This window comes from uncultured Vagococcus sp. (genome assembly GCF_963518325.1).
Classification (GTDB): domain Bacteria; phylum Bacillota; class Bacilli; order Lactobacillales; family Vagococcaceae; genus Vagococcus_D.
Genome location: NZ_CAUQJB010000007.1, coordinates 1 through 57671 on the forward strand (window position 1 = coordinate 1; position 57671 = coordinate 57671).

General features: G+C 40.1%; 57 protein-coding genes and 1 pseudogene (1 of these 58 running past the window's edge). 52 read left to right on the forward strand and 6 right to left on the reverse strand.

Translation table 11 applies throughout. The features are described from left to right. The 4 genes from RWN13_RS08040 to RWN13_RS08055 form a co-directional block, all read left to right on the forward strand. On the forward strand, positions 1-389 hold a 389-nt coding region (locus RWN13_RS08040; RefSeq protein WP_314062009.1), incomplete at its 5' end, for a hypothetical protein. Positions 390-415: 26 nt separating this feature from the next. Beyond that, complete coding sequence (locus RWN13_RS08045) at positions 416-1147, forward strand: TipC family immunity protein (protein ID WP_314062011.1); 732 nt, start codon at positions 416-418, stop codon at positions 1145-1147. Between the two features lie 158 nt (positions 1148-1305). Further along, positions 1306-1887, forward strand: coding sequence for a signal peptidase I (lepB, locus tag RWN13_RS08050; RefSeq protein WP_314062013.1), 582 nt, complete (start codon positions 1306-1308; stop codon positions 1885-1887). 416 nt (positions 1888-2303) lie between these two features. Then, positions 2304-3035, forward strand: coding sequence for a TipC family immunity protein (locus RWN13_RS08055; RefSeq protein ID WP_314062014.1), 732 nt, complete (start codon positions 2304-2306; stop codon positions 3033-3035). A gap of 118 nt (positions 3036-3153) precedes the next feature. Here the strand turns inward: RWN13_RS08055 and RWN13_RS08060 are convergent, their stop codons facing one another. After that, a complete protein-coding gene (locus tag RWN13_RS08060) occupies positions 3154-3966 on the reverse strand; it encodes an AAA family ATPase (protein ID WP_314062016.1) in 813 nt (270 codons plus the stop codon). Positions 3967-4336: 370 nt separating this feature from the next. On the opposite strand from RWN13_RS08060, the pseudogene RWN13_RS08065 reads away from it, so the two are divergent. The 12 genes and pseudogenes from RWN13_RS08065 to RWN13_RS08120 form a co-directional block, all read left to right on the forward strand. Next, positions 4337-4777, forward strand: a pseudogene (locus tag RWN13_RS08065) (recombinase family protein); the annotation flags it as partial. A gap of 139 nt (positions 4778-4916) precedes the next feature. Further along, positions 4917-8774: a hypothetical protein gene (locus tag RWN13_RS08070; protein ID WP_314062018.1), complete on the forward strand. Its 3858-nt coding sequence runs from the start codon at positions 4917-4919 to the stop codon at positions 8772-8774. A gap of 50 nt (positions 8775-8824) precedes the next feature. Continuing rightward, positions 8825-9262, forward strand: coding sequence for a hypothetical protein (locus RWN13_RS08075; RefSeq protein WP_314062020.1), 438 nt, complete (start codon positions 8825-8827; stop codon positions 9260-9262). 351 nt (positions 9263-9613) lie between these two features. Beyond that, on the forward strand, positions 9614-9805 hold the full coding sequence (locus RWN13_RS08080) for a GyrI-like domain-containing protein (protein WP_314062022.1): 192 nt from the start codon (positions 9614-9616) through the stop codon (positions 9803-9805). Positions 9806-9824: 19 nt separating this feature from the next. Further along, complete coding sequence (locus RWN13_RS08085; protein WP_314062024.1) at positions 9825-10208, forward strand: DUF1801 domain-containing protein; 384 nt, start codon at positions 9825-9827, stop codon at positions 10206-10208. A 1400-nt stretch (positions 10209-11608) separates the two neighbouring features. Further along, positions 11609-12793 (forward strand): MFS transporter, encoded by a 1185-nt coding sequence (locus tag RWN13_RS08090; protein ID WP_314062026.1) that lies wholly within the window; start codon positions 11609-11611, stop codon positions 12791-12793. Positions 12794-12811: 18 nt separating this feature from the next. After that, a complete protein-coding gene (locus tag RWN13_RS08095) occupies positions 12812-14002 on the forward strand; it encodes a PatB family C-S lyase (RefSeq protein ID WP_314062028.1) in 1191 nt (396 codons plus the stop codon). A gap of 251 nt (positions 14003-14253) precedes the next feature. Continuing rightward, positions 14254-14862 carry a hypothetical protein gene (locus RWN13_RS08100; RefSeq protein ID WP_314062030.1) on the forward strand — a complete coding sequence of 203 codons (609 nt, stop codon included), beginning with the start codon at positions 14254-14256 and terminating at the stop codon, positions 14860-14862. A 283-nt stretch (positions 14863-15145) separates the two neighbouring features. Next, positions 15146-15571: a universal stress protein gene (locus RWN13_RS08105; protein ID WP_314062032.1), complete on the forward strand. Its 426-nt coding sequence runs from the start codon at positions 15146-15148 to the stop codon at positions 15569-15571. Positions 15572-15617: 46 nt separating this feature from the next. After that, positions 15618-15959 (forward strand): hypothetical protein, encoded by a 342-nt coding sequence (locus tag RWN13_RS08110; RefSeq protein WP_314062034.1) that lies wholly within the window; start codon positions 15618-15620, stop codon positions 15957-15959. Between the two features lie 195 nt (positions 15960-16154). Further along, entirely contained in the window at positions 16155-16856 is a 702-nt protein-coding gene (locus RWN13_RS08115; RefSeq protein ID WP_314062035.1) for a DsbA family protein, read from the forward strand. Between the two features lie 706 nt (positions 16857-17562). Beyond that, the gene (locus tag RWN13_RS08120; protein ID WP_314062037.1) at positions 17563-20010 is read left to right on the forward strand and encodes an immunoglobulin-like domain-containing protein; all 2448 of its coding nucleotides are present in this window, start codon (positions 17563-17565) and stop codon (positions 20008-20010) included. A 56-nt stretch (positions 20011-20066) separates the two neighbouring features. On the opposite strand, the gene RWN13_RS08125 is transcribed toward RWN13_RS08120, so the two are convergent. Next, the gene (locus tag RWN13_RS08125) at positions 20067-21011 is read right to left on the reverse strand and encodes a phosphotransferase (RefSeq protein WP_314062039.1); all 945 of its coding nucleotides are present in this window, start codon (positions 21009-21011) and stop codon (positions 20067-20069) included. Positions 21012-21343: 332 nt separating this feature from the next. On the opposite strand from RWN13_RS08125, the gene RWN13_RS08130 reads away from it, so the two are divergent. The 19 genes from RWN13_RS08130 (at position 21344) to RWN13_RS08220 (ending at position 36624) form a co-directional block, all read left to right on the forward strand. After that, a complete protein-coding gene (locus tag RWN13_RS08130; protein ID WP_314062041.1) occupies positions 21344-21643 on the forward strand; it encodes a BMC domain-containing protein in 300 nt (99 codons plus the stop codon). Positions 21644-21715: 72 nt separating this feature from the next. Further along, entirely contained in the window at positions 21716-22003 is a 288-nt protein-coding gene (locus RWN13_RS08135; protein WP_314062043.1) for a BMC domain-containing protein, read from the forward strand. A gap of 20 nt (positions 22004-22023) precedes the next feature. Further along, entirely contained in the window at positions 22024-23478 is a 1455-nt protein-coding gene (locus RWN13_RS08140; protein ID WP_314062044.1) for an aldehyde dehydrogenase family protein, read from the forward strand. Next, positions 23475-24608 (forward strand): 1-propanol dehydrogenase PduQ, encoded by a 1134-nt coding sequence (locus RWN13_RS08145; RefSeq protein ID WP_314062046.1) that lies wholly within the window; start codon positions 23475-23477, stop codon positions 24606-24608. Before RWN13_RS08140 ends, RWN13_RS08145 begins: the two co-directional genes overlap by 4 nt. Positions 24609-24687: 79 nt before the next feature. Then, on the forward strand, positions 24688-27258 hold the full coding sequence (cutC, locus tag RWN13_RS08150) for a choline trimethylamine-lyase (protein WP_314062047.1): 2571 nt from the start codon (positions 24688-24690) through the stop codon (positions 27256-27258). A 31-nt stretch (positions 27259-27289) separates the two neighbouring features. After that, a complete protein-coding gene (cutD, locus tag RWN13_RS08155) occupies positions 27290-28237 on the forward strand; it encodes a choline TMA-lyase-activating enzyme (RefSeq protein WP_314062049.1) in 948 nt (315 codons plus the stop codon). 31 nt (positions 28238-28268) lie between these two features. Further along, positions 28269-28598 (forward strand): BMC domain-containing protein, encoded by a 330-nt coding sequence (locus RWN13_RS08160; protein WP_399553643.1) that lies wholly within the window; start codon positions 28269-28271, stop codon positions 28596-28598. Next, entirely contained in the window at positions 28595-29056 is a 462-nt protein-coding gene (locus tag RWN13_RS08165) for a EutP/PduV family microcompartment system protein (protein WP_314062051.1), read from the forward strand. The genes RWN13_RS08160 and RWN13_RS08165 overlap by 4 nt, the downstream gene beginning before the upstream one ends. Next, a complete protein-coding gene (locus RWN13_RS08170; protein WP_314062053.1) occupies positions 29034-29618 on the forward strand; it encodes a hypothetical protein in 585 nt (194 codons plus the stop codon). Before RWN13_RS08165 ends, RWN13_RS08170 begins: the two co-directional genes overlap by 23 nt. After that, positions 29615-30460, forward strand: coding sequence for an ethanolamine utilization protein EutJ (eutJ, locus tag RWN13_RS08175; protein WP_314062054.1), 846 nt, complete (start codon positions 29615-29617; stop codon positions 30458-30460). Before RWN13_RS08170 ends, eutJ begins: the two co-directional genes overlap by 4 nt. Before the next feature lie 22 nt (positions 30461-30482). After that, positions 30483-30782: a BMC domain-containing protein gene (locus RWN13_RS08180; protein ID WP_314062055.1), complete on the forward strand. Its 300-nt coding sequence runs from the start codon at positions 30483-30485 to the stop codon at positions 30780-30782. Between the two features lie 14 nt (positions 30783-30796). Next, positions 30797-31057: a EutN/CcmL family microcompartment protein gene (locus RWN13_RS08185; RefSeq protein WP_314062057.1), complete on the forward strand. Its 261-nt coding sequence runs from the start codon at positions 30797-30799 to the stop codon at positions 31055-31057. A 27-nt stretch (positions 31058-31084) separates the two neighbouring features. Then, positions 31085-31648 (forward strand): hypothetical protein, encoded by a 564-nt coding sequence (locus RWN13_RS08190; RefSeq protein WP_314062059.1) that lies wholly within the window; start codon positions 31085-31087, stop codon positions 31646-31648. A gap of 21 nt (positions 31649-31669) precedes the next feature. Next, a complete protein-coding gene (locus tag RWN13_RS08195; protein ID WP_314062061.1) occupies positions 31670-32149 on the forward strand; it encodes a BMC domain-containing protein in 480 nt (159 codons plus the stop codon). A gap of 38 nt (positions 32150-32187) precedes the next feature. Beyond that, the gene (locus tag RWN13_RS08200; protein WP_314062063.1) at positions 32188-33630 is read left to right on the forward strand and encodes an acetaldehyde dehydrogenase (acetylating); all 1443 of its coding nucleotides are present in this window, start codon (positions 32188-32190) and stop codon (positions 33628-33630) included. Beyond that, entirely contained in the window at positions 33630-34253 is a 624-nt protein-coding gene (locus tag RWN13_RS08205) for a phosphate propanoyltransferase (protein WP_314062064.1), read from the forward strand. The genes RWN13_RS08200 and RWN13_RS08205 overlap by 1 nt, the downstream gene beginning before the upstream one ends. A gap of 21 nt (positions 34254-34274) precedes the next feature. After that, on the forward strand, positions 34275-34553 hold the full coding sequence (gene eutM, locus RWN13_RS08210; protein WP_314062066.1) for an ethanolamine utilization microcompartment protein EutM: 279 nt from the start codon (positions 34275-34277) through the stop codon (positions 34551-34553). 163 nt (positions 34554-34716) lie between these two features. After that, complete coding sequence (locus RWN13_RS08215; protein ID WP_314062067.1) at positions 34717-35901, forward strand: histidine kinase; 1185 nt, start codon at positions 34717-34719, stop codon at positions 35899-35901. 6 nt (positions 35902-35907) lie between these two features. Continuing rightward, entirely contained in the window at positions 35908-36624 is a 717-nt protein-coding gene (locus tag RWN13_RS08220; protein WP_314062069.1) for a response regulator, read from the forward strand. Positions 36625-36684: 60 nt separating this feature from the next. Here the strand turns inward: RWN13_RS08220 and RWN13_RS08225 are convergent, their stop codons facing one another. Both RWN13_RS08225 and RWN13_RS08230 read right to left on the reverse strand, forming a co-directional pair. After that, positions 36685-36969 (reverse strand): hypothetical protein, encoded by a 285-nt coding sequence (locus RWN13_RS08225; protein ID WP_314062070.1) that lies wholly within the window; start codon positions 36967-36969, stop codon positions 36685-36687. A 4-nt stretch (positions 36970-36973) separates the two neighbouring features. Next, complete coding sequence (locus tag RWN13_RS08230; RefSeq protein ID WP_314062071.1) at positions 36974-37981, reverse strand: EamA family transporter; 1008 nt, start codon at positions 37979-37981, stop codon at positions 36974-36976. Between the two features lie 368 nt (positions 37982-38349). On the opposite strand from RWN13_RS08230, the gene RWN13_RS08235 reads away from it, so the two are divergent. Then, a complete protein-coding gene (locus RWN13_RS08235) occupies positions 38350-39870 on the forward strand; it encodes a zinc ABC transporter substrate-binding protein AdcA (RefSeq protein ID WP_314062073.1) in 1521 nt (506 codons plus the stop codon). 150 nt (positions 39871-40020) lie between these two features. Here the strand turns inward: RWN13_RS08235 and RWN13_RS08240 are convergent, their stop codons facing one another. Then, a complete protein-coding gene (locus RWN13_RS08240) occupies positions 40021-40851 on the reverse strand; it encodes an LssY C-terminal domain-containing protein (RefSeq protein ID WP_314062075.1) in 831 nt (276 codons plus the stop codon). A gap of 383 nt (positions 40852-41234) precedes the next feature. On the opposite strand from RWN13_RS08240, the gene RWN13_RS08245 reads away from it, so the two are divergent. From RWN13_RS08245 to RWN13_RS08255, 3 genes are all read left to right on the forward strand, one after another. Beyond that, positions 41235-41957 (forward strand): EAL domain-containing protein, encoded by a 723-nt coding sequence (locus RWN13_RS08245; RefSeq protein WP_314062076.1) that lies wholly within the window; start codon positions 41235-41237, stop codon positions 41955-41957. Between the two features lie 94 nt (positions 41958-42051). Beyond that, the gene (locus RWN13_RS08250) at positions 42052-42876 is read left to right on the forward strand and encodes a helix-turn-helix domain-containing protein (RefSeq protein WP_314062078.1); all 825 of its coding nucleotides are present in this window, start codon (positions 42052-42054) and stop codon (positions 42874-42876) included. Positions 42877-42933: 57 nt separating this feature from the next. Beyond that, the gene (locus RWN13_RS08255; RefSeq protein WP_314062080.1) at positions 42934-43860 is read left to right on the forward strand and encodes an FAD:protein FMN transferase; all 927 of its coding nucleotides are present in this window, start codon (positions 42934-42936) and stop codon (positions 43858-43860) included. Positions 43861-43882: 22 nt separating this feature from the next. Here the strand turns inward: RWN13_RS08255 and RWN13_RS08260 are convergent, their stop codons facing one another. Continuing rightward, the gene (locus RWN13_RS08260; RefSeq protein ID WP_314062083.1) at positions 43883-44824 is read right to left on the reverse strand and encodes a LysR family transcriptional regulator; all 942 of its coding nucleotides are present in this window, start codon (positions 44822-44824) and stop codon (positions 43883-43885) included. Positions 44825-45037: 213 nt separating this feature from the next. On the opposite strand from RWN13_RS08260, the gene RWN13_RS08265 reads away from it, so the two are divergent. The 13 genes from RWN13_RS08265 to RWN13_RS08320 all read left to right on the forward strand — a co-directional run. After that, on the forward strand, positions 45038-45661 hold the full coding sequence (locus RWN13_RS08265; protein ID WP_314062085.1) for an NADPH-dependent FMN reductase: 624 nt from the start codon (positions 45038-45040) through the stop codon (positions 45659-45661). Next, the gene (locus RWN13_RS08270; protein ID WP_314062087.1) at positions 45661-48087 is read left to right on the forward strand and encodes an FAD-dependent oxidoreductase; all 2427 of its coding nucleotides are present in this window, start codon (positions 45661-45663) and stop codon (positions 48085-48087) included. Before RWN13_RS08265 ends, RWN13_RS08270 begins: the two co-directional genes overlap by 1 nt. Before the next feature lie 26 nt (positions 48088-48113). Further along, positions 48114-49343, forward strand: a complete 1230-nt coding sequence (locus RWN13_RS08275; RefSeq protein ID WP_314062088.1) for an OFA family MFS transporter — start codon at positions 48114-48116, stop codon at positions 49341-49343. Positions 49344-50614: 1271 nt separating this feature from the next. Then, complete coding sequence (locus RWN13_RS08280; RefSeq protein ID WP_314062090.1) at positions 50615-51286, forward strand: DUF4947 domain-containing protein; 672 nt, start codon at positions 50615-50617, stop codon at positions 51284-51286. Positions 51287-51472: 186 nt separating this feature from the next. Next, on the forward strand, positions 51473-52354 hold the full coding sequence (locus RWN13_RS08285) for a LysR family transcriptional regulator (RefSeq protein WP_314062091.1): 882 nt from the start codon (positions 51473-51475) through the stop codon (positions 52352-52354). 112 nt (positions 52355-52466) lie between these two features. Continuing rightward, positions 52467-52880, forward strand: coding sequence for a cupin domain-containing protein (locus RWN13_RS08290; RefSeq protein WP_314062092.1), 414 nt, complete (start codon positions 52467-52469; stop codon positions 52878-52880). 132 nt (positions 52881-53012) lie between these two features. Then, positions 53013-53333: a carboxymuconolactone decarboxylase family protein gene (locus RWN13_RS08295; protein ID WP_314062094.1), complete on the forward strand. Its 321-nt coding sequence runs from the start codon at positions 53013-53015 to the stop codon at positions 53331-53333. Between the two features lie 11 nt (positions 53334-53344). Beyond that, positions 53345-54493: an MFS transporter gene (locus RWN13_RS08300; RefSeq protein WP_314062096.1), complete on the forward strand. Its 1149-nt coding sequence runs from the start codon at positions 53345-53347 to the stop codon at positions 54491-54493. Between the two features lie 220 nt (positions 54494-54713). Beyond that, positions 54714-55688 (forward strand): NADPH:quinone reductase, encoded by a 975-nt coding sequence (locus RWN13_RS08305; RefSeq protein ID WP_314062098.1) that lies wholly within the window; start codon positions 54714-54716, stop codon positions 55686-55688. Between the two features lie 49 nt (positions 55689-55737). Continuing rightward, the gene (locus tag RWN13_RS08310) at positions 55738-56037 is read left to right on the forward strand and encodes a hypothetical protein (protein WP_314062100.1); all 300 of its coding nucleotides are present in this window, start codon (positions 55738-55740) and stop codon (positions 56035-56037) included. A gap of 400 nt (positions 56038-56437) precedes the next feature. Then, on the forward strand, positions 56438-56839 hold the full coding sequence (locus RWN13_RS08315) for a GNAT family N-acetyltransferase (protein ID WP_314062102.1): 402 nt from the start codon (positions 56438-56440) through the stop codon (positions 56837-56839). 368 nt (positions 56840-57207) lie between these two features. Beyond that, on the forward strand, positions 57208-57438 hold the full coding sequence (locus tag RWN13_RS23625) for a hypothetical protein (protein WP_399553644.1): 231 nt from the start codon (positions 57208-57210) through the stop codon (positions 57436-57438). Positions 57439-57527: 89 nt separating this feature from the next. Beyond that, positions 57528-57671: the start of a bifunctional precorrin-2 dehydrogenase/sirohydrochlorin ferrochelatase gene (locus RWN13_RS08320; RefSeq protein WP_314062103.1), read on the forward strand. The gene runs 288 nt beyond the window's last position; 144 of the gene's 432 nt are visible here — the first part of the coding sequence; it begins with the start codon at positions 57528-57530; its stop codon lies off the right edge, out of view.

Genomic DNA, 57671 nt, shown 5'->3' on the forward strand with positions numbered 1-57671 from the left:
TTATTACGCGTGAATTAGAAAAGCATATGATTAATGTCCCAGATATGAATAAGTTGTCCTCTTGGGAAGCCATAAGTGACTTTGATGAATTGGTGGAGCAACTAAGACTTCGTGGCGTCGCGGATATTTATTCTGATGGAGTACCTGGTGGGGAAACCTTCGATGCTGGAGAAACCTTAAGGATTACGCTGAGATCAGGCTTGCAATTTGGCATACAACTAACAGAGGAAGACACTCAGGAAGAAAGAGAGGACTTAGTAGCCAAATTAGCTACGGTACTATACGGCTCTAATTCTCAGAAAAGAATTGAGAAAATAGGTAAAAGTCAACAAGCTAAAGTAAAAAGAGACTTAAGGCAGAGAGCAAAGAAATTAAACTACAGGAGATAACACTAAAAATGAAATGGTGAATGATTATGGCTACTAAATCGGCAACTAAATTTAAAAAGTACATTAAAGTGATACTAATAATTGCTATCTTGATACTTATAACACGTCTTTATCCACTAGCCAATCGATTTCGAGAGAGAAAGCCACTATCAGAAGCCAAGTTTTCAGATATTGTCAACGTCTTTGATGAAATTTATTGGTCAGAGTACAATCGACGAAATTTAACAATTAGCCACAGCTTATTAAAAATTCCAGTTCGTCCTAGTTTGGCCTTAGTAGAAAAAGTTGAATTATCACCGATTGACCACAAAACGTATGAAAACTATGCTTATGCGAAAGCAACGTATAAGAAATCGATATCGAATGAAAGGTTCCGTCCATCATTATCATTTGATGGCCAATTTCATGATTTTAGCATTACTTCAGGGGTAAGAATATCAGATGAAATAGAAATTCTTACAATGGACATTTATTATGTTGAAAAGAAAAAGATGGAAAGAAGATATATATTGGTGATGTATGAACAAGATAATGATAGTGGTGCTTATGTACATAAAGACTCCATGTCGGATCCCCTAACAATTAAACAATTTATTGACGATCATCAGATTGTTTTATCAGATATAAACAAAGCAGGTGACGCATTTACGTATGACATGTTCATTAAGGATTGGCTGGAAGTCAACGGCAAGTATAGTCGATTTAGTCAAGACGACATTGGGGAATTTTTTGAAGCGCCATCCGTTTTTAATAACTAATTTTTTTGGTTAAAAGAATAAACCGTTAAGGAATCAGCCTTTGTTAAAAGATGTTATTTCTAAATGGCTATCTAGGAAAGTAAAAGGGCTACGCAATCAACAATTTAGGCTGAAGTTACCCAAATAGTTGATGTTTTGCTTGAGAAGGGGAGATGAGAATGATAAAAGATTACATAAAAAGAAGGTATGGCTTCCTCTTGTTTTTGCTGATGCTGGTTTTATCAAGAATTTTTTTATGGGGAATCGTATCAGTCTCAGGTGATTCTATGGCGCCAACTTTTGAAGAAGGGCAGAGACTAGTGGCAGTAAATTTTTCAACAATATCTAGATTTGATGTGGTCACGATTAACTCACCGTTAGTTCCCAATGAGATATATTTGAAACGAGTGATTGGTTTACCCGGAGAAAAAGTTGAAATGGTTGATGATGTCTTAAGTATCAATGGTGAGACGGTGACTGAACGGTTTCTTTTAACGTATCAGTTGGCGTTTTATCATAACAAATTGCGTAATATTTATGAGGATGATGTCAATTATCAGCAAATAGCCTCAGAAGCAACTAGTTTTACAGAGGATTTTAGCATTGAGGTACCACAAGGCGAATTTTTTTTGATGGGTGACAATAGGTTGATTTCCATGGACAGTCGAAGCAACCAAATTGGCACGGTAAAAAAATCAGCCATAAGAAATGAAGCAAAGTTAGTTTTTTGGCCATTTAATAAAGTGCGTTTTCACTTGTAGATTAGTGTGATGACCATCGACTATCCTAAAATTAAGGGGACATCAGTTTATTAGGCATCCCATATATGAGAATAGAAGAGAACCATAAAAAAAGCTAACATTTTTGCAGGACATTGTTTTAGACCATTGGCCAAATGCCAATTCGGATTTCACGCAAGTTTCTAAAGATCATTTAGCTGATGTCATCATTGAAACAGCAATCTTTTTTCAATGATTAAAAAAAAATTCAGATACTGACGATTTTGTTAAAGCTTTAAAAATAAACGGGATGAATGAATCACGATTTTGAAAGAACAGAGTGTTAAGGAGAATAGATGGGAAATGAGCGTTTCTAGGTTATGGCATCTTACCACCATTGAAATCAGCAGTAATTCGTAACGATTTATAAAAAACTAAAAATGAAATGGTGATCGATTATGGCTACTAAATCAGCAACTAAATTTAAAAAGTACGCTAAAGTGCTACTAATAATGGTTATCTTGATACTTATAACACGTCTTTACCCACTAACCAATCGATTTCGAGAGAGAAAGCCACTATCAGAAGCCAAGCCTTCAGATATTGTCAACGTCTTTGATGAAATTTATTGGTCAGAGTACAATCGACGAAATTTAACAATTAGCCACAGCTTATTAAAAATTCCAGTTCGTCCTAGTTTGGCCTTAGTAGAAGAAGTCGAATTATCACCGATTGACCACAAAATGTATGAAAACTATTATTATGCGAAAGCAACGTATAAGAAATCGATATCGAATGAAAGGAATCATCCAATATTATCATTTGGGGGCACAAACCATATTTTTAGTATGTTTTCATCGGTACGGGTATCAGATGAAATAGAAATTATTATATTGGACAGGTATTATGTTGACACAAAAATGATGGAAAGAGATTATATATTAGTCTTGTACGAGCAAGATAGTAAGAGTAGGGCTTATATCGAGAAAGATTCAATTTCTGATTTGCCGAAAATTAAACAATTTATTGACGATCATCAGATTGTTTTATCAGATATAAACAAAGCAGGTGACGCATTTACGTATGACATGTTCATTAAGGATTGGCTGGAAGTCAACGGCAAGTATAGTCGATTTAGTCAAGACGACATTGGGGAATTTTTTGAAGCGCCATCGGTTTTTAATAACTGATTTTTTTGGTTGAAAGAATAAATCGTTAAGGCATCATTTTTACTGCTAAATTTCACCTAGATGTAGCTATATATTACACACCAAAAGTCACTCCAGAAATGAAGTGACTTTTAAGTGTTTATTCTATGTTTCCAATTACCAAGCTATCTCGCGCAGCATTTACAACATCAGTAGTGACTTTTGATAAATTGTTAATGCCCATTATTCTCTCAATTTGAGTAAATAGTCGATGAAGCAACCTGAAATTTCCATTACTCAATTTAATAATACTTGTGAGGGCATCGTAATCTTCATATGAAGTAGTTAGTCCCATTTCAGACCACTTATGTTCAAGCATATGGTTTAGCTCAGTATTATTTAGTTTTTTATATTCATGTGAAAATCCGACACGAGAATATAATTGTGGGTATCGAGATAATCTTTTTTCTATACCTGGCATTTCTATGAAAATCATCCCAAGATCATTTTTGTCATAAATATCTTGTAGGAGTTCAATTGTTTGAGTTTTTAATCGATCAATTTCATCTACAATAATCAATTCGATACCAGTGTATGCGTCTTCATTTGAAAGGACACTAAATATAGACTCCTGTCCATCTTCCTCTGAAAGATTATTTAGTTGGGTGTAGTAGGCTTCTTTTGACCATCTTAAGTTGCTAGAATATGATTCTAAATCTGCCTTTAAAGATTGCGGGCGAACTGCCGGAGCAGTTATAAAAAGAGTTGTCACATCTAAGACTTCTGGTGGGATATAGTCTTCAACTCGTTTGGGAATTGTTTGAATTATTTTCCTAGTTTGATAATAAGAAGGACTCTCAGTTTTATTTTCGATGTACCAATTAGTTACTTTTCTGTGAATTGTGGCTAAGGACAGGCTCTTATTTTCAAGATACATTTTTTTTATTTTTTGATTTTCTTCGGTCAGTTGCATTTTGTCTTTATCACTCCTTTCTTTAGCAACTAATCCAATTAATCCATTTGATCGAAACTTGCTGATCCAGAGTCTCAATGTTCGAATCGACACATTAGTTTTAGAATGAATCTCATTGAGTGTGAGATTCATTCTAAATAGGGTTGTATGATATGAAATTTATTCAAAGCCGCTAACCTTTTGGTTTCTGTAAAATTTATCAGTTACTTCTTTTCTGTCATTTTTTCACCACCTCGTAACAAAGAATATTATCACTACCATTATAGACAAAAGTTCCCAATAGTGTTAAATCTAATGGGAACTTAATAAAAAAAGAAACAATGGACGTTTGAACGGTCCCGTATGACTTGTTTCATAACTGGAGAGAAAAATGACGAAAACAGGGTATATTCGAGTCAGCTCAGATGGACAAAATTCTTCAAGGCAACGTGAGCAGTTAGAAAAATTAGATTTAGATATCATTTATGAAGAAATTTTTTCCGGACCAACCATGAATCGATTAGAACTACAAAAACTTTTAAGTGAGCTAAAAGCTGGAGATATTATTTATGTGACAGATCTCACTCGTATAACAAGAAGTACAAAAGATTTATTTTCATTGGTGGAACAAATTCGCCAGAAAAAGGCTGCCTTAATTTCCCTTAAGGATACCTGGTTAAATTTATCTGAAGAGAATCCTTATAGTGACTTTTTATTAACTGTTATGGCCGGTGTCAATCAATTAGAAAGAGACTTGATACGGGTGCGTCAAAAAGAAAGGATTGCGATTGCAAAACGAGAAGGAAAATTTAAAGGACGTATGCTGAGATATACAGATGCATTCTTTTTCTTGTCAATAGTTTGTAAGGGATTATGTAAATAACTCACAATAAAAAATATACGAATAGTTTCTGAACAATTAATATGATAGCATTAATTAGTATCTATCATTAGTCAAAAGGAGAGTTTTGATGAAAAAAATTGCAAAGGGGTATTATTTTAAGGTTATTCAATTATTACTTACTAGTTTTCTTATTGGCCAGTATATACCGGTGACTGTTCAAGCTGTGGATAGTGTCGTAGAAGATATGACTTTACAGCCGGTTGCACCACTCTACACCTACAGTGCAGTACCTGATTCCGATTTAAGAGATCATTTACCAAAACTATTAAAGGACTTGGAATCAGAAGACTATATCATACAACATCCAGTTAAACTGTATTCCGTCACGAGTGTTGAAATAACAGAAGATGCTTATTATCCTGTCATGGTAGATCAACAATTAAAAACCTTGATACGCTATAATAGTAAAGCAGATCTTTATGTATTAGAAAAGCCAGAAACGGTGGAAATGATTCGATCACATAAGGAAAGTTTGACTGACCAGGATAGCCTTTTATTCATAGATTTAGAGGGGATAATTGTAGGTAAGAGCCAGGATAGTGTGACCAATTTTTCCGAAACAGGCTTCTCAGAAATAGACAACCTAGTAACCAAAATTAATGTCTCTGAGCTTGATTTAGGAAAAAGTATAAACATGTTCAGTGATAACGAACAATTTTTTGAAAGTAAGTCTTTCAAAAATAGTGAAACTAATACATTTGACTCTTTCGAAGAACAACCTATCGTTGCTACATCCTCATCAACTAGACAAGATAAAACGGACACTTCAACAACTAATCTCGATTTAACGGTTAAATCGGTAGATGAACAAACATCATCAACTAATAACTCTAGCAAAAAAAAGGACGATTTAAAAGAAAGTTTGGATACCTTAGACTCGTCAATAACTACTACCTATTCAAGTAGTGTAGAAAACAAAAGTTTAGAGACTCCTTCAACAAAGAGTGATCCAAAAGAAGCGGGCCCATCTATTGAACATGCTAAAAACATGTTGGCAATGAAATTCTCTTTTGATTCACCTGAAGAAGCTTTTTACGGCACAAAAGATTACACGTCAGGATTAACCAACAGCGATGTTTACTTATCAGGTTCTTACATCAGATCTAATAATAATTATTATGTGGTTGAAAAAACCAAAGAAGGGGCCTTCCGATACGCCAACACTGGCTACTTGGCTTTGTATGGACAAGGTAGCGGCCTCTACTTAGAATGGTGGTCTGGGCGAACTAATATCCCAAATCGCTCGATAGAATTAAAACCTGAATTTAAAGAATATTATAAAGAAGCGACCTTCCACCCTTGGACTGGGCGAGACATGAATTATATTATGCGTTGGCTCAATCATTGGTCGACAAGTGAGTTTATGATTGTTAAATCTGGAGATATTGCGGATGATGTTTGGCTTTTATCTAAAAATGATGCAGAAATTGTTCCCTCTCTAAATGACAAATATGCTTATAAACAAATTTCACGTAAAAAAGAAACAGATAGATACGGTACAAAAGATTACATATCAGGATTAAGTAACAGCCATGTTTACTTATCAGGTTCTTACATCAAATCTACAAATAATTATTATGTGGTTGAGAAAACCAAAGAAGGGGCCTTCCGGTACGCCAACACTGGGTATTTGGCGTTGTATGGGCAAGGAAGTGGCCTCTACTTAGAATGGTGGTCTGGGCGAACTAATATCCCAAATCGCTCGATAGAATTAAAACCTGAATTTAAAGAATATTATAAAGAAGCGACCGTCCACCCTTGGACTGGACGAGACATGAATTATATTATGCGTTGGCTCAATTATTGGTCGACAAGTGAGTTTATGATTGTTAAATCTGGAGATATTGCGGATGACGTTTGGCTTTTATCTAAAAATGATGCAGAAATTGTCCCTTCTTTGAATAACAAAGACGCTTATAAACAAATTTCACGTAAAAAAGAAACGGATAGATACGGCACAAAAGATTACACGTCAGGATTAACCAACAGCGATGTTTACTTATCAGGTTCTTACATCAGATCTAATAATAATTATTATGTGGTTGAAAAAACCAAAGAAGGGGCCTTCCGATACGCCAACACTGGCTACTTGGCTTTGTATGGACAAGGTAGCGGCCTCTACTTAGAATGGTGGTCTGGGCGAACTAATATCCCAAATCGCTCGATAGAATTAAAACCTGAATTTAAAGAATATTATAAAGAAGCGACCGTCCACCCTTGGACTGGACGAGACATGAATTATATTATGCGTTGGCTCAATCATTGGTCGACAAGTGAGTTTATGATTGTTAAATCTGGAGATATTGCGGATGATGTTTGGCTTTTATCTAAAAATGATGCAGAAATTGTTCCCTCTCTAAATGACAAATATGCTTATAAACAAATTTCACGTAAAAAAGAAACAGATAGATACGGTACAAAAGATTACATATCAGGATTAAGTAACAGCCATGTTTACTTATCAGGTTCTTACATCAAATCTACAAATAATTATTATGTGGTTGAGAAAACCAAAGAAGGGGCCTTCCGGTACGCCAACACTGGGTATTTGGCGTTGTATGGGCAAGGAAGTGGCCTCTACTTAGAATGGTGGTCTGGGCGAACTAATATCCCAAATCGCTCGATAGAATTAAAACCTGAATTTAAAGAATATTATAAAGAAGCGACCTTCCACCCTTGGACTGGGCGAGACATGAATTATATTATGCGTTGGCTCAATCATTGGTCGACAAGTGAGTTCATGATTGTTAAATCTGAAAACATTGCCGAAGTTGATTTAGCTACAGCAAAAAAGAATCAGCTAGTTACTCCTTGGCATTTTTATGAAACAGGCAGAACCTCAAAAAAAAATCAATACTACTCACTTTCACTACCAGAGACCACTCGGTTAAATATTGACTTAACGGGATCATACAAAAAAAATTTAACAGTGTATAATAAAGAGGAGAAGAAAGTTTTTTCCACAGCCTATTCATCTGGAAAAGCAAGTGAAGTATTAGATTTGCCAGCAGGGGAGTATTATGTGATACTGACAGGTATTACCTCTGAGACGGCCTTTCAGATGAAAAGAAGTCAGTTTAAAGACTGGCAATTATCTATAGATACAAACAAAGATCGGACGCATATTTATGTTGGAGGTCATTATAATCAAGCGTTAACTGATCTATATGCACCCTATCATAACTCGACATTGTTGCCAACGGTTGTCCAAGTCACCAACACCCTATCAAGGATCTGGAAACAGTCTTATGGGAGATATCCAGTGTTGGATACTATATTTGGTACCGATTATCTGTTAAGTGCGCCGTCACTCACTCAGCCAACACTCACTAGTTTAGGTTATGTGCCATTAGGAAGTCAGATATTTACGTTCCCTATTCAATATGTTGGGCAAGGACAGTTTTATTCCAATAAGCAACTCTTCAATCCAATGATTGGCCCTCAACAGCGGTTTGTTATAGTCGATGATTTGCTGTTTTGGATAGCCGTCGCAGGTGTAACCATTGCTTACTCAGCCTATGTCGCTAATACTAATAATTTAACACTGACGATGCCCAGTTTTTTAGAATCGGATGCGGGTAGTTGGGAAGATCTAGATGATTATGGAGAAGAAATGAATCAAGTTATGGCTAATCCCAAGTATAAAGATAATACGAATATTGATTGCTCTGAAATTGCAGAAGATTTTGCCAAAGTTAATCCTAAGGGGACCGTTTACAATGTTATGGCAGAAGATGGTGGGAAATTTAGTGTTCTAGAGTATGGCCGAATTAGATCTGACATGGATTATCATATGGTTTTTTCATATCGAGGACTTATTTATGATCCCAGATACGCGTCTGTTCCCATTGTAAAAGATCAATACTTTAGAGAACTACAATCATTAAATATAAAGAAATTACACGTATACGAAATACAACTCTAGAAAAGGAAAATATATAAATGTTTACATAACAATTATATAAGAAAAAACGAATGGACAATAAAGATACAATGATTATCGCTGACATGTTAAAAGATTTTTTTAATATTAAACTATCTAAATCTGCAATGTATTTCCAAGATGATATTTATTATCAAACACCAGCTCTTTATTTTCGATTAGTTAAAGATAATAATAATGACAATAACTATCAATTAATTGAAAATGCTGTTGATTCTTTTGAGGGGAATTTAAAGTGGCGATTCGGAAAATCATATCCTTCTCGGATAAATTATGAAATTATTCCAAAAATCGCAAGAGATACTGACGATAATTGTTTTAAAGAGACTGGGATTTGGCGTAATTACAAATATAATGCTTTGGAATCAGAATATAAAAAAATATGTGAGTTAGCAATTGCTGATATACCTTATTTATATCAACACATGAAAGAGTACTTTGAAAAAAATAAGCCTATTGATAACGATTAGGCACTATTAAAATCCCCCTCTTTTTCCTGTATTTCGACTAGGAAAAAGGGGGGGATTATTTTAGTTAGTTCTTTATTTGGCTCAGTAGATTATCCAAATCAGTCACATCTATTCCATGTAGTCGTAGCTTTCTTAAAATCGTTAAATTGTGGTGCAGTAGTTTCTCATGTTGACTTTTCAATTGTTGGTAAGACTAAATGTTGCGGCTTCTTTCGCTTTTCTTCTTGTAGTTGACCGTTTAGCCGCGTAACACGTTCCTCTAACTTTGTAACGGCTGCAACATCAGGTAGGTCTTTAACTTGAGCTTCACTTGGACTATTTAGCTGCTCAGGGTCTATTCCTGGTGGTGCAATGATCAATCTGAAAAAAGATGTGTTACTTGAATGGTTGCCTAATTCAGACTATACCCAACTATCACTACCTGGACTTGAAGTGTATTTTGAAGGTGATATGACTTCTGATTCATACCAAAGTGAGCTATGGATTCCCATAAAAATTAAAGAGGAATCAACTAATCAAGGAGGAGAGTATGATTCCATTTGAAGATTATTATGTATAGAAAGTGTTTGAAACTTTCTCGCCTGATCAAAATACATACCTACTTAAAATCCGACAATTAATTTTTGATACCCAGAAGGAACTAGCTCCTAATGAATTATTAAATGAAAATTTGAAATGGAATCAACCAACATATACAGCAAAAAATGGGACAGCAATTCGACTTGACCAATTCGGTCCTGATAAAATCGCGATTTTTTTTCATTGCCAGACAACATTAGTGGAACAATTCAGAAAAATATTTGCCGACACCTTAGATTTTACTAAAAATAGGTCAATTATTTTCCCAACAACAGAGGATCTTCCTATGGATGAGCTGAAGATATGTATCCAGATAGGATTGACTTATCGTCAAAAAGCTGTATCTTCTCGATTAAATCATTTTTAATAGCAAAGAGACAAACCGATATTATATTGAGTTTGTTTCTTTTTTTGTATTATTTCTCTCTGTCATTATGTACAATAGATTACTTAAAATAGTGTGATTTATCAGTAAAAGTGACACGTTAAGGAATCAGCCTTTGTTAAAAAGATGTTGTTTCTAACTAGCTGTTTAGAAAAGTAAAAGGGTCATACAATCATCTAGTCAGGTCAGAGTTGCTTGAATAGATGATGGTGGACTTGAGAAGGGGAGACGAGTTGAAGAGAGAATTTACAGGTGAAATGTAAGGTCGCGAGTATCGAATTATTATGACAGATGACCTTTTATGGTTTGTATCAAGATATGAGAGATGATCAGGTTTTACTTCTTTCGGATTTCTATCTTAGTAAATAGGTTATGTTGAAAATTTTAAAGAATTTAATGACTCAATTGAAGCGTATCTATCTTATGATAAACTTTATTTTGCTCTTTTAAAATAACTAAATAAAATCGGCTAGTTGTTGTTCAAAAAACGACAACTATCTAGCGAAAATTCTGACTTACTTGAAAACACCAGTGAGAGATTTAAGAAAGCAATTGAGAATAAGTTATTTAATGGCTTGAAACATGCCCGCTGGTGTTCATAGGTGGGAGAGTATGTGAGTAGAACGAAGTTTTTTCAAAAGGTTGTTTGCATCTAATAAGAACATTTGTATGGTTATTTCTGCATGATTATAGGGCGTCCTCCTTTCCCTTGAGATCCCTTTAGGAAGACGCCCTTTTTTTATGTTATTTTAAATACATGTTATTGACATCGCTTACATCCTGTCGTACAATGACCGTGTTAGCACCATCACGACAACTAAATAATAATTTATGGCGTGCTCGCAAGGAGACTGCAATCCCCCTGCGATGCCCAAAAGACTACAGTACTAGTCAATCAGTTGCCAAGCTAGCTTTTACACCAGCTTCATCTATTGTACCTAATTTAAGCGCTTTTTTCTAGTTTTTTTCGCAAAATTCTAGAAAATGCTTAGGTTTATTTAAGGATAGGTGCGGCTGTAAAGGTTTGTTTTTTCATAATGGCATCAATTGGAACGAGATTAGACAGGTAGTCTAGTCTCGTTTTTTTGCGTATTCTGAGACACCTTAACTCGTCATTCAGATCTTTTGATGTTTGTTTATGGAAATAACATCACCTTTAATCACTGCCGTAATTATTAGGCTGTCAGTTGTCGTGCTGGGCTAGCTGTTGGATAGGCCTGTCCAATAGTCTTAAGGGAACGAGAAGTACTTCTTGTTAAAAATGGAAAAAATTGAGTCTGTGACTAGTAGCAAATTCGGTGTTGGAAAGGATAAAGGGTGTCGTTAACAGGTGTTTGTTAAAGAATGATCAAACAAGCGGGGTTTAATAAGGAGGTCTTATTGTGGAAAAAAGAAAGTTACAAGTTGGGTTAATTGCATTAATTATTGTTGGAAATATCGCAACAGGAATAACGCCGGCATTGGCCAAAATAGGCAATGCTTTTCCAGATGTGGGGCGATCGCAGTTGCAAATGATTGTTTCCATTGCTGCTTTATTGAGTTTTTTAGCATCGTTGATTGCTGGTAAATTACAGTCGGTCTTTAGCCAAAAAGTAGTGGTCTTAGGGGGAGCAGCTTTTTTGGGGTTAGGTTGTTTACCCTTAATCTTTCATACTAATTTTACGTTTCTTTTAATCATCTCTGTGTTTATCGGTGGGGGGAGTGGTTTAATGACTGCCACCATTCCGGCTTTGATTGCCAGATATTTTGAAGGCGATGCTCGCACTGCTATGTTGGGGAAAAAGACGGGATTTCAAGGGTTAGGAACGATGTCAATGACATTTCTTGGTGGCGTATTGGCTGTCTACGGCTGGCAATATAACTATGGCATCTTTTTATTGCCAATTGTTGCGTTTGTTTTAGGAGGGATATTGTTGCCAAATGATCCGGTCTTAAAGGTGGTGAAAGCAGAAGAAGTGGTTTCAGCGTCAGATGGTCGCAAATTTAAGGTGGCAAACGTTAACATAATTTTGTTATTGACACTGGCGGTCACCTTAACCATGCTTAGTTCCACCTTGTCTAATAATATGGCGCTACATGCGGATATTAAGGGGATTGGTGACTCTTCTGTGTCAGGCTTAGCCTTGTCATGTTACAGCTTAGGTACGATATTAGCGGGGTTTGTGGCAGGTCATGTGGTAAAACGCTTAAAGAGTCGGACACTTTTAGTCAGTTATTTATTGATGGCGAGCGGCTTGCTTATTATCGGTAACTGGCATCTGAAGGTTGGTTTGGTAGGAGGGGCCTTGGTGTTTGGGTTAGGTTATGGCAGTGTGATGACGCGTCTTCTTTATCTCATCACCTCACTACTGAAATCAACATCGGTCCCTGTGGGCATGAGTTTATTTTCGGCCTTAACCAGTTTGGGTTTTGCCTTATCCCCGATGTTAATGAATGGAGTGGCAGGGCTGCTATCAGATAATCTTGCGACGACTTCATTTTTGGTGGCACTAGGGTTTGCCTTGGGAATTGCGGTCTTTTTGTTGGTGACAAATGTTGAGAAAAAATTAGTCACACGAATTGCTTAAAAAAAGGAGGGACATCATATGTCTTATGAAGTTGATTATTTTAACGAGGTAATTGATCGGAGAGGAACGATTTCAGGAAAGTGGGATGGCCTTGAGGTTATGTATGGTCAAAGTGAGTTAGTTCCGATGTGGGTGGCAGACACGGATTTTCGGGCGCCAAGGGAAGTCATCGAGGCGGTGTGTGAACGGGCTAAACATGGTATTTATGGTTATGCTTTTTATGGTTTTCCGTATAAAGAGGCGCCAATTGCCTGGCATCAGCGACGCAATCAAATCGCTTATGAAGAGGACAGTCTTTTTTTCACCCCCAATGTCGTGGTCAGCCTTAATAATATTGTTCGAGCCTTGACGGAAGAAGGCGATAAGGTACTGTTGTTTAATCCCACTTATGGTCCCTTGGAAAAGCAACCTGTGTTTGCTAATCGACAAATTGTCAGAGGGCGATTGTTAAACCCACATAGCCGGTATGAAATCGATTTTCAAGGAATGGAGCAACTGGTTAAGGATCATGAAATTAAGCTGTTTATTCTGTGTAACCCACATAATCCAACGGGGCGGGTGTGGACGGAGAGCGAATTGAGTCAATTGCTAAAGATTTGCCAAAGGAAGGGGATTCCAATCGTGTCAGATGAAATTCATTCGGATTTGATTATGCCGGGCCAACGCTTTACCCCGATGATGAAAGTGGCAAGGGCTCTTGAGTATGAACAAGAAGTGATCATACTAAATGCTCCGACGAAAACCTTTAATTTAGCAGGGTTACAAGTTTCTTATTACATTACAGAAAACAAAGCGTACGTTGAGAAGATAAATCAGATCAAAGATTATAGTCATACCAGTGATTTGTTAAATAGTTTTGCCTATCTGGCCATGACTAAAGCCTATGAACACGGAGCAGACTATGTGGACACTTTAAAGGAGTACATCTATGATAATTACTTGTATTTGGTCAATGAGCTGGCTGTTTGTCCCTTTGCAAAAGTGACGAAGCTAGAGGCAACGTACTTGGTTTGGATAGATGTGTCCTCCTTGCCTTTAACCGGTCAAGAGTTGCGAGGGAAGATGGTGGCTAGTGGTGTGGCGATTCAGCCTGGGGATGATTTTTTTGAAGAGAAGGGGCTGTTTTTTAGAGTGAATATTGGTTGTCCGCGAAAAACACTGGAACAAGGGGTTCAAAGGATTGTCAACTGCTTAAGTGAGTGGGTTTAGGTCATAGTTGAAGATAAGTGGGTGTTAAGACTCGCGATATGACGGTGGTACCAAGCTAGTTTGGCAATAGAAGATCTTGCTTTGAGGATTCAGATGTGAGAGTAGATGACGTAAGGCTATTAAAATAAAATATGCTCATTTTTTACTTAGAAACAAGTTTTAATCAGTATTAGTTTAGCGAGTAAAATCACTGGGATTAGTTTATAATAAAGGGAGTCTAAGGTAAATTAATCAATAATTTGGAGGAGCATATGAAAAAAGTTATGTGTTTAGTGGCAGTTTTGGTTTTGGGAGGTTGTTCAAAAGTGGAAGAGGCCACTGACAACAGCTCAGTAAAACCATCCTCGTCGTCAGTTGTCTCAAGCAGTGAATGGACGGTGAACAGTTCCATAACGAGTGTCACTAGTGAATCGACGACTCCAATTAGTAGTGAGCCAATCGTCGAGGCGACATCTGAGCCCACAACTGAGCCGGAATTGCCTGTTATATCTGAAGCGGATTTAGCTGGCAAAGTCTACTCAGGTGAGGCTATTTTCGATGATGGTAGTCGGTCAGCTTATACTATCTCTTTTAATGCTGTGAAAAATCCCGACTTAGAAGGGGACGTCTTATTTACTTCTTTTCCAGGAAGTATGCCAGGGACAATGGAGTATTTTGATCGAATGACAATTGTTGTTACAGGGCCAAATAGCTATCGTGTAACGGCGGAGCAACCTAACACCGATAGTGTTACTGGCCAGTCTTGGATCACTCTTGATATTGTGAAACGTGGCGAGAATCAAATAGAATTTAGCTTAGGGGATAAGTATTTTGTTTTAACTTATGATGAGCAGGTGACCAGTCAACTAAATGGCAGTTAGTCATATGACGTAAGCACCTCTGTGTCCTCACAGGTTAAAACAGGGGAAAATTAAGATGATGTTAGGTAGAAATTAAGTCGAAAATCAAAAAAAATATGCTATAATTAAGTTAGTCACAATCAAAAGAAGACAACTAAATAGTTAAGGTTGGGCGAGAGCTTCAAGGATAGTTTATCTAGGGCGAGATAAACGGATTCTTGAGTGTGCCAAAAAGGGCGTATTCATTGTGAATGCGCCCTTTTTACATATGGACCATTTAGTGGCGAGGAAGGGTGTTGGTGAAGTGAAAAACAGATACAGGAATATTTTAGTGGCAGTAGACGGCTCGGAACAATCAGAGAAAGCGTTTCAAGAAGCCTTGCAGTTGGCGGTTGATTATCAATCAAATTTATTTATTGCACAAATTAGTAATGACGTAGAACCTCATCATAAAGGGTTAGGGTTATCGGATAAGCAACAGGCTTTGTTTGACCGAAAACTAGCAAAAAAAATAGCTGAAGCGAAGGCTTTTGGTGTGAAAACGACGAGGCCAATCATTCGATCAGGTGACCCTAAAAAGCAGTTGGCGAAACTGATTCCTGAAGAATTTGAGATTGATGTGATAATGATGGGAGCAACAAGTCAAGATGTCATTTCACGCATGTTAGTAGGTTCCACAGCGGGGTATGTCGTGGCTCATGCGCCATGCACAGTAGTAGTTGTAAAGTAGGCTATTCAATCACTAATAGTTCGTCACAGAAAAGGAGACAAAATGGATGAAAACAATAACTAAATTGATATTACTGAAAGAAATCCCCCACCATATTTTTGAGACCCTTTATAGTGATTTTTTCCATACACTTCAAAAGGAACTGTTAAAAAAGGGAAATGTGAATGAGATGCTTGATGAGTATGTTGAAGAAGCGAAAGCTTTAATATTGATTCAGTTGCAGATAATGGAACAAACTGATATCGACATCATCGCGAGTGATAATTTTCCACTTGTTAAGGAAAGGCTAGTCGAGGATGTTAGGATTAAATATGCAGAAAATCTGGAAGAAAAAGAGTATTTCTTAAGCCGTAGGTCTAAGCAATTGTTGCGGCAACGACTTCACTAATTAACGATGAATTTTGTTGCAAAAAGAGAGGGGGTTACCAAGCAAAGGCTAAAGGTAACGTCTTTTCTTTTTTTGTTAATGGGTCGAATCAGTTGAATACCACCATAGGAAAACATAATTCTTTACAAAGGATTAGAAGCTGAGGTACAATTTAATGACACTTACAAAAAGTAAGCGTGAAAAGGAGTTGGCCTAATGAAAATAGAATTTTTCCACGATGTTATTTGCAGCTTTTGTTTTCCCATGTCTTATCAAATGAGGGAATTGCAAAAGAGGCGTCCTGACATTGAGATTGTTCATCGTTCGTTTGCTTTAGTTAAAGAGGTTGAGGCGTTTGATACCATGTTTGGCTCGCGAGAAGCTGCAAAAATGGAAATTATGAGTCATTGGCAGCATGCTAATAAAATCGACGAGGAACATCGTTTCAATATTGAGGGAATGAAAGACAAAACATTTTTATTCCCATCCTCAATGAACGGTCTGATGGCCGTTATGGCTGCAAAGAGAATGGCCGATGATGAAACATACTGGAAGTTATTTGATGGGTTGCAAGAAGCCTTGTTTGTTGATAATAAAAATATTGAATCAATAGATGTAATAGAAGGTATTGTTAATCAAATCGGCTTAGATCTGGTAACATGGCGACGTTTTTTTGAGGATCCAGTGACCAAGGAACGGGTGTTGGCCGATTTAGAGCTTGCCAGAGTATATCAAATTAGCAGTGTTCCGTCGTTAGTGATTGATGAGACTTATCAGATTTCTGGGGCAAGGTCGGTGGCTCACTTACTATCGGCAATTGAGAGGATCGAAGAAAAAAATAGTCCCCAATCAATTGAAAATAATCAAATGGATGGGGAAGCTTGTCGTCTGGAAAATGGCACATTTACCTGTGATTAAGTTGGTAGGGGAAAAAGGTCAGACAGTGGGACTCTCTAATTGTTTGACTTGATTAACTTGTTATAGCGAGTTGCGTCTGTTGACTCGTGAAAAGCTACTTAGCCTTGTCATGAGAGTGTGTCTTGTGAGGGCTGTTGATACGTGATTTACTGAGACTCCTGCTATTAGGATGGAGTCAATTGGCGAAATATAAGAGCTGCGCTCTACCAATGCTTTTTTGATTCCTCGATTATGTGAAGCCATTTTTGTTGATAAAGTTGTGATGTTGACAATCACTTTCCTTATCCCATCATTTTCCATGGATTGAATAGTTACAACAACTTCATAAATAAGATAAACCGACTAAAAGATAGGGGACGCAGCTATCTTTTAGTCGGTTTATGTGACTATTGATTTAAAAAGTGTAAATGTTATAAAAAAAAGATATTTTAGAACGGATGACAACGATGCTTAAACGAACATTGTCTGTTAATTGTTAACGAGTTGGGATAGCGACTGACTTAAAAGGCTTTTATTGATATCGATTGTTATAAAAAGGGTGTATTTATAAATAGATGGTTGTTACATTAATAAACATATAATAACGGATCAATACAAAGAAAATTCAGACATTTTCGTTTAAAGGGGTTTATAAAATGTTCGATATATATTATACTTAACAGACCCTTTTATTTTAAAAGGAACGATTAATGCAGAGGAGAGTTTTATGAAAAACAAACATTTGATTAAGTTGACATTGGTAACGTTATTAGCTCCGACATTTTTAAACGCTCAAGGGGCAATTGCAGCGGAAGTACCTGTAAACGCTCCAGCAACAGAGGCACCGAAAGCGGTTGTACCTAAAACCGAAGTTCCGAAAGTAGAGATACCTAAGGTTGAGGTAGCTCCAACTCCGGCACCAGTGCAACCAACACCTGCTCCAGTACCAACACCAGTACCAACACCAGCACCAGAAGTAGTCCCTGTACCTGAAGTGGTTCCAACGCCAGAAGTGACGCCTACACCCGAAACACCAGTTAATCCGGCGACACCAACACCTGAAGTAGCGCCAACGCCGGTAACACCTGCGGCCCCTGGCACTGATACACCAACACCATCTCCAGGTGACGGGGTGGGTCATATTCCAGGCGAAAACAATGGAGGCCTTAACGCTCCGACCTTATCAGTTAACCCTGTTAAAACTATCAAAAAAGGCTCTATTTTTAACGAAAGAGAAGGCGTCTATGCCTATGATAATTCAGGTGATGTTAGCAAACGAATTAAAGTAGTAAAAAATACGGTTAATACTGCTAAAGCAACGCCTGAAGGCGGCGCACCTTACATCGTGATGTATGAAGTGGATTCCGTCGATGGCGGGCCAAAAACAACTCGAACAGTCGAAGTATATGTGGTTGATGACACTAAGTATGGTATGTTAACGGCTTCAATTTCAGATTTTACCATTGCTCAAAATGGTGATGTCACAGGTGAAATTAAAAAACGTCTGGTTGTAAAAGGCCCAGATGGTAAAGTTTTACCAGCGTCAAAATACATCATTGAGACTAATGGGTCTGCAGGTGGTGGTGATGCTGGGAAGTTTAATATCTCAGTTGTCGTGACGTCCACTGAGTATCATACCTCTACAGAAGTAACTGTTAATGTAACGGTACTTAAGGGTTTGACATTGAAGGCATCAGACCGTCGAATTCTTGTCGGCGATACCTTTAATCCTAGAGAAGGGGTGACGGCGTTTGAAACCATGGCTAACGGATCGACTAAGAATTTAGGCGATTACAACGGAACGACCGATTCTGGTCTTTCAATTATTGGTACCGTTAATTCGGCTATTGCTGGTGTGTATCCAATTACTTACTCCGCTAAAAGCGCCAGTGGTGTTGTAGAGTCAGTCACGGTTAACATTACAGTTGCTGAAAGTAAAATCACGATTACGCCTAAAGCTAACCCGATTGTCATTCATCAAGGGACAAAATTTGTAGCTGAGGATTATGCCACAGCCACGGATGAACGTGACGGTGCTCTTAAAGTAACAGCGACTCATACGGTGGACAGTAAGACGCCAGGGGATTATTCAATTACCTACACGGCCACTAATTCTGCTAATAAAACAGAAACGCTGATCGTTCCAGTTATCGTAGAAAAAAGAGTCCCGACACTTATTGTCACTCCGCCAACAATTGTCCAAGATCAAATAATTACAGATGAGATGATCAAGAGCTGGGTCAAAGTTGAAGACCCACTAGAGCCTAATTTAGAGGTATCTTATACATTAACGAAACGCGGTGTTCTTGATACTTCAACACTGGGCAATAGCTTTACTATTGATTATTCGGTCACGAACTCATCAAGCAACACTGCGACAGCCTCTTTAGAAGTGACGGTTGCTGAAAGACTTCCAGTGATTAATGCGACTGACCAAACTGTTAAAATTGGCGAAATAGTGACAGATGCCATGATTAAAAGCTGGGCGACAGCAAGTGATGTCGTAGATGGCGACAACTTAGCAGTGACGGAGTACACTTTATTAGATGGCGACATTGATACCAATGTTCCAGCCAGTAAGTATAGAATTGAGTATTCATATACTAATACAGCTAATAATAAAGATAGTAAAATAATCACAGTGTCCGTGGCAGATGTGTTGATGCCCACTCTTAACGTTGAAAATCAAACCATGTATATTGGGGATAAATTAACAGAAGAGATGATTTTAGCTTGGGCAACCACTGAAAATGCTGAAAATGTTGGCTTTGAAGTAATCGGTGAAGCGATTAGAGTCACAAATCCAGGTAGCAACTTAGTTGAGGCTGGAACTCACCAAATCAAGTTTACGGCCTATTCAGGGGTTAACAATGGCAAAGAAGCTAAAGCTTTATCCACTCAGCCATTTGCACCGAAAAATGCTGAAAAGACTATTACTTTAACTGTAAAAGCCAAAGATGCTGGCTCTAAGAACACCAGCCATACACCTGCAAAACAAAACACAACTAAATCGGATACCAAAACCAAAGCCATTAAATCAGCTAAAGCAAATCTACCGAAAACTGGCGTAGAAGAGACTAGCATGATGTCGTCATTGATGGGCTTGATGATGGTCGTTGTTTATTTCTTCTTTAAAAAGAAACAAGATGGTCTAGATACAGATAAGCTAGATTAGTATTTAATATTAAAAGGATTCTGTTTTCACTTTCACGTGAAAACAGAATCCTTTTTTTAGTTCTCAACCATCTTATACAAGGGATAGGTAGGGTCTTTTGACAGTTCTTGGATGTTACGGCGGAAACGCTCGTAACGCCTGTCACAATAATCCAAGAAATTATCTCCGCAATAGTGACGGATTAAGGCCCAAACGGTCCATAGTAAATCTTGTGAGAGGATATAGGCCTTAATTTTTTGAATGGCATCATCTGGGATAGTCTGACCGTAATACTGTTCAAGTAGTTGCTCAATGGCTACTTTTGGCAAACGGGTTTCGACGATATAGGCAGCTAAGTCGAAGGTGGGATCATTGAGTCCAGAATATTCCCAGTCAATTAAGTAATATCGATTGTGATCATCCACTAAAAAGTTTTCTGGCACGGTGTCATTGTGACACGGAACTAATTGGACATCTGTAACATACCTCTCAAAAAAGTCATAGAGTTTTTTCTTTAAGGAAGGATAGTCAAAAAATAAATTACCATTGATTGACTGAATGACTTCTTCGTATTTGGTTAGTTCGCTTTTCCAATCAAAGGCTGTTTCGAATTGAACAGGCGAGGTGTGAACTTTTTTTAGGATGGCTGTTACGGCTGCCAGATTCTTTTCAGCAAAGGGATCGGCTTGGGCTAAATTTTTACTATTGGGTATAAACTCGCTAATTTTAATGCCGGTTTCAGGGTCGAAATAAATGCAAGTTGAATTGATGTTTAGGGATGAAACGATGTCAGTATTGACCTGCTCAATTTGACGATCAATCATTATTTCGGTTAAAATGCCAGGTTCTCGAATGACGTAATCCTTGCCTTTGATGTTCATTCGATAGTTGTAATTCGTTAGGCCACCAGTAAAGATGGACCGGTCAAAAGTCAAATCAGGCTGATTAAAGACCTCTTGCAGTTTTTCGCTAATCAATAAATCGATAGCCGTCTCGTTACGTATGTCATCTCTGTTTATCATGCTATTACATCCAATCAGGTTTAATAAAAAGCAGTCTTCAGGAGTCATTATACTCTATTTCAATTGTGAAAAAAAGGATAAGCCTTGACTTAGCTAGGAAGAAAGGGAAAATAGTTGTGATTATCCAAGTGAAAAGCAGAATAATCCAACAATCGCAAAATAGTCCAAGGATTATTTGGTAATCGGTTACAAAAGTACCAAATTATCGATGAATTTTGCGTTTTTCTATTTTAGCTACATGCTAAGATGAAGATACTTAAGAGATGGCCATGATTTAAGCCATCATAAAAAGGCAATGTGGCAGTAAATAAAATGACTAAAGGGGTAATCAGATGGACTATCATGGAGACGAGGCGTTAGGTTTAGTGGAGACGATTGGCATGGTTCCTGCCATTCAAGCAGCCGATAGTATGTTAAAAGCGGCCGATGTGGAATTAGTATCCTATGAAAATGTGGGATCAACTTTAGTGACGGTGATGGTCAAGGGGGATGTGGCGGCGGTGACGTCATCAGTTGAAGCCGGTGCCGAGGCCGCTGGGCGTATTGGCAAGGTGACGGCCAGTAATGTGATGCCAAGACCCATTCGACCAATTGGTCAGATTGTCATGGCCCACGATATTGATCAAGCGTGACGGTTAGGCCCCTGGCGATGATGCTAGGATCAGAGTAAGAGAAACGATGACGTGAAAGAAGGAGGTCAAGCAATGAGTGAGGCGCTTGGATTTATTGAAACATTTGGATTAGTTTTTGTGATGGAAGCAGCAGATGCCATGTGCAAGGCGGCAGATGTGGAGCTAGTTGGCTACGAAAATGTGGCATCAGGCTATATTTCAGTTTTGGTTAAGGGCGATGTTGGGGCGGTTAATGCGGCGGTGGAAGCTGGTGTTGAGGCGGTGGTAAGCCTTGGCGCAGAAGTATACAGTCATAATGTGATTCCCCATCCACATCAGGATATTGAAAAGATTATTGCTCGGTATTCCTTTGAAAGCTAAAGAAGGAGGTCGTCTGTTCCATGTATAAAGTTGATAAAGATCTGTTAGCCATTCAAGAGGCTAGAATTAAAATCGAAGCCGCCAAAGAAGCGGCTGTCGAATTAAAGGATTACAGTCAGGAGCAATTGGACATCATTGTCCAGAAAATGGCAGAGGCCATCGCCCCTTATTCGGAAGAATTAGCGAAAAAAGCCGTGGCAGAGACTAATTATGGTATTTGGCAAGATAAGTGTTTAAAGAACCGATTTTCAAGCGAGTATTTGGCTAAACAGTTAAGGGGAAAGCGGTATGTTGGGGTCATTAAGGAGAACAGTCAGGACGGGACTATGGAAATCGGTGTCCCAATGGGTGTGGTTGTCTCATTAGTCCCCGCTACTAGCCCTGTTTCAACGACGATTCATAATTGTTTAATCGCCATTAAATCAGGTAATTCCTTGGTTTTTTCCCCTCATCCCAGAGCAAAAGCCACGATTCAGCAAACCGTAAAGATCTTGAGTGAAGCCGGGGCGGCAGCCGGTTTACCTGAGGGCGGACTGGCTGTCATGCAGTTAGTGTCTCCTGCTAGTACAACAGCGTTGATTTCCCATGAGGACACGGCCATGACGATCGTGACAGGGATTCCTAAGTTATTGCCTCAATTAAAAGGATCTGGCAAACCATTTATTTACGGTGGCAGTGGCAATGGCCCGGTTTTTATTGAACGAAGCTGTAACATTGAGCGGGCTGTTGGTGATGTGATTAAAAGCCGTACTTTTGATAATGGGATTGTGTCAGCGGCGGAGCAGTCGATCGTTTTAGATGGTCCCATCGCTGATCAGGCTAAAGAGGTGTTTGCTAAGGCGGGGGCTCATTTCCTGCAAGGTGAGGAAGTCAATCGTTTATTGGCTGTTTTAGTTAAGGCGAATGGCGAATTAAATTCGGAAAGTGTCGGCAAGTCAGCTAAAGAATTGGCACAGTTAGCCGAGATTGAGGTAGGATCAGAGACGTCTATCTTCATTTGTGAACAAGACTATGTCTCACATCACAATCCTTTTGCTCAAGAGTTGTTTAGCCCCATTGTGGCACTCTTTGTCGAGCCCAATTGGCAAGAGGCTTGTGAAAAATGTATTGAACTTTTAATGGAAGGTGGCAAAAGTCACACCTTGGTGATTCATTCCAAAGATGAAGGGGTTATTCGTGAGTTCGCCATGAAAAAACCAGTTGCAAGGGTGTTGGTCAACACCCCCTCTACTTTAGGAGGCATGGGAGCCACCACCAATTTATTCCCCTCCCTGACCTTAGGCAGTACCGCCATGGGCATCGCTCAGGCCTCAGATAATATTTCACCGACTCATTTGATCAGAATCAGAAAGGTCGGTTATGGGGTGCGCCAGTTTAAGGATTGTTTTACCAGTGAAGCAGCTGAAGTGCAAATGGGCAAGCAGCTAGCAATCGAAGAGGTGCTGAGAAAGATTATTAATGAACTAAAGGAGTGAGAGGGATTAGAAATCAATTTAACTTAAAAACAAAAATTGTTATGGGTCGTGGCTCGCTTGAAACATTAAAAACTGTCAGTGGTCATCGGGCCATGATCGTTGCGGATAAAATGATGGAAGACTTAGGTTATTTAACTAAAGTGGTAACGGATTTAGAAGAAGCAGGCCTCTCAACTAAGGTTTTTACTGAGGTCAAACCAGACCCAGATACTAAGGTTATTGCAGCGGGGATTCATGTCTATCAGGCCTTTCAGCCTGATGTGATTGTGGCGATTGGCGGTGGTTCAGCCATTGATGCTGCTAAGGGGATTTTTTATGGGGCCCAAATGAGTCAGGAAACGAGTAGGCCTTATATTATTGCCATCCCTTCAACTAGTGGAACTGGTTCAGAAGTCACTGATTTTTCTGTGATTACTGTGGAGGATCAAAAAGTGGTGATTGTTGATGAGTCTCTCAGTCCTGATTTAGCCATCTTAGATGCTACTTGTATTAGCACGGTTCCTCAGCGAGTGGCGGTTGACACAGGCTTAGATGTGTTAACCCATGCCACAGAAGCCTATGTAGCCACCAATGGGACCGATTTTACTGATGCCTTGGCTGAAAAGGCAATTAAACTTATTTTTGATCATCTGCCTGTTTTATACGAAGACAGTGACAATCACGTCTCTCGCGATCGAGTCCATAACGCCTCGTGCTTAGCTGGAATTGCCTTTAACAATGCAGGCTTAGGCATTATTCACAGTTTGTCTCATGCTCTAGGTGGCCGTTTCCACTTGCCCCATGGCCGCTGTAATGCCTTGTTATTGGAAGAAGTGATTCGCTATAATGCTGATTTGGTTGGCGAAGGGAAGACGGCAGCCGCTGAGAAATACGCTCAGTTGGCAAAAGTGTTGGGCTTGCCGGCTCGGACCGTCAGAGAAGGGGTGGTCAGTTATTTAGATGCAGTTGGGCAGCTAAAAAAACAGCTGGGAGTGGAATCAAGCTTGGAAGACTTGCCAATTGATCTGGCGACGTTTAAAGACGCCGTTCCTCAACTGGCTGAAATCGCTCTTGGCGATCGTTGCACACCGACGAATCCGGTTCAACCAACTCAAGAGGCACTGGAAAAAATATATCATCGTCTGTATTGATTCCTCACTTAACGAATGTTATTTGATTGTTTTATAAGATGTTCAGTGACTATTAAATCAAGAAATGAGAGGGCTAAAAATGAATGTAAATGAAATTTCAGAAAAATTTGCTGATGCCACTAAAAACATGTCTTCAGAAGAAAAATCAGCCATGTTAAAACTATTTCAAGGGATTTCCCAGGAATTAGGGAAAACAGATGGGGCGGTGACGGCTACATGTGCAACTGACAGGTCAGTGGCCAACCCTGATATTCCAAAAGATGGCAGTTACCCTGAAGGGATGACGGAGCGTCTAAAGCGCTTAAAAGACCACTATTTAAAGGCGGTTCCTTCGATTACAGTTCAACGGGCGTTGGCTTACACGAAGGTTGCTAAAGAAAACCCTGGTTTACCCCAAATCATGTTGCGAGCAAAAGCCTTTAGGGCAGCTTGTGAAACAGCGCCATTGTTAATTCAGGAAGATGAACTAATTGTTGGACATCCTAATGGCGCACCTCGAGCGGGTTCTTTTTCACCAGATATTGCGTGGCGCTGGACGAGAGATGAATTGGATACAATACATAATCGGGCCCAAGATCCTTTTTATATTTCCGATGAAGATAAACGAATCATGAAAGAAGAGCTCTTTCCTTATTGGGAAGGTCGTTCTTTAGATGAAATCTGTGAGCAACAATACCGTGAAGCTGGGTTATGGGAGTTTTCTGGGGAGGCATTCGTCAGTGATTTGTCTTACCACCAGATCAATGGCGGTGGCGATTCCAATCCTGGTTATGATGTTATTTTGATGAAAAAAGGCATGAAAGACATTAAACGGGAAGCTTTAGCGCATTTAGAAAACTTATCAATGGAAAAGCCTGAGGATATTGATCGGATTTATTATTACAAGTCTGTGTTAGATACGACAGAGGGAGTCATGACCTATGCGAAACGCTTGTCTGATTATGCTTACGAACTGTCGGAAAAAGAAAGAGACCCACGCCGAAAAGCGGAATTGAAAAAAATCGGGGAGGTCAATGCTCATGTACCAGCCAATGCTCCGAGAAACTTCCAAGAAGCACTGCAAACTGTTTGGACGGTAGAGTCACTGTTTATGCTTGAAGAAAATCAAACGGGCTTGTCTGTTGGTCGGGTGGATCAGTATACCCTGCCATTTTACGAAGCTGATAAAAAGGCTGGTCGTTTAACCGATTACGAAGCCTTTGAAATCGCCGGTTGTTTCCTGATTAAGTGTTCTGAAATGATGTGGGTATCAAGCGAGGGGGGATCAAAACACTTCGCCGGTTATCAACCCTTTGTCAATATGTGTGTCGGCGGATTGAAGCGGGAAGGTGGAGACGCCACCAATGATTTAACGTATTTATTAATGGATGCTGTCCGTCATGTTGGGGTTTATCAGCCATCCTTGGCTTGCCGTGTCCACAATCAGTCGCCACAACCGTATTTGGAAAAGATTGTTGACGTGGTGCGGGCGGGGCTTGGTTTCCCAGCGATTCACTTTGATGATTCTCATATTAAGATGATGTTGGCGAAAGGCTTTAATATGGAGGATGCTCGTGATTATTGTTTAATGGGCTGTGTTGAGCCTCAAAAATCTGGTCGTTTGTATCAATGGACCTCCACAGGCTATACTCAATTTCCAGTTGCGATTGAATTTGTGTTAAATCGTGGGGAAATGTTGTGGTGTAAAATGAATCCTGGTTTGGATTTAGGAGGGCTTTCACAGTATAAAACCTATGAGCAATTCGATGAAGCGGTTAAAAAGCAAATTGAATACATCACCCGTTTATCGGCAGTGGGAACAGTTATTAGCCAACGGGTTCATCGTGACATTGCGCCTAAACCACTGATGTCCTTGATGATGGAAGGTTGTATGGAAAATGGTCGAGATGTGACAGCAGGTGGCTGTGTCAATAACTGGGGACCGGGCTTAATCTGGTCTGGTTTAGGGACGTATGCTGATTCCATGGCAGCCATTAAAAAATTGGTGTTTGATGATCAGACCTATACCCTGGAACAGCTGAGAGATGCCACTCGAGCCGATTTTGCTGGTTACGAAGAGGTTCAACGGGATTGTTTGGCAGCCCCTAAGTACGGGAATGATGATGACTATGCCGATTTGATTGCGGCGGACATTATCAACTGGACCGAGCGGACTCACAGTAAGTTTAAAACCCTTTATTCAATCTTTAGTCATGGAACCTTGTCGATCTCTAACAACACGCCTTTTGGTGAAATGTTAGGGGCAAGTGCCAATGGTCGTCGTGCTTGGACGCCTCTTTCAGATGGCATCAGTCCAACTCAAGGGGCTGATAAAAAAGGACCGACGGCGATTATTAAATCGGTCTCTAAGATGGATGTGGCCGCCATGAATATTGGCATGGTTCACAACTTTAAGTTATTAAAAGGGATTTTAGAAACCCCTGAAGGCCGTCAGGGACTGATCACCTTGCTGCGGACGTCGTCGATTCTGGGGAATGGGCAGATGCAGTTTAGTTATGTGGACAATGAGGTCTTAAAGCTAGCTCAGCAGAATCCCGACGACTACCGTGATTTAATTATTCGAGTAGCGGGCTACAGTGCTTACTTTACGGAATTGTGTAAGGAAGTTCAGGATGAAATTATTAGTCGGACTGTCTTAGAGCATTTCTAACACAGTTAACTGAAGAACAAAGGTGAAATGATTGGAAAAATTAAGTCAAATTGAGCGAAAAGCACGCATTTTTAATGTCCAAAAATATTCCATTTACGATGGCCCAGGGATTCGGACGCTGTTCTTTTTTAAAGGGTGTCCCTTAAGGTGTAAATGGTGCTCCAATCCAGAGAGTTTAGAGCGAAAATATCAGGTCATGTATCAGCGTAATATGTGTTCTGACTGTGGTGAATGTGTGGCGGTCTGTCCCTTGAAGATTCATAAAATAGACGCTTCAGATGGAAGTCATTATGTGGATCGGTCGATTAATTGTAATGGCTGTCGGCTTTGCGAGAAGGCCTGTCCGAAGAAGGCTCTGTCCATTGCGGGAGAAGATCGGCTACTGTCTGATTTATTGGCGATTGCCTTGGAGGACTTGCCCTTTTATCAGACCTCTGGTGGCGGCGTCACCCTTGGTGGGGGTGAAGTTGCCACACAGCCAGATTTTGCTGCCAATCTGCTGATGGAATGCCAAAATGCTGGGATTCATACGGCGATTGAAACGTGTGGCCATGCTCCTCTTAAGTCCTTATTAAAAATTGCCGAGTTTTGCAACTTGTTTTTATATGACATGAAACACATCGATCCCGAGAAACATCTTGAATATACCGGTGTCCGTAATGAACGGATATTGGAAAATTTGACGGAGTTAATTGAGAGACGGTATCAGGTCAAGGTTAGAATGCCGCTGATGAAAGGGTTAAACAGCGATTCAGAGACTATTCGAAAAACCATTGAATTTTTACAGCCCTTTAAGGACCGTCCGAATTTTCAAGGGATTGATTTATTGCCTTACCATAAATTAGGTATCAATAAATACGACCAGTTAAATAAAGAATATACCGTCAAAGGCGATTTGAGTTTATCTGAGGCCGATTTGGACCAGATTGAGGAACAAATTAGTCAGTATGATTTTCCTGTGAAAGTCATTCGCCATTGATGAGATTAAGTTAATCGTTGAATGGAGGTTCATGATGGAGCGTGTGATACAAGAATCAGTTCCTGGTAAGCAGTTGACTCTCGCCCATGTTTTGGCGTCTCCGATGGCCGATATTTGTCAGCGTTTAGGAATTGAAGAGGGGGGAGCAGTTGGCATTATGACTGTGACCCCTTCTGAAACGGCAATTATTGCGGCTGATGTGGCGACGAAAGCAGGGAGTGTGGCGATTGGTTTTCTTGATCGTTTTACAGGTTCATTGGTTATTACGGGAGACGTGGCCAGTGTGGAAGGGTCACTGCAGGCAGTGATAGCTCGTTTGAGTCAGTTTGGTTTTACCGTGGTTGAGGTGACCCGGACATGAAACGGCACGTCATGATTATTGGCGCAAGAGGCAGTGGCAAGTCGACTGTGGCCAATTGGCTCAACGAGACTTCTAGGCCCTTGAAACCGTGTCAAGATGCCATTTATGGACAACATACCATCGATATCCCTGCTGGTTATTTAGAAAATCCTTCGATGTACCGTTACATCTTATCCTTGTCACAAACAGCGGCAGTGGTCTTACTTTTAGTTGACGGTAGGGCGGAAATGACTGTTTTTCCACCTCAATTTGCTAAAACCTTTCCATGTCCAGTTTGGGGATTAATAACAGGAGATTCATCTTACCGTCAGGTAGCAGAAAAACGCTTAAGAGAGGCCGGCCTTAAGCCTCCCTTTGAGTTTTTTGATCCTACTGATCAGGCATTGCTGAACTTAAAAGAAAAATGGTTAAAAAGACTAGAAAAGGAGGAGGCTTATGAGATTTGTGACGGAAATTGAATTGAAAACAAGTTACCGTCAGTCTCCTTTTGCTCGTTTTAGATTGGCAGAGGATCAGCGCTTGACACCTGAGGCTCGTCAGTTTTTAATTGACCACCAGATTGAGATTCAGCTGACGGATGAGAGAGAAGAGGCCCAGCCACTCTCTTTGTCAGATCAGCAACTGATAATAGTCTGTCAAAAACTGTCTTCTTTGCTATTACTGGGGTTTAGTTTACTAGTGGAGACGCATATTGAATTGGCAGAGCAGGTCATGATATGGCAAGCTGACATCGAGCGCCTACAAGATGGGGGCGAGTTCAGAGGGTTGCGGGACGAAGCCAATGACCCATTCACCCCTCAGCCAATCACCCCTTTTCACATTCAGCTAGCTCAAGGACGAGCGATAGCGATGTTAAATTGTATTCGAGCATCTTTAGCTGAACTGGGTTTGCTACTTTCTGACAGACGGAATCAACAGGTTGACAAGGTTCGGCTTTCTCAGGAGAAAGGAATGGTCAAGCAAATAGCATGGGAATTAGATGACAAATTAAGAGACTTAATCAGAGGGGGAGGAAAATGACAGCAAACCCAATTCAGTTTGCCAATCAGTTGATTGCTGACTTTGAAGAAGTCATGACGTTACCTAAAAAGTCAGCAAACGCCATTTATTATACTGGGGTCGATTTGGGAACCTCCTGTATTGTTCTCTCAGTTCTAGATGACTCCTTCCGGCCAGTGGCTGGTAATTACCGTGAGGCAAATGTGGTCAAAGACGGGATGGTAGTCGATTATTTAGGCGCGATTCAAATTGTCAGAGAACTCAAAGAGGAGTTGGAAGGCAAACTTGGGCATGAGTTGCGTTACTGTGGTGCTGCGATTCCGCCAGGCACGGAAATGCTTGACTCAGGTGTCATTCGCCATGTCGTGGAAGCTGCCGGTTTTGAACTGACGGCATTATTAGATGAACCGACTGCCGCTAATGCTGTGTTAAAGATCAAGGATGGTGCCATTGTTGATATTGGCGGTGGAACGACGGGGATTACGATTATGGAACAAGGTCAGGTGGTGTTTGCAGCCGATGAAGCAACAGGCGGCACTCATTTTTCACTCGTGGTAGCTGGCGCTTATGGCATGCCGTTTGATCAGGCAGATATCTATAAGCGAAACCCGGACCATCATCAGGAGCTATTACCTGTCTTGGGACCGGTTATTGAAAAAGTGGCTAGTATTGTGACCCATTACATAAAGGGTTTTGATGTCAAGGAGCTGTATTTAGTTGGCGGGACCTGTTGTTTAACAGGCATCGAGGCCATTATTGAAAAACAAACCTCGATTCCGACGTTTAAACCAGACAACCCCATGTTTGTGACGCCCCTAGGGATTGCCTTAAATTGTACCCAGATTGAAACAACCAACCCTTAAGAGGTTAGGACGGAGGTGGAAGATGGATTATCGAATCATCCAATCGCCCTCAGTTGGGGCACTGGATATTATTACGAGACGAATGGGCATGAGTCAATCGGCGACTCAGGAATACCGTCATTACGATGCCATTGGTCTTATTCAAGGGAAATTGATCGACATGGTGTATGTGGCCGATTTAGCAGAAAAAGCAGCGGGCATTGTGGCGGTTGATATTCGCGGAAGCTGCCCGCAAAATATGATTTTATTGGCATTGTTTGGTGATACGGCCTCAGTCGAAACCGCACTCACTAACATTCAAGATAAAATGAAAAAAAAGTAGAGGCAGTGATTGAGATGCTGGCAGCGAAATTAGTGGATAATGTCTGGGCCACACGAAAAATGGAGTCACTTAATGGGTTAAAATTTATGTTGGCAGAAGTGATTGATGAAAGTGATAACAAACAGCGATTAATTGTGGCAGATACGATTGGTGCAGGCATTGGCGATCGTGTTATCATCTGTACGGGCTCTTCCTCAAGGCAGATATTCGAGGACACCAGAATCCCCATCGATGCGACAGTCATTGGGATTATTGATGAGGATTGCCACTTTTAATCAAGGAGACAGAAAGCAGGTGGTAAGGTGAAAAAACTTATCTGTGTGGCGGATATTCAAGAGATAGGGAGTGAGAGTCGGGAGTGTTTGATCGATGATCAGACGATTATCACACCAGCTGCAGCGGATTTAGCTGAAGAGAGAGGCATTACATTTGTCACTTCAGTGGTTTCTAAAGAGGTCATGGGGGGATTATTGGCACAATTAAGGGCTAATCCGACGTTGCTTCAGCAGTTGATGACGATCTTGTCTCAGCCTTTTGATTCTGAAACAGACCCGTCGGGATTTCAATTGATTCACGGAGAGTCGATCCACTATCAGAAAGCTGGGGCGGGGCTTTTCAAACAAAGGTTGTTTGAGCATTTTCCTGGCATAACTGTTGAAATGGTTCAACTAAAAAAGGGAAGCCATCAGGAGTTTTCCGGTCGGGAAACCATTCAGTTTTTGCTTAAAGGAAAGTTAATAACGACGATCCATCAGAAGTCTTTTGCAAGTCAGATAGGGGATAGTTTTTATTATCCGTCTGATGTTCGAGGGACTGTCAAGGCGATTGAAGAGAGTCAGTTACTTGTGATTAAAGCGACAAATTAATGTCAGTAAAGGAGGTATCTTGTGAATGCCATAGGATTAATAGAAACTAAGGGGTTAATTCCCGCAATTGAAGCAGCCGACAGTATGTTAAAAACAGCTCAAGTCGAGCTAGTCCAGCGTTCGTTTGTGGGAGGCGGGTTAGTCACCATCACTGTGACTGGCGATGTAGGGGCAGTGAAGGCCGCTGTTGATGCGGGGGTGACAGCAGTTCTCCAGTTTGGTCAGGCTCACTTAAACAGTCACCATGTAATGCCTCGACCACACAATGACGTGGCATTACTTTTGGCAGAAGAAAAAGGAGTGGAAACTGATTCTTTGCCTGAAGAAGCATTAGAAGCAGCAGTTAATCAAACGTTGACTGATGAAGACCTGAAAAGGATGTCGGTCAAACATCTTCGACGCTTGGCAGCGGAGTATGAGAATTTAGGTTTGTCGGAACAAGCATTGGCAATGGCGAATAAAGCCACCTTGCTTAAGCGATTTAGCCATAGCCGGGAATAGTTGATTGGCAAATAAAGTCTGTAGGAGGTTGGAAGAATTTGGAAGTATGTGATCGTGATTTACAGTCCATTCAAGAGGCACGCAATTTAGCTCGTGAGGGAAAAAAAGCGCAAGAAATTCTAGCTCACTATGATGAGCAACAAATTGATCGGATTATTTGTCAGATGGTCAAAGTAGCTGAAGAAAATGCCCTTAAGCTGGCCGAACTGGCCGTTCAGGAGACAGGCTTTGGCAATGTATCAGATAAAAAGTTAAAAAATAACCATGCGTCAAGGGCGCTTTACGCTTTTATTAAGGATATGAAGACAGTCGGTATTATTAAAAATGATCAACAGCAAAAGTTACTTGAGATTGCTGAACCAATGGGGCTGCTGATGGGAATAGTGCCATCAACAAATCCGACATCAACGGTTATTTACAAGGCAATTATTGCGCTAAAATCTCGCAATGGGATCGTTATCTCCCCTCATCCCTCTGCTTTACAAGCCTCATTATTGGCAACTAAGCTGATGAATGATGCGGCAGTGGCGGCTGGAGCACCAGATCATATCATCAGTTGTATTTCTAAGCCATCGATGGCGGCGACCAATGAATTGATGAGACGGGAAGAGATTGCGCTGATTATCGCAACCGGTGGCGCGGCTATGGTCAAATCGGCATACAGTGTTGGGAAACCAGCTCTGGGGGTTGGGCCAGGAAATGTACCGGCGTATATCGAAAGAAGTGCGGATATTCCAACAACTGTGGCGAATATTATCGCCAGTAAAACCTTTGATTACGGAACAATCTGTGCGTCGGAACAGACGGTGATTGTAGAAAAAGTGATTGAAGCAGCGGTTGTCAGTGAGTTTGAACGACAAGGCGGTTACTTCATGACGGCTGAAGAGACATCGAAAGTGGCTAAGATTCTCTTTGTTAAGGGGTATGGGATGAATGCCAAATTAGTGGGACGTTCCCCGCAAGTCATTGCGGAGGCTGCGGGAATTTCGATACCAGAAGGCACTAAAGTTCTATTGGGACGGCAAGAGGCGGTTGGTCCTAGCGATCCTCTTTCTTATGAAAAACTGACGACAGTTCTCGGTTTTTATACTGTTGAAGATTGGCAAGAAGCGTGCGATCTGACGATTGCTTTGCTTAATAATGGTGGGGTAGGTCATAGTTTTGCGATTCATACCGAGAACCCTGAAATAGTGATGAAATTCTCAGAGAAACCGGTTTTTCGTATTTTAGTTAATACTGGCTCAACCCAAGGCGGTGTTGGGATTAGTACTGGCTTATCGCCAGCGTTCACCTTAGGTTGTGGCACTTGGGGTGGTAGTGCCACCTCGGATAATGTGACGCCTTTGCATTTGATTAATATCAAACGGGTGGCTTATGGCATTAAGCCTAGCCAGCAGTCAGCTGAACCAACTGCTCCATCAAGTCTAGATGACTTGGTAGGTGAGTTAATGTCTCTCTTACAGAAAAGTGGTGACAGCTAGTGACTCAATATGAGGCATTTGCCAAATTATTTGACACAAATTTGTCGAAGGCAGATTCTGCAGGCATTCCTTTAGGGATTTCCAACCGTCATATTCATCTGTCCCAAAAGGATGTGGATGACTTATTTGGCAAGAATCATTCCTTGACAGTCTTAAAGGCGTTATCCCAACCCGATCAATATGCCTGCCAAGAAACGGTCTTAATCTGTGGGCCAAAAGGGGCTATTGAAAAAGTTCGGGTTCTGGGGCCGGTTAGATCTGAGACTCAAGTGGAGGTATTAAGTGGCGATTGTTTCAAATTAGGCCTTAAAGCGCCTATTCGTCAATCAGGGGATATTGACCAAACCCCAGGCATCACCGTTGTCGGTAGTCATGGGACGGTTGTTTTAGATAAAGGTGTGATCATTGCCCAGCGGCATATTCATATGACGTTGGCAGATGCGCAGAAATTCCAAGTAACTGATAATCAGCTTGTTTCTCTCAAGCTATCAGGGATTCGTGGAGGCCTGCTGGAAAATGTGCAGGTGCGTGTCAATGAAAGTTTTAGTTTAGAATGTCATTTAGACATGGAAGAAGCGAATGCTATGGGATTGACATCATCATCCAGAGTATATATTAACTAACCATAATAGGAGGAAACAGAAATGAAATCAGAAGCATTAGGACTTATCGAAACTAGAGGATTAGTAGGATCAATAGAAGCAGCAGATGCCATGGTCAAAGCGGCCAATGTCGTCTTGATTGGCAAAGAATTAGTCGGTGGTGGTTTAGTCACCGTGATGGTCAGAGGCGATGTAGGTGCCGTTAAAGCGGCTACTGACGCTGGGGCTGCTGCTGCTCAGCGGATTGGTGAATTAGTTTCTGTTCACGTTATCCCACGTCCTCATGGTGATGTTGAAAACATCTTACCAGCCAAAGCTTAAATCAATGAATCAGAGTGATAGACTTAAAAGGATTATCTTTTAAGTCTATCATTTTGGGTTTGTATTTGTCTTTCAACTATAGTATGTTTAAATAGGTAAACGCTTTATTCGTCAACCTTCAGTTCGACTAAAGGTTGTAAATTAATTTAAGGTGGTGTCTTCAATGAACAGCGTCAATCCTTTGCACCAACTGATAGACAATAAGTTATACAGCCGTTACAGTAGTTTAATCCCAATCTCCAGTGTTTCGCTAATCTTAATTGATCATTTAGGGGAAATTTTGATGGAATTTAACCCAGTTCCAGATTTTTGCAAACTAGTCTGTCAGGAAAACGATCATCAGGTCTGCGACTATTGTTTGACTTGTTTAAAGCAAAAAGAAAATCGTTATGTTTGTGACTACGGCTTGGAAAATGTTTATGTGCCAATTGTTGTAGACAACCAGACCTTGGGCTATATAATTGGTATTCAAGCTTTTTCGACGGAAACTGAATATAAAAAATTTTTATTGGACCTGCCCCAAATTAACGTGGAAACTGGTGTGGAAGTTGAGAGAATAGCAAAAGCGTTAGCGGCTTTAAAGACTGTTGATGACAAGGAAATTAGAATATATGAGCAGATTTGTGGTCATGTGGCCAATAATATTGCCCTAGATATTCAAGAAAAAATTATTGATGGTCATCAGGATTTGGAACGCTTATCCATAGAAAAAGAAATTCTTGAGAAAAAAATCGTCGAATTGGAAAGTAAAAATGATTCCTTAGTCATTAACCCTCATTTTCTCTTTAACACCTTAAATTCCATCGCAAGAACAGCTTATTTTGAAGAGTCACATACGACTGAAGAACTTATTTATTGTTTGTCTGATATTCTTCGCTACACGCTAAAACAAGAAAGTCAAATCCATACGATTGAATCGGAAATTGATTACATTAAAAAATATCTACATATTCAAAAAGTCAGGTTTAAAGATCGACTTAATTACACGATTGATATTCCAGATTATTTGCGGTCTCATTACATCTTAAACATGACGCTTCAGCCAATTGTGGAGAATGCCTTAATTCACGGCATTACCCCGAAACGAGATGGTGGAACCATTAAATTATCTGCAAAAGAAGTGGGTAAGAGTATCGTTATTGCGGTGGAGGATGATGGTAATGGCTTTCCAGCCAGAGTATTGACGGAAATTGAAGCCAATCAAGATGATAAAATGAGTTTGGGATTTCGCAGCACGGACCGGCGTTTAAAAAAATATTTTGGCTCTGAGTACGGTTTGTTTATTACCAAGTCTGATTACAGTGGGTCGATTGTGACAATAAAAATTCCTGAAAATAAATTGAGGTGATATGGGATGAGTGGTATTTTAATTGTGGAGGATGAAGATATCGAAAGAGAGTTTTTGGAAACAATTGTGGCCAAGGAAGTGGGACAGACCAGTGATATCTGGACATGTATCACCGGTAATCAAGCCATTGAACTTGCGAAAGAAAAGCGGCCAAATATCATATTTATGGACATTCTTATTCCGGAAAAAGACGGATTGTCTGCTCTAAAAATAATTAAGACCTTTTTACCAGATGTAAAAGTCATTGTGTTATCGGCTTTTTCAGATTTTTCTTATGCCCAAAAGGCGATTGAATTAAACGTCAATAAGTATTTATTGAAACCGGCCAACCCTCGGGAGATCATTGTTTCTTTAAGGGAGTTAATCGAGTCGTCCGCTGTAGAAGAACAGCCAGAACCGGCATATCAAGGGTTTATTAATGAAGCGATTCAGTTTATTCAGCAAAGATATACAGAGCCTTTAACCTTAGAGGTTGTGTCGGCTCATGTTTTTATGACCCCTCAATATTTTAGTCGAGTCTTTAAAAAAGAAGTGGGTCAATCCTATACCGACTATGTTAACGGGTTGAGGGTGAAGCATGCCTGTCTCTTGTTAAAAGAAACAGACTATCCGTCCTACCGGATTTCAAGTGAATGTGGCTTCAATGATCCCTCTTATTTTAATCGGGTCTTTTGCAATCAAATGAGTCTCACACCGATTAAATATCGAAAGCAACAGTCATAATGGAAGAGCCCAGGTCTTACGCCTGGACTCTTTTTCTGTTTGATCTATTTTGAGGAAGAGCTAATTAAATCGCCATTTTTTTGGCAAGTATTTGTTGATAGTGTCAATGCCTTCCTGATTGATGCCGTAGACGATTTGTAATTGCCCTTGCTCATCTAAGGTAAAGGAATCTTCGTCAATCAAACCATTTTCTTTCAGGGAAAGGAGATGATCGAGAAAATTAGCATGGGTGAATTGACGTTCTCTGCCATAATCATCTCTCAGTCCCGCCATTACAGTGTCGATATCGGCTGTTTTTTCAGTGGCAATAAAATGTAACACGCGTGAACGAATTGGTAATAACATCTGTTTACGCCTCCTTCTTTTTAATGAAATCAAGGGGGTTAACTGAGACGATAATCGCACCAGCTGTGATGATAATTGCGCCGATAATCATCATTGGACTTAATGATGTATGCAAGAAAATCGCTGAGAAGATAACTCCCCAAAGAACGTAGGTACTGTTTAATGACATGCCTGTGGCGACACCGACTTTACTGTTGGCGATGTACCAAGCCAAAAAGGAAATGGCTGCGAAAAGGGCGCCAATGGCAATAACTATCATGATTTTAGGTGAGGATAAAACAGCAGTGAACAACCCTAGTGCGTTGAAAATGGGTAACACAACGGTGATAAACAAGATGCCAGAAACACCTTGACGAATGGTAATGGCGATGTTTGAGTCAATCATCGACATGCCAAATGCTGAGAACACACCTTCAAGTCCCCAACCAACTGCGGCAATCAGGGCGCAAATCATTCCTAAGGCAAAGTTAGTTCCCACGTTACCACCGCCATCAAGGGAAATCATGATGGCACCAGCGATACAAATGACCATCCCGATGCCCACTCGTTTTGAAATTTGCTGCTTTAAAAACATCCGTGCAAAAATTGCACCAAACATGGGGAACAAGGCGGATATGGGAATGGCAGCAGCACCTGCTGAAGCAATCCCAATCAGGTAAGCCCCGTTGGCTATTGGCCCGCCAAAGACAGCGCCTAAAATAACCATCAAACCTGGAAAGGTGCATAGGCTACGGCCGATTTCTTTGAACCGTCCTTTGATTGTGTTGTATATCACTAACCAAATCGCAGCAAGCGAATCATTAATAGCTGACGCGACGAAAGGAACAGCAAAAACGCCGGCTACACCAATCATCGGCTCTAGTCCCATTGCATAAGCCGATACGGTACTGTATAGACCAAAGGTAATCGCAGAAATAAAACCCGCAGCAATCCCTTGCTTAACAAAGGAGGAGGACATTTGTTTCTTTTTTTCTAAAGCCAAACCGTTCCCGATACTTAATTTTTCTTCCATAAATTGACACCTCTAACTGTTTATTTTTGACAGGTCAGCGTATTCCGTAAGCGGATACAACTGAACTGCGTCGATATAATTGCTACACTCTTATTATAAAAGAAACGGGTTACGTAAACTTATACTATTGCAAGATAGTTATTGGACTAATTAGGGGAGTTTCAAATGAAGGTTGGACTATTTATACTTTTGTGGATTATTTTAATTCTGATTCTTCTATTATATCAAAGTTTACTAGAGAATGACGTTAAATAAATTTTATTTGACAGGTCACGAAAGCCGTGTTATTATTTGTAAGTCACAAAACGTAATCATTACGCTTTGTGGTTTTGGCAGAATTTAAAATAGGTTAAGAGGGAGTGATAACAGTGAAAAAGCTGATTTTGGGAATAGGTATAATGGTTATGGGCGTGTTAGGCGCCTGCTCGGCTGGCGACGTTCAGAAGGACTCACATCAAGAGAAACTAAAGGTGGTAACAACTTTTTACCCAATGTATGATTTTACTAAACATATTGTGGGGGATGAAGGGGAAGTTAGCTTAATGATTCCTGCTGGGACAGAAGTTCATGACTATGAGCCATCTGCAAAAGAATTGAAAAAAGTACAAGATGCCGATGTATTTGTTTATAATAATGAAAATATGGAAGTTTGGGTGCCCTCAGTCTCAGATATTTTGGCGGAAGGGGATCTAACCGTCATTAAAGCAACGGAAAATATGGTCTTACTGCCTGGTTCTGAAGAGGAACACGATCATTCGGAGGAAGACTCTCATGAAGGTCACAGCCATGAACTGGATCCTCATGTCTGGTTAGCCCCTAGTTTAGCGATTAAACAAGTAGAAGAAATTCGCAATCAGTTAATTACTGCCTATCCGGATAAAAAAGACGTATTCACCAAAAATGCTGTTAGTTATTTAAGTCAATTAACTGATTTGGATCAGTCATATAAACAGACTCTGGAAGCTGCTACTCAGAAAAGTTTTGTCACTCAGCATGCCGCTTTTGGTTACTTGGCTTTAGAATACGGCTTAAAACAAGTGCCAATCGCAGGCCTATCGCCAAGTGAAGAGCCATCGGCTGCCAGATTGGCAGAATTAAAAGATTTTGTTAAGGAAAATGACGTTAACTATATTTATTTCGAAGAAAATGCTACGGATACCATTGCCCGGACCTTAGCCGAAGAAGCAAAGGTTAAGTTATTAGTGTTGAATCCTCTTGAAGGCTTAAGCAAGGAACAACTGGCCAATGGGGATGACTATCTGTCAGTCATGAAGGAGAACTTAGCCTCATTAAGTAAAAGCGTTAATTCAAAGGGAAACGCGAAACTTGATGCTACTAAGGAAGCAGAAAAAACTGTTTATCATGGTTATTTTGAAGATAAGCAAGTAAAAGATCGGGAGTTGGCTGATTGGGCCGGTGATTGGCAGTCGGTTTATCCTTATTTACTAGATCAGACATTGGATCCTATTTTTGACTATAAGGCGAAACAAAATAAGGATATGACAGCCAAAGAATATAAAGACTATTATCAAACGGGTTACGCCACGGATATTAAGGAAATTAAGATAACTGGCACATCCATGACGTTCATTAATGATAAAGGGGAGTCGGCTACTTCCGACTACAACTATGTGGGCTATAAAATTCTTGATTATGAAAAAGGCAATCGTGGTGTTCGCTACTGCTTTGAAGCAGTTGATCCTAAAGCCGCTTATAAGACAGTGCAGTTTAGTGATCATACGATTGAACCTAGTCAATCCGCACATTTTCATTTATATTTCGGGAATCAAAGTCAGGATGAGCTAGTCAAAGAACTGGATAACTGGCCAACTTATTATCCTGCTGGTTTATCAGGATTTGAGATTGCTCAAGAAATGATGGCTCACTAGAGTCTAAAAGGTTAGATCATTAAGTTACTAATGATCTAACCTCTTTTTTTGATGCTATTTTATTAAAATTTTGGCGGAATTTTAAAAATTGATAAAAGAATTGACAGATAATTTTGTTATCGTTATGAAAAGAGACCTAATCATCGAATTTTATTCAACTTTTTTACTTTCCTTGTTGGATTCTGGAAGATTGTTGATGGCAATAAAGGGGAGAGAGCCATCGGTTTCAATGCGGTCTCCGCCACCGTTACGACTATGATAACTGGATGTAAAATGCTCAACTGTGTCAATATTTCCTAAAAGACGACTATCTTGAAGGGTTTTTATAACAAAATCTCGTTCTTGATCGGTATTTTCGGCGATTTTGTGAGTAATTTGACCTGTAAAGAGAGACAGACCAATATTACGATCATAAGTGGCGGCGCCGAGCCAGTCAGCTTGTTTGCCACCAGGTAAATGCCAACCATCTGGAGTTTTCCATAGGCGAATATGATGTCGTTTACGAGGATTGTGATTAATCTCTCGTTCAAATGCTAATGTTTGTTGCTGCTGAAATAAAAAGAGTGAACTAACGGGAGCCGTGGGATAAGATTTCCCCAGAACACTGGAGCTGGCAATTTTTAATGCTGATGTTAGGTTGAGTGAATCGGCTTGATGCCAGCCGGCTTGTTGAAAGGCCTGGATAATCGCCGCTTTTTCTCCATAAAAGGCCAGATTAATTGGGTCCCCTAATAAACCATCTCCTGTTTGGGTGCGTCCAATAAAATAGTTTGGAACATAAAGCCGGGTTAATTGGCGGTTTACCCATGGCAAAACCACGTAGGCACTAAAGAACCAAAACAGCATATAAAAGAAAATATGAATCTGTTTTGTTAAGATGGTGGCGAAAAGTAACCGGTAGATGATTAGGGCTAAGGAGATTGTGATCACTAATTTAATAAAATGAAAGCCCATGCGAAACCAACTGTGATGTCCACTCATGACGTCCCTCCTTATGATATGGATACTCTTACTATAGCAGAAATAATCACTTCTATATAATAATATGGTTTGACTGACGACCATTATTAAGGTGTCAGTCATGGAAAATATTTTCTTAATAATTTCTATTTTTCGAGAAAAACAATGGTATAATTTGGAAAAGCTTGAAAAATGCTTGTTCATCTAAACTGAGGGGTTATTTGTTAAAGAGGAACGAAGCGTATTACTTGGGCCTGCATCTTATCTAGCAGAGATGGAGAGTCGATTTGCTAGATAAGATGGCGTTGAAAAACGGATAAGCTCACTCTTTATTTAACGTGATACTGGTACAAAAAGAGTGCTCCACTTGGCGTGATTAAGAGAGAAAGAATAGGGGAACCAACGTGGATGATATCATAAAAAATGATTTTGTGCTATTTTTACAACAAAAAGTCAATGGGGCATTAGAAGAAGTTGGTTATGAAATACTGTTGAGAGACAGTAAGGACAACCACTGTTTTCCGGTGTTAAAATTTGAAGAAGTACGCAACAATCAAGCCTATTATCTGGCCTTTTTAACGTGGTTTGAAGTGGAAATTGGGCGGTTATTAGATAACTACCCGAAGAGTTCCTTTTCAATTAATTTTACACGAGCTGAATTGTTTTATGATGAAACCATGGCGTTACTAGATCGAATCAAAGCAAACAGTGATCGGCTGACGATTGAAGTAACGGAAGAAGTTGTGATTAATTTCCGTCTTGTGACTGAAATTAAAGGGAAATCATTCATATCTCAACTAAAAAAGATCAAGGAAATGGGCTATCAGGTTTCCATTGACGATATTAGTTCTGGGCAAAACAGTGTTGGGGCTATTTTAGAATGGTTGCCATATATCGATGAATTAAAGATTTCTCATGTTAATTTTTTGAAATTAGGATTGGAACGACAAGCCTTAGCTAGCTTAATTGAATTTTGGCAATCATTTTGTGAAAAAAATCGTTTAAGACTGGTGATCGAAGGAATAGAAGAAGAGGCTGTGTTTAATCAACTTAAGAAGCAAGGGTTGACTCTTTTCCAAGGCTTTTATTTTTCTATGCCTTTCCAAGGAATGGGGACAAACAGGTGATTTTGGGATGCAACGCCACGTTGCCAACTCAAAAAATCTAAGCAACGAATTGGTGCGACTATCATCATTGTCTAAAATCAGGAGGTGGTGTAAGATGATTCTATCAATTGGAACCAAGCTAAAGATGGTTCGAACTGAATTAAATCTTTCTCAAGCAGAGGTAGCGGAGCAGTTAATGGTGACCCGTCAAACCTTGTCGAAATGGGAACTGGATAAAAGTCTCCCTGATTTGCTGAGTCTAAAGGACTTGGCTTTATTCTACAATTTATCACTGGATGCCTTACTTGAGATGGCAAAGGAGAAGATTCGAATGTTATCAGTCTTAAGTCATGAAGAATTAAGCAAGTTAATCGCATCAAGGATGAACAAGGGACGAGAGCCAAGGAGGGAGCAGGAAGCGTTTGTGTTACATCGATTGATCCAGCCACTTCTTTCTCAAGTTGAAGGGGGCAGTGAAACCCTGTGGTTCGCTATCCAACAGCAGCCGATAATCCCTAGCCGTTATTATATGCCGAATTATGGCATGACAGCTGAGGATACTAAAGAGTGTCTGGCCTTCTTTCCGGGCTATAGCTATAAATTATGGTTGCTGACTAAAACCAATTTCATTGTCCTTAATTTAATTGACTGGTTTGAAAAGGCTGAATTCACAACCTATCAATTATCTGAGTTGGATTTTTTGGCAGTTGGAAACATGTATGATGCTAAAATGACTTTGGGGAATCCAGCGGGCCTCTGCTATCGAATGAAAACAGGGCAGTTTGATTTAGTGACGTTAGCAGACAATGAGGCCGAGACCCTTTGTCAGGTATTAAGGAGACTGGATTCGGAGGGGGCTTATTTTATTGAAGTAACGGCAATCAGTCTCACTCAATTTTGCAAAAAGTACGCTAAAAAAGGATATGCCCCACCTGTCTAACTTAAGTATTTGGATAAGAGTCTGTAAGATGAAGCTTAAGGATAAGGAATGATATGAATGGAAGCTGAAAAAAGAACACTTTATTTAATGGGAACCGTGATTCAACTTTGGGTCGACCACCGTCAATCAGCTTATTTATTGGATCAGGCTGAGGAGAAGTTGATTGACTTTGAAAAACGATTTAGTGCCAATGATGCTCGTTCTGATTTAATGGCGATTAATCAGCAATCCGGTCTAAAACCGGTAAGAGTCTCAAGGGATTTGTTCGACCTCATTGCCATTGGAAAAGAACAAAGTGTGTTGGCGGATAGCTTTTTAAATATTGCGATTGGCCCATTGATTCAAGAGTGGCGTGTGGGCTTCAAAGATGCTAACTTTCCGACGGAGTCCCGAATAAAAAAATTACTGCCACTGATAAACCCGGAAAATATTAAACTTGATACTGAGAAACAATGGGTTTTTTTGGAAAAAAAAGGCATGGCACTGGATTTGGGTGCCTTAGCTAAGGGCTATTTTGCTGATAAGATAATCGCTTTTTTTAAGAGTCAGCAGGCTAAGGCTGGATTTATTGATTTAGGTGGAAATGTCTTGACCTTTGGTGAGGCTCAAAATCATGAAGATGGCAACTGGCGAATTGGAATTCAACATCCTTTTTTGCCACGAGGGAATTATGCCACTACTATAAGTGTTAACAATCAGTCAGTGGTGACTTCAGGGATTTACGAGCGGACATTCAACTGGCAAGGTGAAAGCTATCATCATATTTTTGACAGTCAAACCGGTTATCCAATCCAATCAGAATTGGCTAGTCTGACGATTGTTTCAGATGAGTCACTGACAGGGGAAATTTGGACGACCCGTTTATTTGGTAAAGAACCGGCCGAGATTATTAGAATCCTAAGAGGAATCAAGGGGATTGAAGGCTTGGTGATAACGACTGACGGACAAATGGCTCATACTGAGGGGCTTACTAGTGAGGGGTAACAAAAACAGACGTAGGATTATTCTACGTCTGTTTTTGTGTGGAAAAATCTTGTTGTAAGCTGTCTAAGAAGGCCGTTATTAGCTCTTTTTCTGGTAATAATAGGGTTTTGGATGCTCGGTGAGCAATAAAATAATCCAAGGACAAGAGATCCAATGACAGGGGGTAAATATTAAATTTATCCTTTGTATTGGTGATTTTAACGCTTTCGGGTAAAAAGGTAACCCCCATGTTTTTTGTCGCCAGTTCAACAATTGTAAAAATATTAGTGCTTTCAAGAACAATGGTTGGTTGGATTTTATTTTTTTGAATTAAATAATCCACTTGTTTCCGTATGGCTGACCCTCGTGTGGTTAGAATGAGTTTTTCTGTTAATAATTGCTTAATCGAAAGACTGTTAGCCTCTAATAATCGTTTATCTTTTTGATATAAAGAGGAAGATTCAGGAATAATCGCATAGTAGCCATGTTGACCATAATGATGGATGGTCAGATTAGGCGAGATGGTTTCCGGGTTTTGGCCAATAAAAAAGTCCAGTTCGCCATTTAAAATATGACGGTCGTTATGCGAAGGGGTATCTTCATGGAGTTCGATTTGGATGTTAGGATGATTCTTCATAAAGTCAGGCAAAAACAGTGGCAATAAGTAGGTGCCTAGGCTAGACAAGATCCCAATTCGAATGATCTGTTGGTCTTGTGACGAATATTGAGCAATTTTTTTGCGAAAACGATCCTGCTCAGCTTCCAATGCATATAAGTATTGGTAATAAAGACGGCCTGCTTCTGTTAGTTGAAGGGGAGAAGACTGACGATTAATAATCGTGATATCCAATTCTTTTTCGGTTCGTTTGATTAATTGGGTTAGGTAAGGTTGAGAAATATACAAATCTTTAGCGGCTTTTGTAAAATTTCCGTGTTTTAAGAGTATATCGAGATAATACAGCATATTAGGTGAATCAAGGGTCATTTTAAGCCTCCTGCTAGTTGATGAGTCCATTATAACAAATTTGTTATGGAATGATAGTTAAATAAATATTTCACAAAACAACCTTTGTGATATAGACTACTAATTAAAGCGGTAGACTGTTTAATCATTAGCTAAAGGGCCTATCGAATAATGGTATCAGATCATTTTTTTGGGGATGATTGTTCAATACCACACAAGAAAGGGAGTTATTCCATGAAATTAGTCAGTATTGTTGGAACCAATTCAAATGAATCAACGAATCGGCGCTTATTACAGTTTATGCAAGCACACTTTTCAGAACAAGCCTTTATTGAGGTTTGCGAAATCAAAGATTTACCAGCCTTTAATGAGCCAGAGGATAAAACGGCTCCTGCTGGTATTAAAGAATTATCGGATAAAATACAGTCGGCTGATGGGGTAATCATCAGCACTCCGGAGTACGATCATGCTATCCCAGCTGCTTTAAAAAGTGCTCTCGAGTGGTTGTCCTATACGACTCGTCCGCTGATTGATAAACCAGTGATGATTGTCGGGGCTTCTCATGGTGCATTGGGTTCTTCTCGAGCACAGGCTCATTTGCGCCAAATATTGGATTCACCTGAATTAAAAGCACGAATTATGCCTAGTTCAGAGTTTTTATTAGGACGTTCTTTGGACGCATTTGATGAAGAGGGGCATTTAGTTTATGAAGACAAGGTAAAAGAGTTGGACGAATGTTTTGACGAATTTAGTTTATTTGTAGAAATGACCAATCAATTAGTTAAAGATCATCGTTTTAAGGCGGAAAAGAATAAACAGTTTTCATGGGAACAAGTAGCAGATGGAGGGTCAATCTAATGAAATTTATCGGAATTGTTGGAACGAATGCAAAGGTCTCGTATAATCGAATGTTGGTTCAGTTTATGCAAAAACACTTTAGTCATCAAGTTGAGATTGAGATTTTGGAACTAAAGGATGTTCCCATGTTTAATGAATCTGATGATCAGTCAACTAGTCAGGTTATTCAAGAGTTTAACACTAAGATTATAGCGGCTGATGGGGTGATTATTGCGACGCCAGAACACAATCATTCCATTCCTTCTGCTTTAAAAAGTATTTTAGAGTGGTTATCCTTTAACTTACATCCTTTAGATGGTAAACCGGTGATGATTGTTGGGGCATCTTATGATGTTCAAGGGTCTTCCAGGGCCCAATTGCATTTACGTCAAATTCTTGATGCACCTGGTGTTAATGCTACGGTTATGCCTGGTTATGAATTTTTGTTAGGTCGTGCCCATCATGCCTTCGATCATCAAGGAATGATTAAAGATGAACGGACGGTTGATTTTCTGGAAAGTTGTTTCTGGCGCTTTTTACGTTTTACTGAAGTAGCCAATTTACTAAGTCTGCCAGAAGAAGTCCAATTTGAATCAGGCTCATTTACCGTCACAACCCCTGGTCATAATGGGGATATTCCCATGGTAGTAACCTTAGCCAACAACCGGATTGAAGATATTGAGATTGATACATCAGGTGAATCAGAAGGAATAGCTGATGTGGTTTTTACTCGGATTCCTAAACAAATCATAGAAGGCCAAACGTTGAATGTGGATATTTTATCTGGCGCTTCCGTTACAAGTAATGGGGTCATCGATGGTGTCGCCAAGGCGATTAAGTTGGCTGGTTCAAATCCTGATATTCTCAGAAAACGACCAAAGGCCCCAAGTGCTTTAGAGACGGAAGATGTGGCATATGCAGCGGATGTGGTCGTGGTAGGTGCTGGTGGAGCAGGCTTGACGGCGGCGGCGAAGGTGTTACAAGAAGGAAAACGCGTGATTGTTGTGGAGAAATTCCCAGCAGTTGGTGGTAATACCGTTCGGACAGGTGGCCCTATGAATGCGGCAAACCCACAGTGGCAAAATACCTTTGACGCCATTCCAGGTGAAAGTCATACGTTAGAAGAGATTGTGGCAATCGATGAAGGAACAATTGATGAGGATTATCTTGAAGATTTTCGGGCCCTTAAAACGCAAATTGGGACTTATTTGACTGAGACATCCAATCATCACCACTATTTGTTTGATTCAGAGCTTTTTTATCGAATTCAAACCTATTTAGGTGGTAAACGAAGGGATCAACAAGGCAACGAAATTTATGGACAATATGATTTAGTTAAACTACTGACAGATAAAGGTCTTGAATCCGTTGAGTGGCTTGAGTCAATCGGGGTTGAGTTTGATAAGGAAGAGGTGACGATGCCTGTTGGTGCTTTATGGCGTCGCGGCCATAAGCCTCTTAAAAATGAAGGTTATGCCTATGTATCTGCTCTCCAACGTTTTGTGGAAGACAATGGCGGTGTGATTATTACGGATACTGGGGTTAAGGAGTTAATCTTCGAAGAAGGACGGGTTGTTGGGGTCATTGGGGAAGGCATGAACGGCCAACAAGTTACTGCTCGAGGTGAAGCGGTGATTTTGGCTTCAGGCGGTTTTGGTGCCAATACGAAAATGTTAAAAGAATATAACACGTACTGGACAGAGATTAACGATGACATAAAAACGTCTAATTCGCCCGCGATTACTGGAGATGGGATAATCTTAGGCCAAAGTGTTGGTGCAGATTTAGTCGGAATGGGATTCTCACAAATGATGCCTGTCTCTGATCCAGAAACAGGGGCTTTATTTAGTGGGCTTCAAGTACCGCCACAAAATTTTGTGATGGTTAATCAGGTTGGCAAACGGTTTGTAAACGAGTATGGGAGTCGAGATGCTTTGACCCAGGCTGCCATTGATAACGGTGGATTGTTCTATCTGATTGCTGATGATGAGATTAAGAAGACGGCTTACAATACGACACAGGAAAAAATTGAGAAGCAAGTAGCAGCGGGAACCTTATTCCGTGATGAAACCTTGGCTGGTTTAGCGACGCAATTAGGCATCGATCCTGAGGTTTTTGAATCAACGATTTCAGCTTATAACACATATGTAGATAAAGGGTTTGATCCGGAATTTGGCAAAGACGTCTTTGATTTGAAAGTAACTGTGGCGCCTTTTTATGCCACGCCAAGAAAACCTGCAGTGCATCACACAATGGGTGGTTTAAAAATTGATACCGAGACCCATGTCTTGGATACGGATGGAAAAATGATTGCCGGATTATATGCAGCCGGTGAAGTGGCTGGTGGGATTCATGCTGGGAATCGTTTAGGCGGTAATTCATTGACTGATATCTTTACCTTTGGGCGAATTGCAGGTGTAACAGCTGTTAAGGAATTAGGAAATTAAGGGTTGGATTATCAAAAAAAAGGAGAATGACGATGATTAAACGTTGGCAAGTATTAGGAGCGTCGACTATTGTGCTGCTTTGTACAGGAGCAGTTTATGCGTTTAGTGTTTTTGCAGGCCCGATGAGTGCTACAAAAGGCTGGACAATGGCGGAAATAATGTTAGCTTTTACCATTAATGCAGCAATTGGGCCAATTCCAATGATTTTAGGTGGTTTTTTAACGGATAAAGGCTTGGCGAAATGGGCGATTGGGATTGGTGGTTTATTGTTTGGCTTAGGCTTTTTCTTGACTGGCTTTGCAAGCAGTCCCGGGATGCTATATTTAACTTACGGTGTCATTGGTGGCTTGGGTCAAGGGTTGGCATATTCAGGTTGTTTGAGTAATGCGATTAAATTATTTCCAGATAAACGAGGGTTAGCGTCAGGGATTATTACAGCTGGGATGGGTGGTGCCGCAATCATCGCGGCGCCCATCGGTAATTACTTAATTGAGCAGTTTGACCCTATGTATGCTTTTCGGGTATTAGGTATTGCCTATATGGTTATTGTGGCAGTGGCTTTCTTCTTTATTAAAACAGCACCAGCAAATTATCAACCGGAAGGCTGGACACCTCCCCAATCCCAAGGTGGTAACACCTTGGTCAACAAAAACTGGCAAAAGATGTTTCAGACACCCTTTTTCTATCTAATCTTTTTAATGTTGTTTACTGGGGCATTTTCAGGTCTGATGATTGCGTCGAATGCGTCAGTAATCGGTCAGCAAATGTTTGCTTTATCACCAGCAACAGCGGCCTTTTACGTGAGTCTGTATTCCTTAAGTAATTGTGCAGGGCGGGTTGTTTTGGGGACGGTGTCGGATAAACTAGGTCGTAACCATACCTTGTCGGTGATTTTAAGCATGATTATTTTAGCCTTTTTCATCTTGGTAGTTTTATCATCACAAATCGGCTTTGCTACTGGCATCGTGATTCTTGGTTTGTGTTTTGGTGGCGTAATGGGCGTTTTTCCTCCGATGGTCATGGAAAATTATGGACCTGTTAATCAAGGCGTTAACTATGGCATCGTTTTTTGTGGCTATTCTGCCGCAGCGTTCTTTGCACCAAAAGTAGCGGCTGGAATGGCAACGGCTAATCATGGGGATTTCACTAAAGCATTTTATGTGGCAATCGTTGTGGCAGTAGTTGGTCTTATTTTGAATATGGTTTATATGCAATTAAAGAAGAGGGTCTCACGTTCAGTGACGCCATCAGTATAACCTAATTGACCTTATGCCTAAATTTATACGAGTAGTCACAGATGGCGATTAAGCCTCTGTTGACTACTCGTTTTTTTGGTTGGCATTAAATCGAGATGGTTATGTGGCCGATCATAGGGATCAGTAGGGGAAACTGATGAAAAAAGACAACTGGATAAAAGGTTCACCTAAAAAAATAGAGAGGAGGAATGAGCATCATGGGTGTTTATATCCCATCCTCAAGTGTGGTGGCTATTGATGTTGCCAGATCTTCATGAGCGCATACAGAGTAGGTTGTATTGCCAGTAACAAGATGCTGATTTAGATGTTTCAAACTCTTTTGGTAAATCTGGGACGGATTCATTGAAAATAGTTTGGCTCGAATTGCTCTGAGGATACAATCAGATTAAACAGTAAAGCACCTCTCCTAAACATTAGGAAAGGTGCATTTTTTAAGACAGTTAAAGATTGACTCAAATAACCTGAGTGGCATTTGGTCCCAAGTGGACATAAGTATGACGATAATAACGCAACTAAGTAAGAAGCGAACGGCCTGTTATATTTATATTTTTAAAACGATGATAGGTTAAAATTATTATTTTTCATTGTCGGTAATGTAAACGCGGCGTTTACGTAAAAATCATGAAAATTGTTATTTAAATATATTTTATTGGCGATATAATGCTGTTTATGAAGTTTTTACAGAGGGTTGCTTGTTATAAATCCTATGTCGCCTGAGCGTTTACGTCCTTTTTAGGGTGATAATGGGCAAACAAATCACAATAAAAAAGTAGTTATTTTATCCAGTAATAAGAATGTCCTTTCAAAAAAGCGAAATGTCACCTTTCAACAAGTATACAGTGAAAACGCTTGCTTGTCAAGGTGAAAATTATAAAAATAGCTGAATGTGTTGTTGAAGCCATGGTGTTTTTGTGACTATCTTAGGGCCTTTCGGGTGCAAATCAACTGTGTTTTCTATTTAAGAAGTACATGCACATAAGAAAAGGATTTATGTTATTATTAGAGTAATTAGAAAAGTAGTAGGTGAACGGCAATTAAAAAATTTGAAGGGGTCATTATCTATTGACGTAACACTTCTAATGGTTCGTTTAATAATTGTAGGTAAAAAATACCTAGGCAAACAAAATGAAGCTGAAGAAAGTCAAGAAGAGACGATTTTGATTGTTAAGAGCCATGAAGCAAAAAATGTTTGCAGAAGTGCTATATAATTTGGATGCTAAATCCTTAATATTGGAGGGCGCCATTCAAACATATAACGTTAGGGGAAGAATATGAAAAAGTGGTTAGTTGTTAGTTTAATGGTGGTTTTGCTCTGTGGCTGTACTGGCAAGCAAGAAGTTGAGTCGACAAAAGAGGCATCTGCCAATCGGGAAGAAACGACAGAATCAAGGAAAGCAAAACACACAAGAAGACGAAAAAGGGTTAAAAAAGCCACTGAAGCTACAGTGGTATCGTCTGAGACTAGTGAGTCTAAACACGAGAGAACTAAGGAGTCTGCGAAACAGGAACAAGTAGTGTCCACTAAGGTTTTTAGTGATCCAGATGAAAGTGAAGAAATCGGCTATTTTAATGATGGCCAATCTTTTGGAGCTGTTGTACCTGATTTTAAGCAGTACAGTAAAGCTGACGCTATTGTCATCTTAGGCGAACCCGTTCAAGTGGCGACGGAAAAAAGTGAACTAGTTTCACGATTGGACTTAGAAGGTAGTGAAGTTGACCGAATAAAAGGGGAATTTCAAGCTGGAAAATTAACGGAAAGTCAGGCTAAAGCCTTCATTTTCCAAGCTGCGGACATTAAAATGGTCGCTGAAATGGGATTGGATGTTGAAGGGCTGATTTATGATGATCCCCAAAAGCCAAATGTTTATTTGCTTAATGGGGAAGTGGTGTTTGTCACACCGATTATCGAGTATATGGAGTTTAGTGGTCGGCTGGTCTTATGACGATAAAAAATAGAGAACAGTTTCGCGAGGCGTATTCGTGAAACTGTTTTTTGTAGAATATCGACGAAGTGGTACTTAATCCTTAAATTTTCTCGTTTAAACCTTAACAATAAAACTGAGTGAGTAAGGAGATTGAAAAAAGGGGAGAAAACTTGGTATAATAAACGATAAGAGAAGAGGGAAACGATGGAACTAAGACTATTACGCTATTTTTGGACGGTTGCCGAAGAAAAAAATATTTCCAGAGCGGCTAAATTATTATCCATTACCCAACCAACATTAAGCAGGCAAATTAAGGACTTGGAAGAGCAAGTGGGGTTGCCCTTATTTCACCGAGAAAAAAATAGCTTGGAATTGACTGAAGATGGTTACTTTTTAAAAGAACGGGCTGAAGAAATCTTAGCATTAAATGATCAGTTAGCGCTAGCTTTATCTGATAAAAAAAGTCAGCAGTTGACAGGTAGCTTTTCTATTGGTTGTGTTGAGGCGGATAATTCAGATACCTTGTCCTTGATGCTGGAAGAATTGGTCAGTGATTATCCTCAAGTTCATTTTAAACTTGTCTCGGGTACCAGTGATGATATGTTGGAGAGGCTTGATAAGGGCTTACTGGATCTAGCTATATTACTTGAACCGATTAGTACAGATCGGTATGAGAGTTTAGTGCTGCCTCGAGAAGAGCGGTGGGGCTTATTAGTATCAACAGAGTCTATTTTAAGTCAAAAAAAAGGAATAGAACCAAGGGATTTAGCTGGTCTGCCTTTGTTGTGTTCAAGTCGTTTGGAGGTTCAAGAACTGCTAGCTCATTGGTCCGGTTTAGCCTTTGAGAATTTGTCGATTGTCGGGACCTTCAATTTGATTTTTAATGTCTTCGCCTTAGTGGAAAATCAAGTAGGATCGGCCTTGACTGTTGAAGGGGCAACGCTCTATCACGGGTCGTCCCAGTTGCGTTTTGTTCCACTTAAACCAGAAGTAAAAACGAAATGTGTCCTTGTTTGGAAGAAACGACTGCAAACACCAGTCGTTAAAGAGTTACTGTCTCGTTTTAAACATGCTTTTCAAGCATAGGACTATGAGTAGATAGGTATTAGACTAATAATGAGTTTAGCTCTATGATTACGGTACAAGTAATCATCGGGCTTTTTGAGTTACTGATGAATGAGTGAAGGAGGACGTTAAAATGGTCAAACATAAGGAAGTAAAAGAGGGGGTTATTTTTCCTCTTGGAGAAAAGAATGAGGGCTTCGCAGACTATTTTGTTGGCACAAGTTATGTGCAGTCGTTAATTGCGGATTCTGCGATTAATGTTGGGGTAGCGACGGTGACTTTCGAGCCGGGCTGTCGTAATAATTGGCATATCCATCACGATGGATTCCAGCTGTTATTGGTAACGGGTGGCGAAGGTTGGTATCAGGAGGTTGGCAAGCCGGCTCGTTTTTTAAAAGCAGGTGATGTGGTGACAACTCATGAGGGTGTCAAACATTGGCATGGGGCAACATCCGATAGTTGGTTTACGCATATTGCGATTACTGCTGGGACACCTGAATGGTTAGAAGCTATTTCCGAAGAAAGCTATTTACATCTTGCTGAATGATTGGATAGGTTCCACTTGATTACTGATATAAAGGCAACAAAAAGGAGTTTGTTCAACTGAAAAGCTGAACGTAGACGATGGTTATTAACTAGCCATTTTCTCAACCATTTGCACTAATGAAGGAGAGTACTTATGAAAAAACAAACAGCTGGTCGGATGAAGTTAGGCGAGTTTGCACCTCAGTTTGCGGCCTTAAATGACGATTGTTTATTTGGTGACGTATGGTCCCGAGAGGAAGAATTATCTGCCAGGGATCGCAGTTTAATCACGTGTTCAGCTTTGTTGGCTATGGGAGCGCCACAGCTTGAGGCGCATTTAAAATTAGCAAAAGATAATGGTGTCGCTAAGGACGAAGTCGTCGAAATGATGACTCACTTAGCTTTTTATGCTGGGTGGCCAAAAGCGTGGACAGCATTTGCCTTGGCTAAAGATATTTTTGACTCAGCGGAATAGGAGTGTCTAGTATGACGATTTCTAAATTAAGTCTACTATCAGTGTCCTTGCTGGTGGTTTCTGGTGGAGCAATCGCCGCTAATATTCCAGCTATCGAACAAACCTATCCCCATGTGAATCAAACCATCATTGAATTGTTAACGACGATGCCGTCCCTGTTTATCATCTTAACGGTGCTGATAAGCTCTAAGTTGGCGGCAAAAGTAGGGGATACTGCTATTATCCAGTTGGGTATCTTGCTGGTGTTAATTGCTGGTTTGCTGCCAGTGGTGACGGGTTCTTTTGGTTGGTTATTTTTCAGTCGACTGTTATTTGGTGTCGGGGTTGGTTTATTTAATCCGTTGTTATATGCTGTCTCTTCCAAACTTTATAGTGGCGCTGAATTGGCCAAGATGATTGGCTTGCAAAGTGCGTTTGAAGGGATTGGCGGCATGATGATGACTTTTTTAGTTGGTCAGTTATTGATGATTAACTGGCGGGTCTCTTTTCTTGCTTATGGATTAGCCCTTCCGATTTTTTGTTTATTCTGCTTGTTTGTCCCCAAATCCACAGCAACAGAAGAGGCTAAAGAGGTGACTGATGAAAAGGCGGATAGCTTAGTCTGGGGATATGGGATGTTGTTAGTGATAGTAGTAACCATTTATATGTCTCCGGCTGTTAAGCTAACTAGCTTATTATTGTCGAAAGGAATTGGCGATGCCACAGATGGTAGTAACTTAATGGCTTTAGTTGGCTTAGGTGCTATGGTAGCAGGTTTCTTATTCTCACCAGTGGTGGCGAGGTTAAAGGCATGGACATTGCCACTGGCATTTATTGGCCTGAGCTTGGCGATGTTGTTAATAGCTCTTTCCACTAATTTAGTAACGGCATCACTAGCTGTCGTCTTGTGTGGGATCTCTTTTAGAACCTTCGTGCCATACATTTTCAATGAAGTAAATCAACCAACTAATAATGGTAAGAAGAATACGTCGGTGTTATTGATTGCTTTTAATCTAGGTGCTGCGTTTGCGCCAATTTCAATCGCCATTTTTTATCGATTGTTGCCTAATCTGAGTCAGTCTGGTTTGTTTATTAGTGAAGCTCTGATGATGTGTCTATTAGCAGTCGGATCGGGTTTCCAGTTGTTCCGCAAAAGGAAGGCGAGCGTAAGCGTCAATTAAAAGACCGATTGTCTTAATTAATAGCTAAAAATATAACACTTTCCGAAGGATAGGCTGAAGCTAGTCGCAAGACTGCCTGAGCCTTCTTTAGGTTGTTTTCCAAAAAACTGTGGGTACCATTTAATAGAGCAAACTGAAAGTAGGTAACCCATTTATTGACGATTGAAAAAGGCAGGTATAGAATGGAGTTAGCAACTATCTGTTTAAGGGAGGAATTTAAGTGAAGGGAATTCAAGTATCATCATTTGGTGAGAGTCATGTCTTAAATTACGTGGAAATGGATGAGCCTGTTCTGGGGGATAATGATCTCTGTATTCGTTTGAAAGCCACTGGAATTAATCCGGTGGAAACCTATATTCGTTCGGGAAATTATGCGGCGTTGCCTTCATTACCTTATACGCCAGGCTCTGATGGCGCGGGAGTCATTGAAAAAATAGGAAAAAATGTCCAAGGATTTCATATCGGTGAGCGGGTTTATGTCTCTACCTTAACAGGACATGGGACAGGAACCTATGCTCAAAAAATTGTTTGCGATGTGGGGTCAGTCTATCATTTGCCAGAGGAAATGAGTTTTGAAGAAGGGGCAGCAATTGGTTCTAGCGGGTTTACGGCTATTCAAGCCTTGCATCAAAAGGCCCGAATTCAGCCTGGGGAAATCGTGTTGATTCATGGTGCTTCTGGCGGTGTGGGAAGCCTTGCCCTTCAACTGGCGAAACTATGCGGATCCAAGGTGATTGCGACTGCAGGGAGTGAACAAGGCCTGGCGATGTTATTGGCACTTGGTGCAGATCATGTTTTAAATCACCGTGAGCCAGATTATCTCCAAAACCTCTCTTTTTTGACCGAAGGAAAAGGCGTTGATGTTGTCATTGAAATGTTGGCAAATCGTAATTTGCAAAACGATCTTGACGTGATGGCGAAAGAAGGACGAATTGTGATAGTTGGCAATCGTGGCGACATTGAGATTAATCCCCGTTTGGCTATGAATAAAGAGATTCAAATTACTGGCATGCTATTGGCTAACATGACGCCAGAGCAAAAAGGTCAGAATGCTCATCGTTTAAACGCCGCTCTTACTCATGGTGTTAAGCCGATAGTTGAGCAGATTTTTTCTTTGGCTGAAGCTAAACTTGCTCATGAGATGGTCATAAAGCAGAGGGGCTCTTTAGGTAAAATCGTTTTGACAATTGATTGAAATGTGGGGTGATGATGAAAAAATATCTGAAGAGTTCCTAAAGCAATTCATGATGAAACGCAAGCCGATTTCGCACAAAGGGATAGGCCGCCTTTGTTTGACTGGTGCTGATCAGCAATATGGCGGTGCCGTTAGTCTAGCAAGTCAAGCAGCGATTCATGCAAGGATGGGAGAGACGCTGACAGGCACGATTGCGAATTTTACTGCTCAATTGTCATTAACAGGGATATTGGCTGCGGTCTATCTCCACAGTTATATTGGAGTAGTGATGGGAGAAAAACAGTATGTGGTCTTGCCTACAGATATTATTTCCCAAATTAGTTCCTCGATGAAACAGTTTGAAGTTTGAGAGTGTTATCGTACATTCGAAAGGGTTTGACCGAAAATGGCCAAGCCTTTTTAGCATTGGGATAATTTAATGGTTTGTTCTCTTCAAATTTTCATCATCTTTGTTTATAATAGGGATGTAAAACGTAATGGGGTATGTTCTATGGGGAAGAAACTATTGACGATTATTTATTGGGTGTTGTCGATCCTTGCCATCATTTTCATTATTGTAGCATGGTTAATCATCACTGATGTGATTAAGATTGGGATGTAGGGATGGTCGAGTTAGGCGATAGTCAAGGAATAATAATGAGGGGTAAGCGGAAAAATCTGCTTACTCTTTTTTGTAGCTAAATGAATGCTGTGCTATGATAAATACGGTAAGGTCTAGCGATATTAGTTATGGCGTAAGGAGAGTAGCGATGAAGATTAGGTTAGCGAATCAAAAGGATATTGACGGACTATTAAAAATGGATAGCCATATTACAAAGCCATTTTTAACCCGTGCAATTGAGGAAAAAAGAGTGTTATTGGCAGAGTCAGAGGAGGTCATTGGCTGGTTACGATACAGCTATTTCTGGGAGTCTATTCCTTTTATGGATATGTTGTTTGTAAAGGATGGGCAGCGACAACTTGGTTACGGATCCGCACTAATTGATTATTTCGAAAAAGACCTTAAAGCTCGTGGCTTTAAGACGGTGATGACGTCGACATCAGCTTTGGAACACGGGCAGCATCTCTATTACCGATTAGGTTATCAATCGGTGGGTGGTTTTTTTCCAACAGATGAACCTTATGAGTTACTTCTTAGAAAAGAATTGTGATTTTTTTGTTATTTTATCACCGAAGGAGAGGATAAAAAGAAAGGTTAAAACCTTTCTTTTTTTTAATGTAGCTTTGCTCAGAATTAACATTATTAAATCACTACCATGAATTAGAAAAAACGTTGATATAAAAGTTTTGTTCAGGTCTCTTATTGAAGACTCAAATGAATGTGGTTTATAAAACAATAGTTACAGCAATGATTCTATTTGTGCCTTTTGTTATTTAATAAGTGTGAGAAATAACCTTCAAAAACATCAAGCAAGGTTTAAGTGTTGCTTCTTTTGTTGGTAAAGGATGGTTCAGGTGGGAGTGTTATGCTCGTATACCCTACAGAGGGTTCTTGAATGTGATTGTTTTTTAGTGAATGATGGAACTATCGAACCACTGGAAAAGACTATTGTTAAATATAGGGAAAACCCCTACAATCGAAACCTTTGTCCTGTCTGTAGGCTTTCAAATGGCGTGGTTACTGGATATGTTGTGTTCGACTAATCCTAGGTTGGAGCGAGGGTTTATCAGTTTTAAAAAAATGATGACTGAAATTAAATTGAATGTGCTACAATATGTGAATAGATTATCAAGCTTTTTTTGTTTGTAAGTGTGAAGGATGAGCCACTGAAAATAGTAGAAATAACTAATTAGCAATGTGGGAAAAAAATTCAAAACTGAGTGGAAAGGAGTGGGACGATGTATCCGTTGATGCTTGATTTGACTAATCGTTCGGTATTGGTCGTAGGTGGTGGGAAAGTCGCCACTGGCAAAGTTAGGGGATTGTTGGCGGCAGATGCAAAGGTAACTATTATTAGTCCTGACTTGGCGGAAGAAATCTCA

Excerpts from the sequence above, each read along its gene's own strand:
- RWN13_RS08045 (WP_314062011.1), top strand. The coding sequence starts at position 416 with ATGGCTACTAAATCGGCAACTAAATTTAAAAAGTACATTAAAGTGATA.
- lepB (WP_314062013.1), top strand. The coding sequence starts at position 1,306 with ATGATAAAAGATTACATAAAAAGAAGGTATGGCTTCCTCTTGTTTTTG.
- RWN13_RS08055 (WP_314062014.1), top strand. The coding sequence starts at position 2,304 with ATGGCTACTAAATCAGCAACTAAATTTAAAAAGTACGCTAAAGTGCTA.
- RWN13_RS08060 (WP_314062016.1), bottom strand. The coding sequence starts at position 3,966 with ATGCAACTGACCGAAGAAAATCAAAAAATAAAAAAAATGTATCTTGAA.
- RWN13_RS08070 (WP_314062018.1), top strand. The coding sequence starts at position 4,917 with ATGAAAAAAATTGCAAAGGGGTATTATTTTAAGGTTATTCAATTATTA.
- RWN13_RS08075 (WP_314062020.1), top strand. The coding sequence starts at position 8,825 with ATGGACAATAAAGATACAATGATTATCGCTGACATGTTAAAAGATTTT.
- RWN13_RS08080 (WP_314062022.1), top strand. The coding sequence starts at position 9,614 with ATGATCAATCTGAAAAAAGATGTGTTACTTGAATGGTTGCCTAATTCA.
- RWN13_RS08095 (WP_314062028.1), top strand. The coding sequence starts at position 12,812 with ATGTCTTATGAAGTTGATTATTTTAACGAGGTAATTGATCGGAGAGGA.
- RWN13_RS08100 (WP_314062030.1), top strand. The coding sequence starts at position 14,254 with ATGAAAAAAGTTATGTGTTTAGTGGCAGTTTTGGTTTTGGGAGGTTGT.
- RWN13_RS08110 (WP_314062034.1), top strand. The coding sequence starts at position 15,618 with ATGAAAACAATAACTAAATTGATATTACTGAAAGAAATCCCCCACCAT.
- RWN13_RS08115 (WP_314062035.1), top strand. The coding sequence starts at position 16,155 with ATGAAAATAGAATTTTTCCACGATGTTATTTGCAGCTTTTGTTTTCCC.
- RWN13_RS08120 (WP_314062037.1), top strand. The coding sequence starts at position 17,563 with ATGAAAAACAAACATTTGATTAAGTTGACATTGGTAACGTTATTAGCT.
- RWN13_RS08125 (WP_314062039.1), bottom strand. The coding sequence starts at position 21,011 with ATGATAAACAGAGATGACATACGTAACGAGACGGCTATCGATTTATTG.
- RWN13_RS08130 (WP_314062041.1), top strand. The coding sequence starts at position 21,344 with ATGGACTATCATGGAGACGAGGCGTTAGGTTTAGTGGAGACGATTGGC.
- RWN13_RS08135 (WP_314062043.1), top strand. The coding sequence starts at position 21,716 with ATGAGTGAGGCGCTTGGATTTATTGAAACATTTGGATTAGTTTTTGTG.
- RWN13_RS08140 (WP_314062044.1), top strand. The coding sequence starts at position 22,024 with ATGTATAAAGTTGATAAAGATCTGTTAGCCATTCAAGAGGCTAGAATT.
- cutC (WP_314062047.1), top strand. The coding sequence starts at position 24,688 with ATGAATGTAAATGAAATTTCAGAAAAATTTGCTGATGCCACTAAAAAC.
- RWN13_RS08160 (WP_399553643.1), top strand. The coding sequence starts at position 28,269 with ATGATGGAGCGTGTGATACAAGAATCAGTTCCTGGTAAGCAGTTGACT.
- RWN13_RS08165 (WP_314062051.1), top strand. The coding sequence starts at position 28,595 with ATGAAACGGCACGTCATGATTATTGGCGCAAGAGGCAGTGGCAAGTCG.
- RWN13_RS08170 (WP_314062053.1), top strand. The coding sequence starts at position 29,034 with ATGAGATTTGTGACGGAAATTGAATTGAAAACAAGTTACCGTCAGTCT.
- eutJ (WP_314062054.1), top strand. The coding sequence starts at position 29,615 with ATGACAGCAAACCCAATTCAGTTTGCCAATCAGTTGATTGCTGACTTT.
- RWN13_RS08180 (WP_314062055.1), top strand. The coding sequence starts at position 30,483 with ATGGATTATCGAATCATCCAATCGCCCTCAGTTGGGGCACTGGATATT.
- RWN13_RS08185 (WP_314062057.1), top strand. The coding sequence starts at position 30,797 with ATGCTGGCAGCGAAATTAGTGGATAATGTCTGGGCCACACGAAAAATG.
- eutM (WP_314062066.1), top strand. The coding sequence starts at position 34,275 with ATGAAATCAGAAGCATTAGGACTTATCGAAACTAGAGGATTAGTAGGA.
- RWN13_RS08215 (WP_314062067.1), top strand. The coding sequence starts at position 34,717 with ATGAACAGCGTCAATCCTTTGCACCAACTGATAGACAATAAGTTATAC.
- RWN13_RS08220 (WP_314062069.1), top strand. The coding sequence starts at position 35,908 with ATGAGTGGTATTTTAATTGTGGAGGATGAAGATATCGAAAGAGAGTTT.
- RWN13_RS08225 (WP_314062070.1), bottom strand. The coding sequence starts at position 36,969 with ATGTTATTACCAATTCGTTCACGCGTGTTACATTTTATTGCCACTGAA.
- RWN13_RS08230 (WP_314062071.1), bottom strand. The coding sequence starts at position 37,981 with ATGGAAGAAAAATTAAGTATCGGGAACGGTTTGGCTTTAGAAAAAAAG.
- RWN13_RS08240 (WP_314062075.1), bottom strand. The coding sequence starts at position 40,851 with ATGAGTGGACATCACAGTTGGTTTCGCATGGGCTTTCATTTTATTAAA.
- RWN13_RS08250 (WP_314062078.1), top strand. The coding sequence starts at position 42,052 with ATGATTCTATCAATTGGAACCAAGCTAAAGATGGTTCGAACTGAATTA.
- RWN13_RS08255 (WP_314062080.1), top strand. The coding sequence starts at position 42,934 with ATGGAAGCTGAAAAAAGAACACTTTATTTAATGGGAACCGTGATTCAA.
- RWN13_RS08260 (WP_314062083.1), bottom strand. The coding sequence starts at position 44,824 with ATGACCCTTGATTCACCTAATATGCTGTATTATCTCGATATACTCTTA.
- RWN13_RS08265 (WP_314062085.1), top strand. The coding sequence starts at position 45,038 with ATGAAATTAGTCAGTATTGTTGGAACCAATTCAAATGAATCAACGAAT.
- RWN13_RS08270 (WP_314062087.1), top strand. The coding sequence starts at position 45,661 with ATGAAATTTATCGGAATTGTTGGAACGAATGCAAAGGTCTCGTATAAT.
- RWN13_RS08275 (WP_314062088.1), top strand. The coding sequence starts at position 48,114 with ATGACGATGATTAAACGTTGGCAAGTATTAGGAGCGTCGACTATTGTG.
- RWN13_RS08280 (WP_314062090.1), top strand. The coding sequence starts at position 50,615 with ATGAAAAAGTGGTTAGTTGTTAGTTTAATGGTGGTTTTGCTCTGTGGC.
- RWN13_RS08285 (WP_314062091.1), top strand. The coding sequence starts at position 51,473 with ATGGAACTAAGACTATTACGCTATTTTTGGACGGTTGCCGAAGAAAAA.
- RWN13_RS08290 (WP_314062092.1), top strand. The coding sequence starts at position 52,467 with ATGGTCAAACATAAGGAAGTAAAAGAGGGGGTTATTTTTCCTCTTGGA.
- RWN13_RS08295 (WP_314062094.1), top strand. The coding sequence starts at position 53,013 with ATGAAAAAACAAACAGCTGGTCGGATGAAGTTAGGCGAGTTTGCACCT.
- RWN13_RS08300 (WP_314062096.1), top strand. The coding sequence starts at position 53,345 with ATGACGATTTCTAAATTAAGTCTACTATCAGTGTCCTTGCTGGTGGTT.
- RWN13_RS08310 (WP_314062100.1), top strand. The coding sequence starts at position 55,738 with ATGATGAAACGCAAGCCGATTTCGCACAAAGGGATAGGCCGCCTTTGT.
- RWN13_RS08315 (WP_314062102.1), top strand. The coding sequence starts at position 56,438 with ATGAAGATTAGGTTAGCGAATCAAAAGGATATTGACGGACTATTAAAA.
- RWN13_RS23625 (WP_399553644.1), top strand. The coding sequence starts at position 57,208 with ATGGAACTATCGAACCACTGGAAAAGACTATTGTTAAATATAGGGAAA.